56 protein-coding genes (2 of these 56 only partly in view) are annotated in these 57,049 nt (G+C 57.8%); 32 read left to right on the top strand and 24 right to left on the bottom strand.

The features are described 5' to 3' along the window. Both WA411_RS14710 and WA411_RS14705 read left to right on the top strand, forming a co-directional pair. Window positions 1–246 carry the 3' end of a sigma-54-dependent transcriptional regulator gene (locus tag WA411_RS14710; protein WP_209398760.1) on the top strand. Its footprint begins 1,107 nt before the window's first position, so only the last 246 of its 1,353 coding nucleotides appear in the window; its start codon lies off the left edge, out of view; its stop codon occupies window positions 244–246. A gap of 150 nt (window positions 247–396) precedes the next feature. Then, window positions 397–2,091, top strand: a complete 1,695-nt coding sequence (locus tag WA411_RS14705; RefSeq protein WP_291909912.1) for a methyl-accepting chemotaxis protein — start codon at window positions 397–399, stop codon at window positions 2,089–2,091. Window positions 2,092–2,168: 77 nt separating this feature from the next. Here the strand turns inward: WA411_RS14705 and WA411_RS14700 are convergent, their stop codons facing one another. The 3 genes from WA411_RS14700 to WA411_RS14690 form a co-directional block, all read right to left on the bottom strand. Continuing rightward, window positions 2,169–3,554, bottom strand: coding sequence for a PhoH family protein (locus WA411_RS14700; protein ID WP_205632665.1), 1,386 nt, complete (start codon window positions 3,552–3,554; stop codon window positions 2,169–2,171). A gap of 24 nt (window positions 3,555–3,578) precedes the next feature. Next, window positions 3,579–4,070: a CBS domain-containing protein gene (locus WA411_RS14695; protein ID WP_008176308.1), complete on the bottom strand. Its 492-nt coding sequence runs from the start codon at window positions 4,068–4,070 to the stop codon at window positions 3,579–3,581. A gap of 82 nt (window positions 4,071–4,152) precedes the next feature. Further along, window positions 4,153–4,887, bottom strand: coding sequence for an START domain-containing protein (locus WA411_RS14690; protein WP_291909915.1), 735 nt, complete (start codon window positions 4,885–4,887; stop codon window positions 4,153–4,155). 137 nt (window positions 4,888–5,024) lie between these two features. Here WA411_RS14690 and WA411_RS14685 point away from each other — a divergent pair, with 137 nt between their 5' ends. Next, a complete protein-coding gene (locus WA411_RS14685; RefSeq protein WP_291909917.1) occupies window positions 5,025–6,032 on the top strand; it encodes a DUF2804 domain-containing protein in 1,008 nt (335 codons plus the stop codon). 41 nt (window positions 6,033–6,073) lie between these two features. Here WA411_RS14685 and minE read toward each other — a convergent pair whose 3' ends face one another. The 5 genes from minE to WA411_RS14660 form a co-directional block, all read right to left on the bottom strand. Further along, window positions 6,074–6,325 carry a cell division topological specificity factor MinE gene (minE, locus tag WA411_RS14680; RefSeq protein WP_291909919.1) on the bottom strand — a complete coding sequence of 84 codons (252 nt, stop codon included), beginning with the start codon at window positions 6,323–6,325 and terminating at the stop codon, window positions 6,074–6,076. Between the two features lie 3 nt (window positions 6,326–6,328). Then, a complete protein-coding gene (minD, locus tag WA411_RS14675) occupies window positions 6,329–7,141 on the bottom strand; it encodes a septum site-determining protein MinD (RefSeq protein WP_291909921.1) in 813 nt (270 codons plus the stop codon). Window positions 7,142–7,218: 77 nt separating this feature from the next. Continuing rightward, window positions 7,219–7,980: a septum site-determining protein MinC gene (gene minC, locus WA411_RS14670; protein ID WP_291909923.1), complete on the bottom strand. Its 762-nt coding sequence runs from the start codon at window positions 7,978–7,980 to the stop codon at window positions 7,219–7,221. After that, entirely contained in the window at window positions 7,977–8,366 is a 390-nt protein-coding gene (locus WA411_RS14665; RefSeq protein WP_291909925.1) for a HopJ type III effector protein, read from the bottom strand. The genes minC and WA411_RS14665 overlap by 4 nt, the downstream gene beginning before the upstream one ends. Further along, complete coding sequence (locus WA411_RS14660; RefSeq protein ID WP_291909927.1) at window positions 8,366–8,644, bottom strand: DUF1244 domain-containing protein; 279 nt, start codon at window positions 8,642–8,644, stop codon at window positions 8,366–8,368. The genes WA411_RS14665 and WA411_RS14660 overlap by 1 nt, the downstream gene beginning before the upstream one ends. Window positions 8,645–8,759: 115 nt before the next feature. On the opposite strand from WA411_RS14660, the gene dinB reads away from it, so the two are divergent. Beyond that, complete coding sequence (gene dinB / locus WA411_RS14655; protein WP_291909929.1) at window positions 8,760–9,824, top strand: DNA polymerase IV; 1,065 nt, start codon at window positions 8,760–8,762, stop codon at window positions 9,822–9,824. On the opposite strand, the gene WA411_RS14650 is transcribed toward dinB, so the two are convergent. Together WA411_RS14650 and WA411_RS14645 are read right to left on the bottom strand one after the other, a co-directional pair. Then, window positions 9,821–10,369, bottom strand: coding sequence for a phosphatase PAP2 family protein (locus tag WA411_RS14650; RefSeq protein WP_291909954.1), 549 nt, complete (start codon window positions 10,367–10,369; stop codon window positions 9,821–9,823). The genes dinB and WA411_RS14650 overlap by 4 nt on opposite strands. Beyond that, a complete protein-coding gene (locus WA411_RS14645; protein WP_291910012.1) occupies window positions 10,335–11,543 on the bottom strand; it encodes a glycosyltransferase family 4 protein in 1,209 nt (402 codons plus the stop codon). The genes WA411_RS14650 and WA411_RS14645 overlap by 35 nt, the downstream gene beginning before the upstream one ends. 126 nt (window positions 11,544–11,669) lie before the next feature. Here WA411_RS14645 and WA411_RS14640 point away from each other — a divergent pair, with 126 nt between their 5' ends. From WA411_RS14640 to WA411_RS14625, 4 genes are all read left to right on the top strand, one after another. After that, window positions 11,670–12,707, top strand: coding sequence for an NADP(H)-dependent aldo-keto reductase (locus tag WA411_RS14640; RefSeq protein WP_291909956.1), 1,038 nt, complete (start codon window positions 11,670–11,672; stop codon window positions 12,705–12,707). 224 nt (window positions 12,708–12,931) lie between these two features. Continuing rightward, window positions 12,932–13,255: a hypothetical protein gene (locus WA411_RS14635; RefSeq protein ID WP_291909958.1), complete on the top strand. Its 324-nt coding sequence runs from the start codon at window positions 12,932–12,934 to the stop codon at window positions 13,253–13,255. 404 nt (window positions 13,256–13,659) lie between these two features. Continuing rightward, a complete protein-coding gene (locus WA411_RS14630; protein WP_291909960.1) occupies window positions 13,660–15,870 on the top strand; it encodes an acetyl-CoA hydrolase/transferase C-terminal domain-containing protein in 2,211 nt (736 codons plus the stop codon). After that, the gene (locus WA411_RS14625) at window positions 15,870–16,340 is read left to right on the top strand and encodes an FKBP-type peptidyl-prolyl cis-trans isomerase (protein WP_008176279.1); all 471 of its coding nucleotides are present in this window, start codon (window positions 15,870–15,872) and stop codon (window positions 16,338–16,340) included. Before WA411_RS14630 ends, WA411_RS14625 begins: the two co-directional genes overlap by 1 nt. Here the strand turns inward: WA411_RS14625 and WA411_RS14620 are convergent. Next, window positions 16,258–17,118: a lysophospholipid acyltransferase family protein gene (locus WA411_RS14620; protein ID WP_291909963.1), complete on the bottom strand. Its 861-nt coding sequence runs from the start codon at window positions 17,116–17,118 to the stop codon at window positions 16,258–16,260. The two genes, WA411_RS14625 and WA411_RS14620, sit on opposite strands and share 83 nt — an antisense overlap. Window positions 17,119–17,136: 18 nt before the next feature. Further along, the gene (locus WA411_RS14615; protein ID WP_291909965.1) at window positions 17,137–17,898 is read right to left on the bottom strand and encodes a GNAT family N-acetyltransferase; all 762 of its coding nucleotides are present in this window, start codon (window positions 17,896–17,898) and stop codon (window positions 17,137–17,139) included. A gap of 247 nt (window positions 17,899–18,145) precedes the next feature. Between WA411_RS14615 and WA411_RS14610 the strand changes: the two genes are divergently transcribed. The 3 genes from WA411_RS14610 to glpK all read left to right on the top strand — a co-directional run bounded on the left by WA411_RS14610 (window position 18,146) and on the right by glpK (window position 22,265). Next, entirely contained in the window at window positions 18,146–18,883 is a 738-nt protein-coding gene (locus tag WA411_RS14610; protein ID WP_069184088.1) for a response regulator, read from the top strand. A gap of 22 nt (window positions 18,884–18,905) precedes the next feature. Then, a complete protein-coding gene (locus WA411_RS14605) occupies window positions 18,906–20,525 on the top strand; it encodes an ATP-binding protein (RefSeq protein ID WP_227514556.1) in 1,620 nt (539 codons plus the stop codon). Window positions 20,526–20,783: 258 nt separating this feature from the next. Beyond that, entirely contained in the window at window positions 20,784–22,265 is a 1,482-nt protein-coding gene (gene glpK / locus WA411_RS14600; protein ID WP_136631311.1) for a glycerol kinase GlpK, read from the top strand. A 9-nt stretch (window positions 22,266–22,274) separates the two neighbouring features. Here glpK and WA411_RS14595 read toward each other — a convergent pair whose 3' ends face one another. Together WA411_RS14595 and argF are read right to left on the bottom strand one after the other, a co-directional pair. Continuing rightward, window positions 22,275–23,348, bottom strand: a complete 1,074-nt coding sequence (locus tag WA411_RS14595; RefSeq protein ID WP_136631310.1) for an ABC transporter ATP-binding protein — start codon at window positions 23,346–23,348, stop codon at window positions 22,275–22,277. 3 nt (window positions 23,349–23,351) lie between these two features. Then, on the bottom strand, window positions 23,352–24,266 hold the full coding sequence (argF, locus tag WA411_RS14590) for an ornithine carbamoyltransferase (RefSeq protein ID WP_069184091.1): 915 nt from the start codon (window positions 24,264–24,266) through the stop codon (window positions 23,352–23,354). A 238-nt stretch (window positions 24,267–24,504) separates the two neighbouring features. On the opposite strand from argF, the gene grxD reads away from it, so the two are divergent. Then, a complete protein-coding gene (gene grxD, locus WA411_RS14585; protein ID WP_008176261.1) occupies window positions 24,505–24,831 on the top strand; it encodes a Grx4 family monothiol glutaredoxin in 327 nt (108 codons plus the stop codon). Between the two features lie 12 nt (window positions 24,832–24,843). On the opposite strand, the gene WA411_RS14580 is transcribed toward grxD, so the two are convergent. From WA411_RS14580 to WA411_RS14560, 5 genes are all read right to left on the bottom strand, one after another. Continuing rightward, window positions 24,844–25,596, bottom strand: coding sequence for an energy transducer TonB family protein (locus tag WA411_RS14580; RefSeq protein WP_291909971.1), 753 nt, complete (start codon window positions 25,594–25,596; stop codon window positions 24,844–24,846). Between the two features lie 5 nt (window positions 25,597–25,601). Beyond that, on the bottom strand, window positions 25,602–27,833 hold the full coding sequence (locus tag WA411_RS14575) for a DUF1631 domain-containing protein (RefSeq protein WP_291909972.1): 2,232 nt from the start codon (window positions 27,831–27,833) through the stop codon (window positions 25,602–25,604). A gap of 195 nt (window positions 27,834–28,028) precedes the next feature. Next, on the bottom strand, window positions 28,029–28,631 hold the full coding sequence (locus WA411_RS14570) for a Yip1 family protein (protein ID WP_069184094.1): 603 nt from the start codon (window positions 28,629–28,631) through the stop codon (window positions 28,029–28,031). A gap of 158 nt (window positions 28,632–28,789) precedes the next feature. Further along, window positions 28,790–30,076 (bottom strand): HlyC/CorC family transporter, encoded by a 1,287-nt coding sequence (locus tag WA411_RS14565; RefSeq protein WP_064227101.1) that lies wholly within the window; start codon window positions 30,074–30,076, stop codon window positions 28,790–28,792. An 86-nt stretch (window positions 30,077–30,162) separates the two neighbouring features. Next, entirely contained in the window at window positions 30,163–30,969 is an 807-nt protein-coding gene (locus WA411_RS14560) for a cytochrome C assembly family protein (protein ID WP_291909974.1), read from the bottom strand. Between the two features lie 182 nt (window positions 30,970–31,151). Here WA411_RS14560 and ffh point away from each other — a divergent pair, with 182 nt between their 5' ends. The 13 genes from ffh to ung all read left to right on the top strand — a co-directional run bounded on the left by ffh (window position 31,152) and on the right by ung (window position 44,658). Further along, window positions 31,152–32,543, top strand: coding sequence for a signal recognition particle protein (gene ffh / locus WA411_RS14555; RefSeq protein ID WP_153637256.1), 1,392 nt, complete (start codon window positions 31,152–31,154; stop codon window positions 32,541–32,543). Window positions 32,544–32,706: 163 nt separating this feature from the next. Continuing rightward, entirely contained in the window at window positions 32,707–32,946 is a 240-nt protein-coding gene (rpsP, locus tag WA411_RS14550) for a 30S ribosomal protein S16 (RefSeq protein WP_069184097.1), read from the top strand. A 27-nt stretch (window positions 32,947–32,973) separates the two neighbouring features. After that, the gene (rimM, locus tag WA411_RS14545) at window positions 32,974–33,501 is read left to right on the top strand and encodes a ribosome maturation factor RimM (RefSeq protein ID WP_222466251.1); all 528 of its coding nucleotides are present in this window, start codon (window positions 32,974–32,976) and stop codon (window positions 33,499–33,501) included. Between the two features lie 3 nt (window positions 33,502–33,504). Further along, window positions 33,505–34,251 (top strand): tRNA (guanosine(37)-N1)-methyltransferase TrmD, encoded by a 747-nt coding sequence (gene trmD, locus WA411_RS14540; protein WP_069184099.1) that lies wholly within the window; start codon window positions 33,505–33,507, stop codon window positions 34,249–34,251. A 37-nt stretch (window positions 34,252–34,288) separates the two neighbouring features. Continuing rightward, the gene (gene rplS, locus WA411_RS14535) at window positions 34,289–34,645 is read left to right on the top strand and encodes a 50S ribosomal protein L19 (protein ID WP_048495327.1); all 357 of its coding nucleotides are present in this window, start codon (window positions 34,289–34,291) and stop codon (window positions 34,643–34,645) included. Window positions 34,646–34,754: 109 nt separating this feature from the next. Next, window positions 34,755–35,657, top strand: coding sequence for a site-specific tyrosine recombinase XerD (gene xerD / locus WA411_RS14530; protein ID WP_291909978.1), 903 nt, complete (start codon window positions 34,755–34,757; stop codon window positions 35,655–35,657). A gap of 129 nt (window positions 35,658–35,786) precedes the next feature. Next, window positions 35,787–36,518, top strand: a complete 732-nt coding sequence (locus WA411_RS14525) for a DsbC family protein (RefSeq protein ID WP_209398746.1) — start codon at window positions 35,787–35,789, stop codon at window positions 36,516–36,518. Window positions 36,519–36,663: 145 nt separating this feature from the next. Next, complete coding sequence (locus WA411_RS14520; protein ID WP_291909979.1) at window positions 36,664–37,965, top strand: homoserine dehydrogenase; 1,302 nt, start codon at window positions 36,664–36,666, stop codon at window positions 37,963–37,965. Window positions 37,966–37,976: 11 nt separating this feature from the next. Next, window positions 37,977–39,377: a threonine synthase gene (gene thrC, locus WA411_RS14515; RefSeq protein WP_069184103.1), complete on the top strand. Its 1,401-nt coding sequence runs from the start codon at window positions 37,977–37,979 to the stop codon at window positions 39,375–39,377. A gap of 6 nt (window positions 39,378–39,383) precedes the next feature. Beyond that, complete coding sequence (gene recJ / locus WA411_RS14510; RefSeq protein ID WP_291909981.1) at window positions 39,384–41,117, top strand: single-stranded-DNA-specific exonuclease RecJ; 1,734 nt, start codon at window positions 39,384–39,386, stop codon at window positions 41,115–41,117. Window positions 41,118–41,237: 120 nt separating this feature from the next. Further along, a protein-coding gene (prfB, locus tag WA411_RS14505) for a peptide chain release factor 2 (protein ID WP_099045589.1) occupies window positions 41,238–42,333 on the top strand; the annotation gives its coding sequence in 2 pieces (ribosomal slippage) (window positions 41,238–41,309 and window positions 41,311–42,333; 1,095 coding nt in all). Window positions 42,334–42,384: 51 nt separating this feature from the next. Further along, window positions 42,385–43,920, top strand: coding sequence for a lysine--tRNA ligase (gene lysS / locus WA411_RS14500; protein WP_291909985.1), 1,536 nt, complete (start codon window positions 42,385–42,387; stop codon window positions 43,918–43,920). Window positions 43,921–43,923: 3 nt separating this feature from the next. Next, window positions 43,924–44,658 (top strand): uracil-DNA glycosylase, encoded by a 735-nt coding sequence (ung, locus tag WA411_RS14495; RefSeq protein WP_136629328.1) that lies wholly within the window; start codon window positions 43,924–43,926, stop codon window positions 44,656–44,658. Window positions 44,659–44,812: 154 nt separating this feature from the next. Here the strand turns inward: ung and WA411_RS14490 are convergent, their stop codons facing one another. The 5 genes from WA411_RS14490 to nadB form a co-directional block, all read right to left on the bottom strand. Then, on the bottom strand, window positions 44,813–45,646 hold the full coding sequence (locus WA411_RS14490; RefSeq protein ID WP_209398735.1) for an HDOD domain-containing protein: 834 nt from the start codon (window positions 45,644–45,646) through the stop codon (window positions 44,813–44,815). 125 nt (window positions 45,647–45,771) lie between these two features. Beyond that, a complete protein-coding gene (ygfZ, locus tag WA411_RS14485) occupies window positions 45,772–46,767 on the bottom strand; it encodes a CAF17-like 4Fe-4S cluster assembly/insertion protein YgfZ (RefSeq protein ID WP_291909989.1) in 996 nt (331 codons plus the stop codon). Between the two features lie 21 nt (window positions 46,768–46,788). Next, window positions 46,789–47,253 carry a hypothetical protein gene (locus WA411_RS14480; RefSeq protein ID WP_291909991.1) on the bottom strand — a complete coding sequence of 155 codons (465 nt, stop codon included), beginning with the start codon at window positions 47,251–47,253 and terminating at the stop codon, window positions 46,789–46,791. Next, complete coding sequence (locus tag WA411_RS14475) at window positions 47,237–47,509, bottom strand: FAD assembly factor SdhE (protein WP_291909993.1); 273 nt, start codon at window positions 47,507–47,509, stop codon at window positions 47,237–47,239. The genes WA411_RS14480 and WA411_RS14475 overlap by 17 nt, the downstream gene beginning before the upstream one ends. Before the next feature lie 40 nt (window positions 47,510–47,549). Then, window positions 47,550–49,154 (bottom strand): L-aspartate oxidase, encoded by a 1,605-nt coding sequence (nadB, locus tag WA411_RS14470; RefSeq protein ID WP_291909994.1) that lies wholly within the window; start codon window positions 49,152–49,154, stop codon window positions 47,550–47,552. Between the two features lie 135 nt (window positions 49,155–49,289). Here nadB and rpoE point away from each other — a divergent pair, with 135 nt between their 5' ends. The 7 genes from rpoE to lepA all read left to right on the top strand — a co-directional run. After that, complete coding sequence (gene rpoE / locus WA411_RS14465; protein WP_291909996.1) at window positions 49,290–49,976, top strand: RNA polymerase sigma factor RpoE; 687 nt, start codon at window positions 49,290–49,292, stop codon at window positions 49,974–49,976. A gap of 15 nt (window positions 49,977–49,991) precedes the next feature. Next, on the top strand, window positions 49,992–50,552 hold the full coding sequence (locus WA411_RS14460; protein WP_291909998.1) for a sigma-E factor negative regulatory protein: 561 nt from the start codon (window positions 49,992–49,994) through the stop codon (window positions 50,550–50,552). A 20-nt stretch (window positions 50,553–50,572) separates the two neighbouring features. Continuing rightward, the gene (locus WA411_RS14455; RefSeq protein WP_227549462.1) at window positions 50,573–51,592 is read left to right on the top strand and encodes a MucB/RseB C-terminal domain-containing protein; all 1,020 of its coding nucleotides are present in this window, start codon (window positions 50,573–50,575) and stop codon (window positions 51,590–51,592) included. After that, complete coding sequence (locus tag WA411_RS14450) at window positions 51,589–52,038, top strand: SoxR reducing system RseC family protein (RefSeq protein WP_069184115.1); 450 nt, start codon at window positions 51,589–51,591, stop codon at window positions 52,036–52,038. The genes WA411_RS14455 and WA411_RS14450 overlap by 4 nt, the downstream gene beginning before the upstream one ends. A gap of 135 nt (window positions 52,039–52,173) precedes the next feature. Beyond that, window positions 52,174–53,598 carry a DegQ family serine endoprotease gene (locus WA411_RS14445; RefSeq protein WP_069184116.1) on the top strand — a complete coding sequence of 475 codons (1,425 nt, stop codon included), beginning with the start codon at window positions 52,174–52,176 and terminating at the stop codon, window positions 53,596–53,598. 127 nt (window positions 53,599–53,725) lie between these two features. Further along, on the top strand, window positions 53,726–56,452 hold the full coding sequence (locus tag WA411_RS14440; RefSeq protein WP_069184117.1) for a bifunctional diguanylate cyclase/phosphodiesterase: 2,727 nt from the start codon (window positions 53,726–53,728) through the stop codon (window positions 56,450–56,452). A gap of 104 nt (window positions 56,453–56,556) precedes the next feature. Further along, on the top strand, window positions 56,557–57,049 hold the 5' portion of the coding sequence (gene lepA, locus WA411_RS14435) for a translation elongation factor 4 (protein ID WP_069184275.1). 1,310 nt of this gene lie beyond the right edge of the window; 493 of the gene's 1,803 nt are visible here — the first part of the coding sequence; the start codon lies at window positions 56,557–56,559; its stop codon lies beyond the right edge, outside the window.

Raw genomic sequence — 57,049 nt, 5'->3', positions numbered from 1 at the left:
GAGCGCTATGTGTTATTGGGGCCTGCAGCACTGGACGAGAATGAGCCGTCGGATGCCGGCAACGTAGCAGGCCGCCAGACGCTGGCTGAAATGATGGATGGTTTCGAACGCTCTGCTATTGTCAGCGCCCTCAACGCCAGCCATGGCAGCATCAAGGACACCATGGTGCAGCTTGGTATTGCCCGTAAAACCCTGTACGACAAGATGCGCAAGCACGGGCTGGATAAAGCCCAGTTCAAGGACTGAGCTACAAAATTTTACCGTCGCGGTTACCGGGCAGAAACAAACTACGCATTATCATCAATGATAATTCCGGCGGTTTTTTCGTAGTCTTGCGGGTTTTTCCGTGCCGGGCCACCCGGCTCCCTGATTGTTCAACCTGAAAGACGACCAGCCATGAAAAACCTGACCATCCAGACACGGGTGCTATTGCTGGCCCTGGTGCCGGTGATTGTCCTTACCGCATTCCTGACAAGCTACAACCTGAATCAGGCCAGATTTATTGGCGAGGAGGCCGTTGCCGGCTTCTCCTCCGATATGGAGGAGAGTAAGCGGCAGGAGCTGCAAAATTATCTGGCCGTCGCCAAGTCCTCTATCGCGCATCTCTACGATCAACCGGGCTCCGCGGACGATCCGGAGGTTCGCGAAAAAGCCTGGGAGATACTCCGACAGCTTCGCTTCAACGATTCGGGAAGTACTGGTTATTTCTTTGCCTATGACACCAAAGGCGTCAACGTAATGCACGGTGTTAACCAGTCGCTCGAGGGCAGGAATCTCTGGGATTTCCAGGACCCGAATGGGACCTATCTCATCCGTGAGTTGGTGAAGGCGGCGCGTGGTGGCGGCGGCTACGTTCCCTATGGCTGGAAGAACAGCGATACCGGGGAAGTGGCCCCCAAACTGGGTTACGCAGAAATGCTGCCGAAGTGGGGCATTATGATCGGGACCGGATTCTGGGTTGATGGCCTGGAAACGCAGGTCACCGAGATGGAAAACCATGTCGGCGATTCCTTGCGCGATGCGATCATCGGGTCAGTCACCACTTCACTGATTGCACTGGCGCTGATCGTCCTGCTTGCGCTGGTTGTGGTTCGCAGCATCATTCGTCCCCTGAAATCTGCGGTTTCAGCGATGAACGATATTGCCAGTGGTGATGGCGATCTGACCCGGCGCCTGGACGTTTCCGGCAAAGATGAGCTTGGACAGCTGGCAACCGCCTTCAACAGTTTTGCCGACCAGGTCCATGGACTGGTTGAGCGGGTACTGTCATCCACCCGGACACTGAACGAGGCCACGGCAGATCTGAATCAGGTCATGACCGAAGCCGAACAGGGTGTTGAGCGGCAGAAGTCCGAGAGTGATCAGGTTGCCACGGCCATGAATGAGATGACGGCTGCTGCCCAGGAGGTTGCCAGCAACGCCAGTGAAGCCTCCACGGCAGCCGACCATGCCAATGGGCAGGTCTGTGACGCTCAGGGTCTGGTGCACCAGGCTACCGAGGTCATTGGTGGGCTTTCAGAGCAGGTCAGTGAGGGGGTTCGCGTTATTGAACAGCTGGGCGCTGACTCCCGTCGCATTGACAGTGTGCTTGAGGTCATTCGTGAAATTGCCGATCAGACCAACCTGCTGGCGCTCAACGCGGCGATCGAAGCAGCACGAGCCGGTGAGGCCGGGCGAGGTTTTGCCGTGGTTGCCGATGAGGTGCGCACGCTGGCTCGCCGGACCCAGCAGAGTACCCAGGAAATCCAGGACATGATTGAGCGGTTGCAGTCCGGTGCCGGCAATGCGGTCAAACTGATCGGCTCAATCAGTGAGCGCAGTGAAGCAACCGTTGAAGAAACCCGCCAGGTGAACGAGGCGCTGCAGCGCATTGGTCAGGCGGTGGCAACAATCACGGATATGAACACCCAGATTGCCAGCGCTGCGGAAGAGCAGACCAGTGTTTCTGAAACCATTAACCAGAATGTGCACGAGATTGTTGCCATTACCGAACAGACGGCCCAAGGCACTCGCCGAGCCGGTGACGCAACTCAGCGCCTGAAGAATCTGGCGTCGGAGATGTCGGATGAGGTTAGCCGCTACCGGGTCTGATTCCAGCCGGTAATCTCGGGGGAAAGGGCAGAACGCGCGTTCTGCCCTTTTTTGTATCCGTGTCCCGTCCTGGACTGTCAGAGATTGGCTTCGGCAAACTCCGCCAGGACCGAGCGGGGTACACCCTGCAGGTGGATGTGGGCGCCATGGCGGAAGCCCTTGAAGCGCTCGGTCATATAGGTGAGGCCAGAACTCAGGGCGCTCAGATAGGGTGTATCGATCTGCGCAAGGTTGCCCAGACAGATTACCTTCGAGCCATTACCTGCCCGGGTAATAATGGTCTTGATCTGGTGCGGCGTCAGGTTCTGGGACTCGTCTATGATGATCAGGCTGTGCTGGAAACTGCGGCCCCGGATGTAATTCATGGACTTGAAGTGCAGGGGTACCTTGCTGAGGATGTAGTCGACGCTGGCGGTCATGTTCTCGTCGTCTTCGTGGAGCGCTTCCAGGTTGTCGACGATGGCGCCCAGCCAGGGCTCCATTTTTTCAGCCTCGGTGCCGGGCAGGAACCCGATGTCCTCATCCAGCCCCTGGGTGGAACGGGTGGCGATAATGCGCTTGTAAAGCTTGCTGGCCACGGTCATCTCGATACAGGCGGCCAGGGCCAGGATGGTTTTACCGGAACCGGCAGAACCGGTGAGGTTGACCAGATGGATATCCGGGTCCAGAAGCAGGTTCAGCGCCATGGCCTGATAGATGTCCCGGGGTACCAGCCCCCAGACTTCCTCGTTCATCAGGTCGTGCTGATGCAGATCCTTGATGATCACCTGGGTGTCTGAAAGGTCTACCACCTTGCCGACAAAGCCCATTTCATCGATCACAAACTCATTGATGTTGAGCTTTGCCAGTTCTCCCTCGCGCTTGAGGATGTGTTCGGTGGTGCCTTCCCGCTGAACGGTCTCTACTTTCTCGATGGTGTCCCAGAAAGAGTTTGGAAATTCCCGATAGCCCTTGGGCAGAAGATCAATGTCATCAAGCAACTGGTCGTTGTGGTAGTCCTGCGCCTCCACGCCAAAGCCTCGCGCCTTCAGGCGCATATTGATGTCCTTGGACACCAGGATAATATCCCGGGACTTGTGGCGGTTCTGGAGCGCGGCCAGGGTATTGATGATCTTGTTGTCGTTCAGGTGCTCGGGCAGCGAGTGGTTGCCGCTGTCACCGGTGCTCATCAGGATCGAAAGACTGCCCAGGGGCTCGGCCTTCTTGCCACGTACAATGGGTACACCCTTTTCGATGACTTTCGGGCTGGCATCGCCCAGCAACTTGTCGATGTTGCGAATCGCCTGCCGGCAGTCAGCGGCCACGGCTTGCTTGCCGGATTTGAGGCTGTCGAGTTCTTCGAGGACCGTCATCGGGATGATGACATCGTGTTCTTCAAAGTTGAGGAGGGCGTTCGGGTCGTGGATCAGGACGTTGGTGTCGAGGACGTACATCTTTCTGCGAGCTTGCGGTGCTCTGGGCATAGGTGGCGCTACCTCTCTGGTGGCTCAGTCGTTATCGGCGCAGCGTTGCGTGAGTTCCTCATCCGAGATCACTTTCAGCATATCGTAAGTCGTTATGATGCCGGTAATTTTTGAATCATTGGTGACAAAGATCCGGTGCAGGTGCTCGCGCATCATGATATTGGCAATGTCGCGCACCGGCGTCTTCTCGTCAACAGATAAAACGATCGGGGTCATGATGTCACGAACTTCTACCGGCACCTTTCCCATTTCTTCAAAGATTACCATCCGCAGACGACGGGCTTCCTCGCGTTCCTCTGGTGTCAGATGCCTGTCGGCATCGGAGCGAGTGGCGTTCCAGCGGAATTCGGTGATGTCTTTCAGAGTGGCAATACCGACAATCTCGCCATCGTCGTCGGTGACAGGGCTGCCGGTTATTTCGTTGTCGGTGAGAAAGCGTGCCAGGCGGTCCATGGTCCAGGATTGGGGAACGGCCTTTATACTGGGTGTCATGATCTCGTAGGCGAGAACGGTCATTGATCTGGGCTGCCTTATGAAGTCCTTTCCGAAAGCTTAGCGCGTGATCCCTTGCGCGTCATCCCTTCACAGGTCTGACGGGTCAGGAACCGGGCGGACTGATGCCAATGAGTTGGCCATCCTCATCGTAGACCAGTTGATAGCCGCGATACCTGTCCCGGTTGGCAACGCGTTCCAGCTCTTCCATGGAGCGCACCGGAATATCCACCAGCAGCGAGTTCACCAGCCATCCCGGAAGTGAGCCATTGGGATCCGTGTGCTGAACCCAGACCATCCTGGTTTTGTCTCCTTCCGGGGTGAAACGGTACAGGGTGTCGGACCGGTCGACCCTGACCCGGCTGCTGCTCTCTGCCCGCTGATCGGGCATAGCGTTGAGATCCATGACAATCTCACCAGAAGCCCGGTCGCCCCGCGTCCGGATGCGCAGCACATAGTCCCGGTCGGTCACCGGCCATGGCATGTCATTCACCGAATAGGCAAAGCGATCATGGAACTCGCCATCGCCGAAGGCATAGGATTCAGAACAGTTGTGCACCCACTCAACACAGGAGCCGGGATTGGCCATGACGGCCATCAGGTTTTCGATGGGTGCATCGAGAACCGCCACGGCCTTGAAGGCCTTGAAGCTGGAGTCAGGCTGCTCGATGGTATACACCCGGATATGATCGGCTTCCTTTCGCAGTGTCCATTCCTCGCTGGTTTCATTGGGCAGTTCAGCCCGGGCGCTGGCGGCAACGGCAAATACCAGCAGTGCACAGACCAGCCCGCTGATGACCGAGGCCCAGCCCGTAATGCCATGGGCTATGCTCTTCCTCATAGGGTACACTTCCTTGCAGATGGTCGGCCGAGTCTAGCATGAGGCTTTTACTGGCATGGCCACAGAAACAGTGGATTGTGAACCAGGTAGCGACCCGCTGATACGATTCACCGAATTGGCCTGATCTGACGACGACAATGACCATGGAAAAGCTGATCAACGGCAAAGGGCAGATAGTTCCCGGGGTGCTGGATGAACCGGTCAAAGAGATTAACTATCTGGACTATGACCTACGCACGGTGATGGATCGCCCCCGCTCACGGCTGGCCAGGCGCTGGCGCTTCAACCAGTTCCAGTTTGTCAGCGCCATGGGCCCGGGATGGGTGTTTGGCCTGGCGGTGGTGGATCTGAAACTGCTCGGAAGCGGGTTCTTCTACATTTACGATTTCGAGACCGGCCAGATGATGGAACAATCGTTCCTTCAGCCACTGGCCAGGCAAACCCGCATCGAACCACTGCCTGAGGAAGGCGTGGCAACGTTCAGCAAAGGCGAGGTAGACGTGCGAATCGCGCCAACGGTTGATGGCCGGACGATTACGGTGTCTGCCCCCGGTGATATCCGTATCGAGCTTACCCTGAATGAGGATCGGGATCCGCTCCGGCTGGTGTGTCCGGCCGGTTACAATGGCTGGGTGTTTACCCGCAAGTCGGCGGGCTTGCCGGTGGAAGGGGAAGTGCGCTGGGATCATCGTATCTGGCGCTGCGACGAGCAGACCCGGGGCACCGTGGACTGGAGTTGTGGCTTCATGCGCCGGGAAACGGCCTGGAACTGGGCTTGTCTAGCGGGTCAGCTTCCGGATAGCCGATCTCTGGGACTGAACCTCGCAGCCGGAGTCAATGAAACCGGTATGACAGAAAACGCGCTTTGGCTGGATGGTGTCTGCCACAAACTGGGGGCAGCACAGTTCCGTTTTGATCGCTATCAGCCGGGCAGTGACTGGCATGTGACCACAGAGGATGGTCGGGTCGATCTGCATTTTGTTCCGGCCGGCGTGCGCAAAGAGAAACTGGATGCCTGGGTGTTGGCGTCCAACTTCCGGCAGTACGTGGGCACGTTCAATGGAACGGTGACGGATGAGGCTGGAAGGAAAATCGAGGTCAAAGGTCTGCGGGGCCTGATGGAAGACCACTTTGCGAGATGGTAAGAGATGGCCTGTCCCGCGGCGGACAGGCCAGATCCAAAGCTTTATCGCTCGGGCAGCGTGACGTTCAGTTCCAGAACCGAACAACTTTCGTTGCGGTCCACTTCCACCTGAACCATATCGTCGCTGATCTGAACGTACTTGCGGATGACCTCGAGCAGCTCCTGCTGAAGCTGGGGCAGGTAATCCGGCTGCTCGCGCTGGCCGCGCTCGTGAGCCACGATGATCTGCAGGCGCTCTTTGGCCACGCTGGCGGTGTTCTTCTTTTTACCCTTGAAATAATCGAGGAAACTCATCCCTTAGCCCCCCTTGAACATCCGTGAGAAGAAACCCTTCTTCTGGGCGGTCATGAAGCGGTGCTCCCGCTCCTCGCCCAGCAAGCGTGCGACTGCGTCTTCATAGGCCTGGCCGGCATCGCTGTCCTCTTCGAGGATGACGGGCAGACCCTGGTTCGACGCATTCAGTACAATCTGGCTTTCCGGGATGACACCCAGAAGTGGGATCGCAAGGATCTCTTCTACGTCTGCCACGGACAGCATCTCGCCCTTTTCAACCCTGGCCGGGTTGTAGCGGGTCAGAAGCAGGTGTTCCTTGACCGGATCCTGGCCCATTTCGGCACGGCGGGACTTGCTCTGCAGAATGCCCAGAATGCGGTCGGAATCCCGGACCGAGGACACCTCGGGATTGGTGACCACAATCGCCTCATCGGCGTAATACAGCGCCATCAGCGCGCCATGCTCAATGCCGGCGGGGGAGTCGCAGACGATGTAATCGAAGGTCTCGGAAAGCTCGTTGATGACCTTTTCGACGCCATCTTTGGTCAGTGCTTCCTTTTCCCGGGTCTGGGAGGCCGGCAGGATGTAGAGGGTATCGACCCGCTTGTCGCGGATCAGGGCCTGGTTCAGGGAGGCCTCGCCCTGGATCACGTTGACGAAGTCGTAGACCACACGACGCTCGCAGTTCATGATCAGGTCCAGATTGCGCAGACCCACGTCAAAATCGATGACTACTGTCTTGTGGCCCCGTTTGGCAAGGCCGGTGCTGATCGAGGCGCTGGTGGTGGTTTTGCCAACGCCGCCCTTTCCTGAGGTAACGACAATGATTCTAGCCAAGGTTCTGTTCCTGTTTCTCGGTGGATTCGTCGTGTCTGCCGAATTATCCGGTCAAGTTATTGTATTCAGCTCCAATATCAGGCCTTGTCCAGTGGCGTTACCACCAGCAGGTCGTCCCTGAGCTGGATTTGCACAGCGCTTTTCCAGCCATTGTCCTGAAGATCTTCGGAGATTTTATAGTGTCCCGCGATGGACACAAGCTCCGCCTCGAGGGATTGGCAGAAAATTCGTGCGGACTCTGCACCATGGATGCCGGCCAGCGCCCGGCCCCGCAGTGGGCCGTAAACATGGATGTTACCTGCCGCCAGCACTTCGGCGCCGGCCTGTACCGGCGCCAGAATAACCAGGTCACCTTCCGGAGCGTGGATCTGTTGGCCTGACCGCACCGGCTGGGAGATGATTTTGGCCGGAGGTGGGTCACCGGCAGCGTTTGTCGAGGCCGCAACAACTGCCGCTTCCGCTTCGTCCGCGGCCGCCTGTTCGGCTTCATGGGTGCGGTCCCGCTGGCCGTTCCCCGGCAGCAGTGCCAGTGCGGCGCCCCGGGCGAGCCGACGCTGGTCGTCGGTACCACCGCGAACGCCAATGACGTGGATGTTATTGCGCCGACAGGTACCGATGATCTTGAAGAAATCCAGTTCACTGTCCAGCCCCTGGTATTTCTCGAGACTGATGATGAGCGGAATGTCCTTGAAGAACCCGGGTGCCTGGTTGATCTTGTCCCGTAGCACGTCTTCGAACTCGCCATCGTCAAAATAGTAGAGCTCCAGGGCTGTCATGGACACGCTGGCGCTTTTTAGCTGAAAACCCTGTTTTACCCCGGAGGTGGCGGTATCGCTCATGAAGGAGTCTCTTCCCTGGTCACGTTGTCGGTTGGGTTTGGGCGCTGCCGGAGCGGCACGCCTTCGAATCGGATGCCTGACCATCCGGTGCTGATGAACTGGCGGATGTTGCCATGGCTTTCGCCCGTCGGGTCGTCCAGAACCTGCTGATAGTGCTCGGCAAAAAGTTTGAGCGTGTCCACTTCGCTCAGGTTGCAGTACTGGCCCAGCCCAAAGATGCGGCAGGACCCGGCATTCTCGCCCTCTGCATTCACCAGCGGGCCGTTGCGAAAGCCGCACGGCTGGTACTCAAAGTGCTGTTCGATCAGGTCAAGGGAATCTTTGAAGCTGGCGTGGCCAGCGTCCAGGGATGCCAGGTGAATCCTTACGGCATCGTTTACGCTCATTATTTGTGGTCCTGCTTGGGGCCGGTCTGATAGAGCGACTTCCAGTCCTCATAGGGCATGCCATAAATCTCTTCCCGGGCCTGGGGATCAGAAATCTCGAAGCCCCGCTCATCCGCTTCTGCCCGATACCATTTCGACAGGCAGTTTCGGCAGAAACCCGCCAGGTTCATCAGGTCGATGTTCTGCACATCGGTGTTTTCGCGCAGGTGTTTGACCAGGCGCCGGAAAGCCGCGGCTTCAATTTCGGTGCGTTCTGCTTCGGGAATCGGGTTGCTCATAATGGCCTCGCAATGGTTGATGCGCCGTTTATCGGGGTTCCTGACATTCTCTGCATGTTAGCTTAAGATACAAGGCTGTATAAATGTACAGAGACTCGACGCGAGCCCCCTGATTATGCCACAACGCAAGATCATCCATGTGGATTGTGACTGCTTCTACGCGGCCGTGGAGATGCGGGACGACCCCAGCCTCCGGGAGGTGCCGCTGGCAGTGGGCGGTGATGGTGGACGGGGCGTGGTAACTACCTGCAATTACAAGGCCCGAGCTTATGGTGTGCGTTCGGCGATGCCCGGCAGCGAGGCACGTCGCCTTTGCCCGGGCCTGGTGACCGTCCCGACGGATATGGGACGCTACCGGGCGGTCTCACAGCAGGTGATGGCGATCCTGCGGGAAATGACGGATCTGGTGGAACCGCTCTCTCTGGATGAAGCTTTTCTGGACGTTTCCGATGTGACCGATCACAAGGGCAGCGCTACGCTAATGGCCCGACACCTACGGGAGCGGGTACGCAGGGAAGTGGGTATTACCATTTCCGCCGGCGTGGCGCCCAATAAATTTCTCGCCAAGATCGCCAGCGACTGGGAAAAGCCGGACGGGCTCTTTGTGATCCGCCCGGAGGACGTTGAAGGTTTCGTGCAGGGATTGCCGGTGGAAAAGCTGTTCGGGGTAGGGCAGGTGACGGCCTCGAAACTCCACGCACTGGGGGTCAAGACCTGCGGGGACATGCAGGCGCTTGGGGCTGATGTGTTAATCGAGCGCTTCGGAAAGCAAGGCTACCGCCTCCACGAGATGGCCCACGGCCGGGATGACCGGGCCGTCGTGGTGTCGCGGATCGCCAAGTCGGTCAGCGTCGAGCGAACCTTTTCGCAGGATTTGCCCGATATGGCCGCCTGCGAGACCGTCATGGCCTCACTGGTTGCGGATCTCAATCTCCGGCTGTCGCGAAAGGCCCGCAGGAAACCGATCCATAAGCTCTTTATCAAGATCCGCTACAGTGATTTTTCTACCCATACATTGGAGCGGGTTCGGGAGCAGGTTAAAGAGCCGGCTCTTGAGGATTATCTCCCGCTTCTTGCAGAACTGGTAACCAACCGTGAGCGGCCGGTGCGGCTGCTGGGTCTTGGTGTGCGTTTTCGCAATGATGACGCCCCTGTTACCCAGTTGCGTTTGTTTGATTAGAAGTGCAGCCAGCTCATGGCCATGTAACCCATCAGCCCGCCGATCAGGGCGCCCGCAGCGACGTCGCTGGGGTAGTGCAGCCCCAGGACCACCCGTGATGCGGCAACACTGAGGGTGAAGGGGAGTACGATCAGCGCGAGCGCCGGCTCGGCCACGCCGAGCATAACCTGGAAGCAGGCGGCGTGAAGTGTGTGGCCAGAGGGAAAACTGTAACGGTCCAGCGGTGGCGTACCACAGTTGATGGCCGGGAAGGATATGAATGGTCGCTCCCGTATAAGCCAGCGCTTGAGCAGCTTGTAGTTGAGGGTACAGGTGAGGCCGGTCAGCGCCATAAGCAGCGCCAGGCCCGGGCCCGATGCTGGGTAGAGAAAGGGGATGGACAGGATCAGGGCATACCAGAACCAGCCGTCTCCCAGTCGGCTTACCAGCCGGAAATAACCGAGAGCTGGCCGAAAACGAACAGCGCGGTTGATAGACTGGCAGAAAGCGACTTCCCGCTGGTCTGCCAGATCAAAGAAGCGAGACGCTTTGCTTGTTGATGCCACGGTATCCGGCCTTTGCGGTTTGGTTGAAAACCAGTTGTTCAAACTGTTCGATCTGCGAATTCCAGCTCTGTTCCAGGGCGTCCAGTCTTGCCTGGGCCCTGATCCGGTTCAGCAGGGTGGGCTGATCGGCCAGTCGGAGTGCACTGTCCACGTAAGCCTCGTCCTGATCCAGCGGCACCTTCATGCCGTTTTCCTCGTGGCGGATGTGTTCGGCTGCTGCCGCGTCGTCAAAGCTGACAACACCCAGGCCGCTGGCCATGGCCTCCAGTACCACGTTGCCAAAGGTGTCGGTCTTGCTGGGAAACAGGAGCAGATCGCCCGAGGCATAATGTCGGGCCAGGTCGTCTCCCCGCCGGGTGCCGCAGAACACGTAATCGGGGTGGCGCTCGGCCAGTTGACGCCGAAGCGGGCCGTCGCCAACGAGGATGAACCTTGCCTGGGGATGAAGGCCGCGGATGCGTTCAAAGCAGGCGACCGCCATGCGCAGGTTTTTCTCCGGCGCGAGCCGACCCACATAAAGGATGGCGCGGTCATTGGCCTGCAATCCCCAGGATTCTCGTAGTGCGCTGTCACGCTTATGGGGCGTGAAGCGGTGACAGTCCACGCCCCGACTCCAGAGCCCGGTAGCCGGGATGCCCATGGCCCTTGTCGCCTGCTGCATTTTTCGGGTGGGTACCAGGGTGATGGCGGTTCGATTGTGGAACCACCGGCCGTAGAGACACAGTAAACGCTCGAGTATTCCAACGCCATAATATCGGCTGTAGCTGTGGAAGTTGGTGTGGAAACCGGAGCTCACCGGAATGCCGATCTGACGCGCCGCTGATGTGGCGGCGACGCCCAGTGGACCCTGGGTGGCAACGTAGAGAGCATCGGGGCGGTCTGCGACCAGGAGCTTTTTCAGGTGGCTGGTTCGGGCCAGGCCAAAGCGCAGGTCCGCGTAGCCGGGTAGAGGCAATCCGGTCACCACATGTTCACGGGTGAACAGGGCTTCGCCGGCACTGGCGAAGTGGCCCTTGCGCTCATGTTGCTGTCGCGGCCGTATAACCGTCACCCGGTGTCCACGCTGCATCAGTCCTTGGCACAGATGCCTGAGCGTGTTTGCCACGCCATTGATTTCCGGCGGAAAAGTCTCCGAAACAATGGTAATGTGTTGTTGACGCCGGTTGGCCTGCATGGTCTCGGTCACGGTGTTTCCTGTGCTTCCTTTGACATGCCCCTACTATGAAAAGCTGGCATGACAGTTATGCGACACTCCCGTGACATTCCCTTTACCCGTTAACCGAACCGAATCGGAGACGATATGCAAACGAGAAAGCTTGGCAAGACGGATCTCGACGTTACCCTGATTTGCCTGGGTACCATGACGTGGGGCGAACAGAACACCGAAAAGGAAGCGTTTGAGCAACTGGATTATGCTGTGAATCAGGGCATCAACTTTATTGATGCCGCCGAGATGTACCCGGTGCCGCCACGGGCGGAAACCCAGGGGTTGACCGAGACCTATCTGGGAAACTGGCTTGCCAGTAGAGGCAAACGCAACGAACTGGTGATTGCCTCCAAAGTAGCGGGGCCGGGCAATGGCCTGAAGTACCTGCGTAATGGCCCCCGCCTTACCCGCGATCACATTCATGAAGCCTGCGACGCCAGCCTCAAACGCCTGCAGACGGATTACATCGACCTTTACCAGGTGCACTGGCCGGATCGCAGCACGAATTTTTTCGGCAAGCTTGGCTATGAACACAACCCCGAGGAGTCCTTCACGCCCATCGAGGAAACCCTTGAGGCACTGGATGAACTGGTGCGCTCTGGCAAGGTGCGGCACATCGGGCTGTCCAATGAGACACCCTGGGGCACTATGGAGTACCTCCGCCTGGCTGCCCAGAAGGGCTGGCCGAGGGTGGCCAGTATCCAGAATCCTTATAATCTCCTGAATCGTTCATTCGAGGTGGGGATGGCGGAAATCGCCCACCGGGAGCAGACCGGCTTGCTGGCTTACTCGCCCCTGGCCTTTGGCATGTTGTCTGGCAAATACCTCGGCGGAAAGTGGCCGGAAAAAGCCCGAATGACCCTCTACGAACGTTTCAGCCGCTATACGAGTGGTCGTGGTATGGATGCCACCCGGGCTTACGTCGAGCTGGCCCGTGAAAACGGCTTGTCCCCTGTTCAGATGGCGCTGGCGTACGTTAACAGCCGCAGTTTCGTAACCAGCAATATCATCGGTGCCACGACCATGGAGCAGTTGCGGGAGAACATCGGGTCGGCGCAGATCTCTCTTAGCCCATCAGTACTCGAAGCCATTGAGTCTATCCATCAGGAGTTCACTTATCCCTGTCCCTGAGTTCGCTGGTTTTCGGCTTTCACCTCCGGTCATCAGGCTCTGGCCGGAGGCGCTGTTACACTCTGAAATATCGGGGATCATAAATTGACAAAAACATGCTGATCTCGTGACAAAAAGTCGGCGTCTTTGTGTGCAGATTCACATCTTTCCGGCCTGTAATCATTAGACTTAAGCCTAAGGTATCCGTAGACTCCCGTGTCGGAAAAAAGGTCTCAGGCAGTGTCATGATTATTCGCATCTTTGTCGCATTACTCGCTCTCAATCTCGTTGCTTTCGTCGTTCGCGCCGAAGCGTCCGAGCGCGTATTCGAGCAGGTCGAGAGCACGACAACCAGCGAGCAGATCTTCGAAGTGCAGGAACGGGTATCCGGCGATTTCGAAGAGGACAGTTCTGACGCCTTTACTGAAATCGGTTCCCGCTTGCTGAGCCTGACGCTTACCCGTTCCAAGCACTCCGGCAAACACTACGCATCTGATCCGGCACAGGCTGACCATGGCGTTGCACTTCTGAATGAGGGCGCCTGCCTGAATCTGAAGTGGAACTTCTGAAACTCAAACCCCTGTTCTTCAGCCCCTGACTCCCCCAAATCGGACAAACCGCAGAATCATGATCTGGCGCATTGTCTGTGTCCGATCGACGTGTGATCATCGCCGCTAGTGCCCCGTCTGGTTAATTCGCTGACCTACTGAGCCACTGAGAGCCTTGAGAGCAAGGCGCGATGGCGAAGGTTTGGTGGTTCCAAATCGAGTCAGCGCAACGCTGCTATCAAGGCTCTCAGTGGCTCCCGGAGGGCGCGGCGCTGAGGCCCCTGGCCGGTGTTGCCAGCACTTGATGGGGAGCCACCACACCTGCGCGCTGGCGCCTTGGCCAGGGGGCTCAGCGCCACGCAGTAGGTCAGCGAATTAACCAGACGGGACACTAACATGCTGATTAGCCGATAAGGAGCTTGGTAATGGCGGGTGATAGAGGGCAGTTATCGAATGATGTGAATGCCTGCGTTGATGAGGTGATTCGCCGGGTTGGCAAGGAAATCACACTGGGGTTGCCGCTCGGGCTCGGGAAGCCGGTCCGCTTCGTGAACGCGCTGTACCAACGGGCCAAGGACGATCCGGAAATTCGTCTGCATATTGTGACGGCGCTGTCGCTGTTGGCGCCAAAGGGTGGTTCCTCACTGGAGAAGCGCTTCATGGGGCCATTTGTAGAGCGCCTCTATGGTCGAATCCCGGAACTGGCCTATGCCCGTGATGTCTCCGCCAATCGCCTTCCCCATAATGTGCAGGTCTCGGAATTCTTCTTCAAGGCCGGTAGTTACCTGAACAATCGTTCCCAGCAACGGCATTATGTTTGTACCAACTACACCCACGCTGTTCGCGATCTGATGGCTGTTGGGGTCAACGTGGTCGCCCAGATGGTGGCGCCAGGCGAAGCCCACGGACAGCCAGGGCTAGTCAGCCTGAGTTGCAATCCTGATCTGACCCTGGACCTGATTCCGCTGCTGCGGGAGCGGGAAGCAGCCGGCTCGCCGGTTGCTCTGGTGGCCGAGATGAACAAAAACCTTCCCTGGCTAGGACATCATGCGGCCATCGAGGCAGACCGGTTCGATGTGCTGCTGGATCAACCCTCCAGTGATTACCCGCTGTTCTCGGCCCCCCAGATGTCGGTCAGCCCGGAAGACCACATGATCGGGTTTTATGCCAGTACCCTGCTAAAGGATGGAGGCACCCTTCAGGTTGGTATCGGCTCACTGGGCGCTGCTCTGGTCCACAGCGCGATTCTTCGGCACAGTCACAACGATGCCTGGCGGAAAGTGTTTGATCATCTGAACGTTGACCAGAAGTTTCCGGTGGTCAGGGAAGATGGTGGCACGGGGCCCTTCGAAAAGGGGCTATATGGTTGCAGCGAAATGATGGTGGATGGTTTTCTGTACCTGATGCAGGAAGGCATACTCAGCCGTGAAGTGTATGATCATGCTGGTCTTCAGGCGTTGCTCAATCGTGGTGACATCAGCGAGGAGGTTTCGCTTGCGACGCTGGATGTCCTGCGGCGGGAGAAGCTGATCGATAGCCCACTCCGGGCAAAGGATGTCCATTGGCTCGCACGGCATGGGATTTTCCGGGAGTCCGTTGAATTCAAGGGCGGCCGCCTACGGGTTGGAGACCAGTCGGTGGAGGGTGACCTGGATAACCCGGAAGCCCGAGAGGCCATCGAAACGCTGATTCTTGGTGAGCGGCTGACTGGCGGTATCGCCATGCACGGCGGTTTTTACGTTGGTCCTGAGCAGTTTTACCAGTACCTCCGCGAGATGAACGACGAGCAGCGTGCAAAAATTTGCATGACCAGCGTGAATTTCATCAACCACCTGTACGATCACCCGTTTGGTGACCAGAAGCTGAAAGCCGCGCAGCGCGTTCATGGCCGCTTTATCAATTCGGCCATGATGTACACCCTCAACGGCGCCGGAGTATCGGATGGCCTTGAGGATGGCCGTGTGGTCAGCGGTGTTGGCGGTCAGTACAACTTCGTTGCCATGGCCCACGAGTTGCCGGGCGCCCGTTCGATCCTGTCGCTGCGTAGCACTCGCTCATCCCACGGCAAGGTGCTTTCCAATATTGTCTTCAATTATGGTCATTGCACCATTCCCCGGCACCTGCGGGATATTGTGATCACCGAGTACGGAATTGCTGACCTGAGGGGGCAGTCCGACGAGCAGGTTTTCCTTCGGCTGATCCGCATTGCCGACTCCCGGTTCCAGCAGGAACTCCTGAAAAAAGCCCAGAAGGCAGGGAAGGTGGATCCCGGGTTCAAGCTGCCTGCCGACTGGTGTAACAACACGCCGCAAGCAATTCGGCGCGCTGTTGCGGCTGCGGGGGATGCCAGCCTGTTCCCGCCGTTCCCGTTTGGCAGGGACTTTACCGACGAAGAGCTGACGTTGGGGAAAGCCCTTAAGGGGCTCAAGGCCGCAACGGCCACTCGTCGTGGTAAACTGTCGACTCTGTTACAGGCCCTCCGGGCCCGGGATGACGAAGGCCGTTACGGGGCCCTGCTTGAGCGCATGGGCCTGAGCAACCCTTCAGGATTGCGGGACAAGCTCGATCAGCGACTGGTTATTCATGGCCTGCAACAGCTCGAAACACCACCGGATACAGGAAACTCGAAAACCTGATGACAGCTTCACAAGCAAGACCCGACGTTTTTACCGTTCACTACGTACTGAAAAACAAGATCGGCGAGCTGGTTGATACTTCCGAAGGCAGTGAGCCCCTGCATTTCGTCTACGGCAGCCCCGAGATTATTGAAGGGATTCAGCAGGCGGTGAAAGACCGCAATGTTGGGGATTGCTTGGAGGTAACGGTGCCGCCCGCCATGGCGTATGGCGAACACAAACCGGAGTTGGTGCGCAAGGTGCCGCGCTCATTGTTTGAAGGCATCGAAAACCTGCAGATAGGCATGAAGTTCCAGACCAACACCGGCGATGAAGCCCAGATCGTGCAGGTTGTCGGGATCGACGGCAATCTGGTGAAAGTGGATGCCAATCACCCGCTGGCGGGCTTCACCCTGTACTTCGATCTGGAGATCGTTGGCCGTCGTGAAGCGACGGAAGATGAGGTAGCCCAGGGTCGTCCCCTGTTCTGAGGAAATCTGTTGCCGGCTCGTCGTACTCGCCGCTGTATATCCGAGTCAGGCCGTCGAGAACGGTTTCTCGCAGGCGAGTGGCCAGTTCACCGGTTGGAGTCTGGTCCGACGGAGAAACCGGTGCGTGGAAGACAACGTCGACCCGGGCAGAGGGCTCTCTGAGCATTCTCAGAAGATGGCAGTGGAACTCATCGTCACCAATGAAGGGCGCCAGATGATCAGGTCGCCCGTTTCTGCGATAGGCGATAGTCACTGGCTGCACTGGCGTTCTGCTTTCCGGCGCGGCCTTGAGTAACAGGCCGTGGAACGGCAATACGGTCAGACCCGCGCTGGTGGTCCCCTCCGGGTATACCAGGACATTCTCTCCGGCCTGTAAATTCTCGATAATCTGGTTCCGAACGCGGCGGGCCTGTCCGCCTCCCCGCCGTATGAAGAGTGTGCCGGCCTGTTGTGCCAGCCAGCCTATGACCGGCCACTGGCCGACCTCCGCTTTCGACAGGAACCGAATCGGTGCCAGGCTTCCCAGAATCGGAATATCTGACCAGCTGATGTGGTTGCTGACCAACAGAACGGTATCGTCGGAAGGTGAGCCGTGCTGGTGTATATCCAGTCCCAGGCACCGGCAGGCCCACCGGAAACAGAATCTGGCCCAGGGTGTCCGATCGATGGCTTTCCGGGTAACCACTTCAGTGATCCGCAAACCGGCGGCCAGCATCGTGGTGGCTGCCAGAAAAGCCACAAAGGCAGTGATTCGAACGCAGAGTCTCAGCCAGCTCATCTCCCAGACTCCCCGATTTCAGGACGCCGTGCGCATGAAATGCCGGCTGTAGCGACCAGCCAGTTTGCTGACTTCCAGCACGACCAGCAGGTCAGCACAGCGAAAATCCAGATCCCAGCAGGGTTCGCCGCAGACCCGGGCGCCCAGGCGCATGTAGGCACGGATCAGGGCGGGGACGTCTACCGGCCGATCGTTGTCCCGGGTGTGGGTCAGGTGCGGCATTGCCCGGAGAGGTTTGACCAGAAAAGCCGGATCGGCCAGATACTCGTTCTGGAGGTGGCGGGCGATGCGCCAGGCTTTCAGTCCTCCGTCCGACATGCCGATGCTCGCGCAGCCGATCATGTAATCTACGCCACGCTCAACGAGGTATTCGGCCACTGCCGACCAGAGCAGGCTGATAGTTGCACCGTTGCGGTAGTCCGGGTGAACACAGGTGCGGCCAAGTTCGGCGATGGTGCCGGGGAGTTTTTCCAGAGCGTTCAGATCGAACTCGCCGGCGGAGTAAAAGCCGCCAACGGCTTTTGTGTCTGCCTGATGCAGGATTCGTGTGGTCGCTACCAGCTCGCCGGAATCCAGGTCGGTGACGATCAGGTGGTCACACACGGTGTCGAACTCGTCGGCGTCGATTCCTGGCGTCTGTGCGCCCAGATCGCTGCCATACTCTTCCGAGAAGACCCGGTAACGCAGTCGCTGGGCCGCCTCCACCTGTATAGGGCACCGGGTCATGTCGGTTTTCAGGCGACGGGCGCTGCGGCGGGCTTTCGCGGTTTGTGTGGTCATGGCGTCGTCTCTTTTGTTTCCATTTCCCGACAAGCCTATGAAGCCGGTATGACACATCGGTGACCACGAGGTGACGTGTCTGTGACACCCGGGAATGAAGTGGCGGTGGTGGGACCCGTGTCACAGGGTGTAACGAAGCAGCGGTTCCATGTATATTTCTGAATAGCATGTATAATTGCTGTTACAGCAGGTTGCCTGTATTGTCGGGTACACAGAATGACCTGAAACCGGAATAACAAAACCAGAGATGGATGGCGTGGAACAGACAAACGAAAGTTGGCGAATTCTGATTGTCGAAGACGACGAGCGGTTGGCGGAATTAACCCGCGAATACCTTGAAAGCAACGGGTTGACTGTCTCCCTGGAAACTCACGGCGGCCCCGCAGTAGAGCGGATCCGTAACGAACAGCCTGATCTGGTGGTGCTGGATCTGATGTTGCCGGGTGAAGACGGGCTGTCTATTTGCCGTAGGGTGCGCCCCTTCTATTCCGGCCCAATCATTATGCTGACCGCCCGCACCGATGATCTGGATCAGGTGCTTGGTCTGGAAATGGGGGCGGATGATTACATCGGCAAACCAGTCAAGCCGCGGGTTCTGCTGGCACGCATACGTGCCATGCTGCGTCGGGTTACCGAGACCGGGCAGGGTGCGGGTGACGAGGCAGGCGGCGAAGAACCGGTGCGTCTCCAGTTCAACGATCTGGTCGTAGACCGCTCCATGCGCGAAGCCTGGTTGAATGATGAAAGCATCGATCTGACCAGTGCCGAATTTGATCTGCTCTGGTTACTGGCGAGCAACGCCGGTCGCGTACTCAGCCGGGAAGAGATCTTCACCGCGTTGCGCGGCATTGAGTACGATGGTCAGGACCGTTCCATTGATGTTCGCGTGTCACGGATTCGTCCCAAAATCGGCGATGACCCCATCCATCCGCGGCGCATCAAGACCGTTCGCAGCAAAGGCTACCTGTTCGTAAAGGAAGCCTGACGATTCAGTCTCTGGAGCCGGTGTGCCCCTCGCCCGCACGCCGGTGTTCCATGCCAGGGTTGGTATCATGCCCCTGAAGTTCTTTCTCAAGCTCTACGCCCGCCTTGCCGGCCTGACTGCGTTGGTGGTCCTGTTATGTGTCCTGCTGTTCACCGGTATCAATACGGTACGCTCGCAGTTCTGGCACGAACGATTTCCTGAGCCCCTGATGCGCTGGTTGGCGACTGCTCCGGCACCCGTTCAACAGTATCATTGGCTTACATCGACGGTAGATCTTCGCGTCGGCGCCCCTTCCCGGTTCAACCTGTCCCCGGTGGCCCTGGAGCGGCTTGGTTACGGCCAGGTGGTTGGTATCGAGAGTGACGTGGGATACCGGGTACTGGTTACCGGGCTTGCCGGGGAGGTTTTGCAACTTCGTCTGAGCGAGCCATACAGGGACGTATCAGAGACCATAGGACTGATCTTCCGATGGCATCTCGATTCAGCCTCGGTGGACGATCGTCTGAATGTTGCCGCTCAGATGGCCCGGTCTCTCAACGTGGAAGTCTACCCTCTGGACGATGCCGACCTGTTACCGGACCCGGACGTTCTGGATCAGGTTGCCGAACGTGGTCTTGCCTTCTATACCGACGATTCGGACGGTTGTGGCCGGGTGATTGTTCAGCTTGCCGATGGCGAGCTGTACCGGATCGATATGCCCCCTGCGTTCAATGCCTGGGCATGGCCGGTTGTCCTGCTGCTGGTGCTGGTGCTGGGTGGGGTGCTGGCTGTCGCCCTGTTCCTCGCACTCCGGGAGGTTGATAGCAATCTCAGAACTGTCGAGTCTGTGGCGGTGCGAATCGCCCGTGGCGAAATGGGTGCCCGGGTCCAGACCGGCGAAGGGACGCTGGTGACGCGTCTGGCCTCGTCATTCAACGGGATGGCCGAGCACATACAGCGCCTGGTACAGGTGCAGCGGGAAATGATCCATGCCGTATCTCACGAATTACGTACCCCGGTGGCCAGGATTCGCTTTGGCGTCCAGATGATTGAAGACTGCCAGGACCAGGCTGCGCTTCAGAAGCAGCTGGATGGCATTGATGGCGATATCCAGGAGCTGGACGAGCTGATCGACGAGATCCTGACCTACGCCCGACTGGAGCAGGGTGGTCCGGTATTTTCGCTTCAGGAAAATTCGGTCACCGATATTGTCCGTCAGGTGGTTTCTGAACAGCAGATGGTTCGGCCCGAGTTGGATATTGAGGGGAACATCGATGAGATCTCCGAGCGTTGGGCGTTGTCGGATATCGAGCCTCGGTACCTGCATCGGGCGATCCAGAATCTGGTGGGCAATGCCGGCCGCTATGCTGCGGGCAAGGTATTGGTAAGTTGCCACTTTGATGAGGACAACTGCCGCATCGACGTTGAGGACGATGGGCCCGGCATTCCCGAGGAAGACTGGGAGAAAGTCTTCACCGCGTTTGCCCGTCTGGATGACAGTCGCACCCGTACTTCCGGAGGTTACGGCCTTGGTTTGTCTATTGTACGCCGCATCCTCTACTGGCATGGGGGCCACGCTTTTGTCAGTAGAAGCGACACGCTTGGGGGCGCAAAATTCAGCCTGGTCTGGCCAAGAAAAAAACCTGTGGACTCAATTGTGTGATGCAGGGCTCATTGCCTCACCTGATGTAACAATGCGACTACACAAGCACTACGGAAGTTTTCCGCTGCCTGATGAATAATCGAAAGCGTAAGGGATGACTTTTGAGGTTGTAGTTCTTACGAACTTTCCTTGTTTCATTCGTCATTTGAGGGCCGGTTTTTCCGGCCCTTTTTTTATGGCTGTTCCCAAATTCCGTATCGGTCACCCTTTACCGGCTGCTCTGCTGTTAGAATCCTCGAAAACAACAGGAGGCCATTCATGACCCGTTATCTGCTTGCCATCGATCAGGGGACAACCAGTTCCCGAGCCATTGTCTTCGACCAAACGGGAAACAGCGTTGCCAGCGATCAGCAGGAATTTCACCAGTATTTCCCCAGAGACGGCTGGGTAGAACACGATGCTCGAGAGATCTGGGACAGCACCCTGGCGGTGTGTCGTGGAGCACTCGAAAAAGCAGGCATCGAAGCCTCAGAACTGGCGGGCATTGGCATCACCAACCAGCGAGAAACAACGGTAATCTGGGACAGGGCAACTGGCGAGCCGATCTACCACGCCATTGTGTGGCAGGATCGACGAACGGCGTCCTGGTGCACCAAGCTGAAATCTGACGGCCATGAGGACATGGTTGTCGACCGTACCGGGCTGTTGATTGATCCTTACTTCTCGGCCACCAAGATAGCCTGGATCCTGGATAACGTGGAAGGCGCGCGGCGTCGGGCTGAATCCGGTGACCTGGCTTTCGGGACCGTGGACAGCTGGCTGCTCTGGAACCTGACCGATGGCAAATCCCACTGTACCGATGCCACCAATGCGTCCAGAACCGCCCTCTTCAATATTCACGAGCAAGACTGGGATGACGACCTTCTGACCCTTTTCCGTGTGCCCCGCCCCCTTTTGCCAGAGGTTTTGGACAGCTCAGCAGATTATGGCACTGCTGAAACGCGGTGGTTAGGTGCTCCGGTGATGATTGCCGGTATTGCTGGAGATCAGCACGCGGCCCTGGTAGGGCAGGCGTGCTTTAGTCCTGGCATGGCCAAAAGCACCTATGGTACCGGTTGCTTCCTTATGCTCAACACCGGCGATGACGCCGTTCGGTCCGAGAACCGGCTGCTGACGACCATGGCCTATCGCCTGAACGGCAAGCCCTGTTACGCGGTGGAGGGCAGCATTTTTGTCGCCGGTGCTGCCATGCAATGGCTGCGGGACGGGCTCAAGTTGATCTCTCACGCCAATGAATCCTCGGCCCACGCGGAGGCAGTCGGAGTCGACAATCCGGTGTACCTGGTCCCGGCGTTTACCGGTCTGGGGGCACCTCATTGGGACCCGCACGCACGCGGCGCCATTATGGGCCTGACCCGGGATACTGGAATTGGCGAGATTGTTACCGCAGGCCTTCAGTCGGTCTGTTATCAGACGAAGGATCTGGTGCGTGCGATTCAGAACGATGGTGCCCGACTTGAATCGCTGCGCGTGGATGGCGGTATGGTGGTGAACGACTGGGTGATGCAGTTTCTGGCCGACATACTGAATGTCACCGTTGATCGGCCCCGGGTAACAGAAACGACCGCTCTTGGCGCGGCCTACCTTGCGGGGCTGCAGACCGGTGTTTTCGATAGTCTTGAACAGATTTCCGGGCTGTGGGAATGCGAGCGGCAGTTCCACCCCGAAATGCGCCCGGCTCTGAGAGAATCGCTTTATGCTGGCTGGCTGGATGCCGTTGAGCGGGTCTGCAACAACTAGTTGGTGGCCTCAGGAGGTGCGTTCGAAGGCGATCAGGTGATCAGCCTCGACTCGCACCGGAACATGCTCGCCCAGATTGAAATCCAGGTGGCTGCGGAACAGGGCCTCGAATTCCGTGTCTTCGGAGCACCGGAAACGGTACAGGGTTGAAGTGCCGGCAAAGGTTTTTTCAACGACCTTTGGCTGCAGATCCGAATCAGGGTCGTGGACAATGTCATCAGGGCGGATCAGCACGTCCACCAGGGTGCCGGGCTCCCATCGGTAGGCCCGGTTACCATGGATCACGCCCAGTTCGGATTCGATAGTGTCCGGCCCGAGGGCGGTGCCCGGGATAAAGCCGCCCTGGCCGACGAAACTGGCCACGAAACGATTCGCCGGTTCATGGTAGAGGTTGTAGGGGACATCCCACTGCTGGATCCTGCCGTTCCGCAACACCGCGACCTGATCGCACATCGCGAAGGCTTCCTGCTGGTCGTGGGTGACCAGGATGGCACTGATGCCCAGAGTCTTGAGAATTTCCCGTACATCCAGGCTCAGGCGCCGGCGCAGATCCGCGTCCAGGTTGGAAAAAGGCTCATCCAGCAGGATCAGGGTCGGTTCGGGTGCCAGGGCGCGTGCCAGAGCAACCCGTTGCTGTTGGCCGCCGGATAGTTCGTGGGGGTAGTTGTCGGCCAGGTCCTGCAGGTGCACAACATTAAGCAGCTCCATGACCTTTTGGCGCTTTTCTGCCTTTTTCAGGTTGCGCAGGCCAAACCCCACGTTGTCAGCAATGGTCAGGTGTGGAAACAGCGCGTAATCCTGAAACACCATGCCGATTCGCCGTTTTTCCGGCGGTAACGTGCGCCCAGGCAGGCTGATGGTCTGTGATTGCAGGCAGATTTCGCCACCGCTGAGCGGGAGAAAACCAGCGAGGGCGCGCAGTATGGTGCTTTTGCCGCAGCCGCTGGGGCCGAGAAGGCAGCCGATGTCGCCATGACTCAGGGCAAAGCTGACGTCCTTGACCACGGAATCCCCGCCGTAACCACAGGACAGGTTATTGACCTCAAGCAGCCAGTCTGCCGGAGATTGCGCGGTTATGCTCATGAATTAGTCCAGACGATTCAGGATGAGAAATTCAAGCAGGGCTTTCTGTGCATGCAGACGGTTTTCGGCCTCGTCCCAGACCACGGACGCGGGGTGTTCCATCATATCGGCGGAGATTTCCTCGCCACGATGGGCAGGCAGACAATGCATGAAGAGCGCATCCTTATCGGCCAGAGCAAGCAGTTCCGGGTTGATCTGATAGCCACTGAATGCTTTTTCGCGAGCCTTCTGCTCGTCTTCCTGGCCCATGGAGGCCCAGACATCGGTTACCAGAAGCTGGGCGTTGCGGGCTGCCTCTGCGGGATCCCGAACGACCTTGACCCGGTCTCCGTGGTCCTTTAGCAGTGCCTCGGCCGGTTCGTAACCTTCGGGGCAGGCAATGTTCAGGTTGAAATCAAACTGGGCGGCAGCGTTGATGTATGAGTGGCACATGTTATTTCCGTCGCCGATCCAGGCCACCGTGGCACCACGGATGCTGCCACGGTGCTCACGATAAGTCTGCATGTCAGCCAGCAGCTGGCAGGGGTGGAAATCGTCGGTCAGGGCATTAATTACCGGGACCCGGGATGCTGCTGCGAACCGCTCCACGGTTTCATGGGCAAAGGTGCGGATCATCACCGCATCCACCATGCTGGATATAACGATAGCGGAGTCTTCAATAGGTTCACCGCGGCCAAGCTGCGTATCCCTGGGCGACAGGAACATTGCGGAGCCACCAAGCTGGGCCATGCCGGCTTCAAAGGACACTCTGGTTCGGGTAGACGATTTCTCGAAGATCATCGCCAGCACCCGGTTTTTCAGGGAGTCCCGAACCTTGCCTTGCCGCCACTCGTTGCGCAATGCCGAGGCATGATCAACCAGGCTTTCCAGCTCGGTGGTTGTCATGTCATTCAATGTCAGAAAATGTCTTGCCGCCATGGGATGGCCCTTATCTCAACGAACCCCGCAGCTGGCGGGATTGCCTGAACGTTGGCTGAAAAAATGGGGCATCAAGTCTAGCCCTTCGAAGCAGGTATGACAACGCTGTAACAGGGCTGGAACTGCAGGCGTTGCGCGAGGTCAAATCAAGGTGTTTGGTGAGGGGTTCGGCACCCGTGTACAATAACGCCAGGAAAATAGCCGTGTGGCAAGACTGTTCCAACAGAGGTAAATGTTCATGGATATCAATGAAACTATCAAAAGCCAGCTCGAAGAGAATCCGATCATCCTTTACATGAAGGGTAGCCCTCAGGCGCCACAGTGTGGATTCTCTGCCAAGACGGTACAGGCAGTGATGGCTTGCGGCGAGCGCTTTGCTTTTGTGAATATCCTGGATAACCAGGAGCTTCGTGAGGCTCTCAAGGTTTACTCCAGCTGGCCGACCTATCCCCAGCTCTATATCAACGGTGAGCTGGTTGGTGGTTGTGACATCGTTCTGGAAATGTCCGAGAGCGGTGAACTGGCCAAGCTTGTAAAAGAGGCCGCGAAGCAGGCAGAAGCCTGATATCGTTGCTGATCAGAGCCGTTTCGGGGTAAATAACAGTTCGACCTCGAAGCGGTTTCGGTTTTCGCCATCTTTCGGTGGCTGGGGGTAGGGGCTCGCTGCCAGAGCCGCCCGATATCCAGCTTCGTCGATAGTCCTGATACCTGTAGAACTCAGCACCTTTGCCCGGGTCAGGGCACCATTTGCCAGCAGTTGCAGTTCCACTTCCATGGCCACTGTCTCGGTCAAATCCCTTAAAGCCGGTACTCTCAGTTTTTCCAGCTCCCGTGCCAGGTGGATGGCCAACTTGACCACGTAAGGGTCCAGTTCGGCCGGCGACTCAGTGATCCGTGTTACCTTCTCGTCTGGATTTTCCGGAGTCGGCTCTGGCTCTGCACCGGCATTGGCGCTGATGCTTTTTTCGGCCGCCGGGCTTTCGGGAGAACGGGTATTAGTCTGCTCACTCGGTGTTGTGGTTTGCGGTTGATTTGTAGTGACAATCTCCGGCTCCGGAGCGGATTCGGGGCGCGGAGGATCAATCTCGAAAGGTGGAATCCTTGATGTGGTCGGGCTCGGGCTGGAGTTCTCAGGCGTATTCGCTGTGGTTTCACGAGCGCCCCGAGGTATCAGCTCGAAACGGACACTGTCCTTATGGGTGACCGCCTGTTCTTCCACGGGGGCCGGGATACCTGACAGCAGCAATGTGTGGAGGAATAGTGCCAGAGATACTGCCAACCCCAGACGGTAAGGAGCCGGCAGGACATGTGGACTGCTTTTTTCAGGCATTGGCGTCAGGCAGTCTTGCTCCGCAGGGTGCCGACGACCGCATCAAGGGCCCGGTCAATCAGCGCCCCCTGCTCAAGCAGGGTCAGCCGGCCGCGCCGCATTTCATGAGCCAGTTCAATTCGGGTTTTCTCAATAACCTTCAGCCCCATCCGGTTCACAAAGACAAAGCAGTCTGCTTCGTCAATGATGGCGGATAGCTTGCACCGGAAATTGGCGCCATTCACGAGACGGAACTCCACCCAGTTGCCGATCTGCAAACCATCTATCTGAACGACATACTCAGACACGGCTGCGTCGTCCAATTCTTGCCGCTTGTTGGTCTGTTTTTGGGAAAGGTTTTCTTCATCCTCGTCGGGTGAAGGTGTCGCATTGGGTCGAGGCTCAATTACTGCATTGGTTCGGAAGGCTTCCGCCAGTTCGTGTTTCAGTTGTCCCATCATTTCATCGAGCTTGGACGAATTGTAGGAAACTTCTTCAAGGCCTGACCTGAGTGATTTCAGCAAGCTTGGAACCACCCGCACCCATTGATCCCTCTCGTCGTCCTCTTGATGGGGGTGCAGGCACCAGATGAGATCATCAACAACCTTTACTGTAGAGTTCCAGCGATGTTCGACATCGTCGCGCAGATAGGCAAGGAAAAGGACACGGCTCCAACCGTTCATCAAAATGTCGTGCACCGGTTGCGGCAATCTATAGCGCGACACCTTCTCTTTCAGCAGGTTGTCGACCGTTTGTTGTGCCGCCTGGGATTTGATACGTCCTCTTTCCGACTCTCGGGTTCGCTGCTCTACAAGTGACGCCTTGCGGTTTTCGCGCTCGAGAAACTCTTCGAACTCCTGATTCAGTTTTTCGAATAGCGAGACGTCACCATCAAACTCGTTGAGAATGCGTTGTACTATGTTGTGAATCTGGTCGTAGAGCTTATCCTTTGATTTTTCGTCACTATTGCTCCAGCCAATCCCTGCACGGGCAAGCGAGTTAAGGAGCCTGCGAGCCGGATGTGTGGAGCGACTGAAAAAGCTCTTGTCCCGAATGACAACCTTAAGGATTGGTATCTGCAGACGACTTATGAGTACCTGTACAGGTGCCGAGAGATTGTAGTCGTCCAGGATGAATTCAAATAGCATGGAGACGAGGTTAATCAGGTCTTCATCGACCTCGTTCAGTGCAGGTTTTCGCCCATCACCATGGTCAGCCTCTTCCTGGAGGAGTTGGTGTACCAACTGCCTGAGGTCTACACTTACAGGTTCTCCATCACTCAGATTGCTCTGGTTCTGCCAGGAAGCGTTGGCAATTGGCAATGCATTAAGCAGGCTTGCTAACTCAGAGTCCCCGATAACTCTCACTGCAGGATCAGATGCTCTTGGGGGTATGCCCGCGTTGGCCCTTTGCAATGCCAGCATCTGGCGAATTTGCTCGAAGACGGCGCTGCTTCCTGCATATTCCTGGCTGCCGTCTCGGGTTGATGTGTCTGCCGTGTCCGGCTCGCCTTTGGCAGAGCTCGCCGTCTTCGCCCCAGAGGCCTCGTGCTGCTTACCGGCTTTCCCGTGATACCTGAAATTCGGAATGATGCCGGCCTGAATCAGTATGCGATTGGCTTCGTCCAGAAGCATGCCCAGATTGGAGACAACGTAGCGGTCAAACTGCTTCAGCAGAATCAGGCGTTCGCGAATCTGGATTTCCAGAGCCTGTATGGCCTCAGTAAAGGCGCTGCAAAGATGTTCAGGTGCCATGGGATTCACCGGTGATTCGTCGGTGGCTTCCGGGTACACCTGGCTGAAGCGGGTCTGGAGTTGAAGCAAGGGGCCCTGAAAGTGCGCTTTCGCCTTGGTGATCATGGCGTTGAGCGCAACCTGCTCTTCCAGGTCGTCATTGCCAACCAGGGAGAGAGTATCTGCGTTGGCCTGCTTGCTCAGGTTTTCCTCTTGAAGCGGGCCGGTATGAGGGGGATTGGCGAAGTACTGGGCTACGGTGTTCTGAAAGTGCCGCTCTACACCCTTCCGTTTGATGCGTATTTCACGCATCGCTTCGAAATACCGGTTTTGTTCATTATTGCTGCGGGCATTGTTGGCCAACTCGAACAGCGAATCGTCGACGGCGTCGAAGGCGCCCTGCAGCAAATCACCGAGTCCGGCGACAACGGTGTCCCGGATGCGGGTGACCTCCGCAGGAACCGGTCTGTTACTTCCGGCTTCCCTGTGCTCGCGGAGGTAATGTATGCCGGACTGCTTGTTCATGGCAGACTCCTGTTTACGCCTCAACCGGATACATGACCGAGCGGGTAATCCTTGAATTCTCGTTATTGGTTAAATTTACCGCATTTTATCCAAAGTTAACATGACCAAACGCTAACGTGAGAGCAAATTCAAAAAAACATGGGGTGCCGGAAAGGCACCCTCATGCAGCTTGCTGACTTGCCTATGAGTTTTCTTTCAACTCACATAGACCGGGCCGATACCCATGCTCCAGATGACGACGCTGATGGCAAGCAGAGCGACAAACATTACCAGACCCACAGTCAGGACTGATGAGGCAAACATGAAGCCCTTTTCCGCGGGTATTTTCATCAGGATAGGTAGGCCTTCGTAAAGCAGGTAGACTGCATAGGCAACAGCTACCAGGCCTGCCAGCATGTTCACCCAGATGTTCGGGTAAGCGGCAATGACTCCGATCAGGAAAATGGGGGTCGCTGTGTAGGCGGCCAGGGTCACGCCTCTGGGCGTTCGCTCCGATGCGTCATAAGTGGCTGCAAAGAAATCAATGAACTTGCCCAGCACAAAGATGCCGGCAAGCATGGCCCCATAAAAAAGCAACGATAGCTGTAGCGCACTCGTCACCGACAACTTCGTAATCTGGCCGTCACCAATCTGCCAGCCTACCTGGGTTGTTCCTATGAAACCGGCAACCGCTGGAATCAGTGCCAATAACAGGATATGGCCGGCGTATAGCTTTGTGACGGACTCGGATTCATTGCGGATCGCTTCCCACTCCTGGTCAGGATGGGCGAGCAGGCCAAACGTGTGTGTCAGACTCATGGACGTATTCCTTGTGATTGTTTTTGTTTCGCACGCTCCTTCAGTGTTGGTGGGGGATCAACGGGGGTCAAGCTGGCGGTTAAATTTTGATCTTTCTAGAATGTGGGGCGCTATAACCGAAGAGTCTATAGCGCCATCCGGAGGGAGGTTTCAGGGGGTTACTGTTTCAGTGACAGTGAGCGCTTTTTGCGTTTTTTCGGGTGCACAATGGCTGCTTTCACGACGTTGTCCTTGATTTGAAGAACCTCCACCCGGTGGCCGTCCACTTTCAGGCAAACGTTGGTGTCGGGGATGTTCTCAAGGGTTTCTGTGATCAGGCCATTGAGCGTTTTCGGCCCGTCCGTGGGGAGTTTCCAGCCCAGTGTCTTGTTGATCGTGCGCACCGCAGAGGTGCCATCGATAATAAAGGTTCCGTTGTCCTGCGGGATAATGTCCGGGCTGGTGGCAGCGTAGTCCGTCGTGAAGTCGCCGACGATTTCTTCAAGTATGTCCTCAAGGGTTGCCAGACCCAGCACGTCGCCGTACTCGTCTACGACAACGCCAAACCTGCGCCGACCCTTCTGGAAGTTGATCAACTGGGTGTTCAGGGGCGTGCTTTCCGGAATGAAATAGGGCTCCTGGCAAAGCTGCATGATCATGGCCTTGTTGATCTCGTCCTGCTGAAGCAGCTTCGAAGCGCTGCGCAGGTGCAGTATGCCCTGAATGTTATTGATGTCGCCCTTGTAAACCGGAAGCCGCGTGTGTTGGCTGCTGCGCAACTGTCGCAGGATCGTGTCGGTGTCATCTTCCAGGTCGATACCGACCACCTCATTGCGCGGCACCATGATGTCATTTACGGTCACTTTCTCCAGATCCAGAATGCTGACAAGCATGTCCTTATGTTTGGCTGGTATCAGGGCTCCGGCCTCGTTCACCAGGGTTCGGAGTTCTTCCCGGCTAAGGTGGTCGTTGGCGGCGTCGGCGGCGGAAACCCCCAAAAGTTTCAGTATGCCGCCGGTAAACAGATTTACGGCCCAGACGATGGGATAGAGGATTTTGAGCAGTGGCCCAAGTATGTAGCTGGCTGGAAAGGCGATTTTCTCGGGAAACAGCGCCGCCAGGGTTTTCGGGGTGACTTCCGCGAAGATCAGAATCACGATTGTCAGCAGTATGGTGGCGATGGCGATGCCGGCATCGCCCCAGACGCGAATGGCAATAACGGTTGCGATCGACGATGCAAAGATGTTGACGAAATTGTTGCCAATCAGAATTACGCCGATCAACTGGTCAGTGCGTTGCAGCAAACCCTGGGCGCGCTTGGCACCTTTATGGCCCGTTTTGGCCATGTGTTTCAGGCGGTATCGGTTCAGGGACATCATCCCGGTTTCAGAGCTTGAGAAGAAACCGGAGAGCAGGATCAGTCCGACCAGGAGGATAAACAGCGCGGTAAGCGATGTTTCGTTCAAAAGAGGTGTCCTTATATTGCTGACAAGTAGCGAAAATAGGGTTTTGGCGAGTGTTGTGTCAAGAGAATACCGGGGGCTCCAGGTGGTCAGCCGCCGCGCTGGAAGATCAGCTCCAGCACAAACTTGCTGCCGTAAAAGGCCAGCATCAGCAGTGCGCAGCCTGCGAGTGTCCATCGGCTCGCAGTAATGCCGCGCCAGCCTTTTGTGTAACGGCCGACTAGTAGCGCCACGAAAACCAGAAGGGAGAGAATCGAGAACAGGGTCTTGTGAGCGAGGTTCTGGGCAAAAAGATCTTCTATAAAGATGGCGCCGGTCACTATTGCCAGGATCAGCATGACAACGCCTGCCCAGACCATTTCAAACAGCAGGGACTCCATGGTCTGCAAAGGTGGCAGGTTACGAACCAGCAGGCTGTTGTAGTTGTGCTTTAGTTGGCGATTCTGGAAATAAAGAAGGACTGCCTGGATGGCCGCCAGGCTGAAGAGGCTGTAGGCTGTCACCGAAAGTGCGATGTGGGAGAGCATGCCATAGCTTTGTTCCGACACCAGTCTCGAGGGGCCGTGCGTAACAAGAGCAAGAATGATGGTGAGGCCTGCCAGGGGGTAGACACCCAGGAACAGGCTCTGCACTGGCTTTTTAAGGTTGAGGCCAAGCAACAGAAACACGATCAGCCAGGAAATCAGGACCGAGCTTTTAAAAAAGCTGAAGTCGAAACCTCCGTCGTGGTGGACCGTCTGACCAATCAGAAGTCCGTGGCTGGTAAGTGCGAGAACGCCGATCAGGGTGGTAATGGCGATATTGCTCTGGACCCGGCCCCTGAAATGCAGGGCCTGCAGCGCGGTACCGACGCTGTAAAGAAAAAGAGAGGTGACCGCGAGAATCAGCGTTCCCATGACTTCCTTATTAACCACTGTTCTGACTGGGGATCGGCGCAGGTTTCGGCCGATTTGACCGGGCTGGTCGTTTCAGGGCGATAGTCTGGTTATAATGTCGCGATTATGCAACTGGAATCAAGGAGTCGTCGCCGGCTCTGCCGATTCACGCACTCAATTTATCCGAGGTACGGAAGAGCAACATGTTTGAGAACCTCCAAGACCGACTTTCCGGCAGTCTGCGCAAGATTTCCGGCCAGGCGCGCCTCACTGATGACAATATAAAGGACACCCTTCGGGAAGTGCGGATGGCGCTGCTGGAGGCAGACGTCGCCCTGCCAGTTGTGAAGGACTTTGTCGAGGGCGTCCGCAAGCGTGCTATTGGTCAGGAGGTTCAGCGCAGTCTGACGCCAGGCCAGGTCTTTGTGAAAGTAGTCCAGCAGGAGCTGGAGCGGGTAATGGGCGAGGGCAACGAGTCCCTCAACCTGAATGTCCAGCCGCCGGCGGTGGTCATGATGGCCGGTCTCCAGGGTGCAGGTAAAACCACGACCGTCGCCAAGCTGTCCCGTTTCCTTAAGGAGCGACAGAAGAAATCCGTGCTTGTGGTCAGTGCAGACGTATATCGTCCTGCCGCGATCCGCCAGCTTGAAACTCTCGCTGGCGATGTTGGTGTAGATTTTTTCCCGAGCAGTGCGGATCAGGACCCCGTGGATATTGCCGAGGGCGCCATCGCAGCGGCCAGGAAAAAGCACATTGATGTGGTGATTCTTGATACCGCCGGTCGGCTGCATGTCGATGAACAGATGATGGGCGAAATCGGCAGGTTGCATAAGGCGGTCAACCCGGTTGAGACCCTGTTTGTGGTTGACGCCATGACCGGCCAGGATGCGGCCAACACCGCCAAGGCATTTAATGATGCTCTGCCGCTGACGGGTGTGGTGCTAACCAAAACCGATGGCGATGCCCGTGGCGGCGCCGCCCTGTCTGTTCGCCACATCACCGGAAAGCCAATCAAGTTCCTGGGTGTCGGTGAAAAGTCCGACGCCCTTGAGCCGTTCTATCCGGATCGTGTCGCGTCCCGGATCCTTGGTATGGGCGACGTGCTTTCGCTGATCGAAGAGGCGGAGCGCAAGCTCGACCAGAAAAAGGCCCAGAAGCTCACCAAGAAAATCAAGAAGGGCAAGAGTTTTGACCTGGAGGATTTTCGCGATCAGCTGCAGCAGATGAAGAATATGGGTGGCATCGGTGGTCTGCTCGACAAGCTGCCGGGCATGGGGCAGATGGCTCAGATGGCGCAACAACAGGTGAATGACAAGTCCATGGGGCAGATGGAAGCCATCATCTGTTCGATGACACCTAAAGAGCGCCGTTATCCGGATGTGATCAACAATTCCCGCAAGCGTCGGATTGCCACCGGGTCCGGAACCCAGATCCAGGATGTGAATCGTCTTCTTAAACAGCATAAGCAAATGCAGAAGATGATGAAAAAGTTTGGCAAGAAGGGCGGCATGGCGAATATGATGCGCGGCATGGGTGGCATGATGCCCCCGGGCGGCGGTGGAGGCGGCGGTATGCCTCCGTTTGGCCGTATGTAAAAAGCCTTACATGGAAAACGGGGAAACAACCGGTTTTGCTGTTTTCTTTGGCGCTTTTTTAGCATAGAATAGCGCCCCTTTCGAGTATGGGTCTTCGCGTCAGCTGGTCTTCAGCAGGCGTGAATCGTACAAAGTTCGTACAACAGAACAGGATATTGGTTAAATGGTAACAATCCGTTTGGCTCGTGGTGGCTCCAAGAAGCGCCCGTTCTACCATCTGACAGTCACCGACAGCCGCAAGTCCCGCGACGGTCGTTTCATTGAGCGCGTTGGCTTCTTTAACCCGGTCGCCCGCGGCCAGGAAGAGCGCCTGCGTGTTGATCGTGACCGTGTTGAATTTTGGCTCGGTCAGGGCGCACAGACCAGTGAGCGCGTTGCACAGCTGTTGAAGGCTGCTGAGTAAGACAGCACTGACGCCGGGGTTTATGGCATGACACAGAATTCGCAGGAAACTGTGATCGGCCGGATTACCTCGGTGTTTGGGGTCAAGGGGTGGCTTAAAGTCTTCTCTTACACTGACCCCAAGGAAGGAATACTGAACTATCCCGAGTGGACGCTCGATCTGGATGGCAAACGTATTCCGGCCAAGCTTGAGGAGGGCCGCCGCCAGGGGCAGGGGATCGTCGTCAGGCTTAAAGGTATCAATGACCGTGATCTGGCTCGCACATACTGCGGTGCCGAGGTCAGGGTCTCGACAGCTGAGTTGCCGGAACTCCCTGAAGGCGAGTTTTACTGGTTTCAGTTGGAGGGCCTTGATGTGTATACGGTCGATGATGAGTGCCTTGGTAAAGTGCACCATCTCATGGAAACCGGGTCCAACGATGTTCTGGTGGTACAAGCTACGGCAGGTTCCATCGATCAACGTGAGCGTCTGATTCCGTATCTGCCGGGCGAAGTTGTCCAGAATGTTGATCTGGATTCAAAGCGCATGGTGGTGGACTGGGATCCGGAGTTCTGACGGGTGTGGATTGGCGCAGTCAGTCTGTTCCCGGAAATGTTCGGTGCGGTAACGGATTACGGGATCACGGGAAGGGCAGTCCGGGATGGTCTTCTGACCTTCCAAAGCTGGAATCCCCGTGAATTCACCCATGATCGGCATCGCACGGTAGACGACAGGCCCTATGGGGGCGGCCCTGGCATGCTGATGAAAATTCAGCCGCTCCGGGACGCGATCCGTGCGGCGCGGGAAGCAGCACCCGGCAAACCCTGTGTGGTTTATCTCTCGCCCCAGGGCGAGACTCTGGATCAGTCTGTTGTGGAGTCGCTGGCTGCTGAGCAGCAACTGATTCTGGTGGCTGGCCGGTACGAGGGTGTTGATGAGCGCCTGATAGCGACGGAAGTCGATCGGGAAGTGTCACTGGGTGATTTTGTGCTTTCCGGTGGCGAATTGGCAGCCATGGCTGTCATTGATGCGGTTACACGCCTCATCCCCGGAGCGCTGGGTCATGCGCAGTCGGCAGAGCAGGATTCTTTCGCCGACGGTTTGCTGGATTGTCCGCACTACACCCGGCCCGAAGTTTACGAAGGTCAGGCGGTGCCGGATGTTTTATTGGGCGGTCACCATGATCAGATCCGGCGTTGGCGGCTGAAACAGTCGCTGAGGCGAACCCGGGAGCGACGCCCCGACCTGCTGGAAAGGCGGGTGTTTACGGACGAAGAGCGTGAGCTGCTGGAAGAGATTTTGAACGAACCGGGTGCCTCTGAATGATCAGGGCATTAACAGATTGGGTATCAGGAGCATTACGATGAGCGGCAAGAACAACATCATCAGTCAACTTGAAGCAGAACAGATGACCAAGGAAATCCCTGCGTTTGCGCCGGGCGACACCGTGGTCGTTCAGGTTCGCGTAACCGAGGGTAACCGTGAGCGTCTGCAGGCGTTCGAGGGTGTTGTCATCGGCAAGCGTAACCGCGGCATGAATTCCTCCTTCACCGTGCGTAAGATCTCTTACGGTGTTGGTGTTGAGCGTACCTTCCAGAGCTTCTCCAAGCTGATCGACAGCATCAGCGTGAAGCGTCGTGGCGATGTTCGCCAGGCCAAGCTCTACTACCTGCGCGACCTGTCCGGTAAGGCGGCTCGCATCAAGGAAAAGCTGGGCTGATCAGCAAGGCGCTGAATCGCAGGCAGAAAAAGGCAGCCAAGGGCTGCCTTTTTTGTGTCTGGGGTTCCGCTATCCTTGCCATAGACCGTTCGAAGTCCGGGAGCTTGCCATGAAAGCGGAAGATGAATCACTGATTGTGCGGTTCGTTGATGCCATCTGGCTGGAGGATGGGCTTGGCGAAAAGACGCGGCAGGCCTACCGAAGTGATTTGTCGCGATTGGCGGAATGGCTGGAAAGCCAGCCCGGTAAGCCCTCGCTGGCGGATGTTCGCCGAGCCGACCTTCTGGCCTGGATGTCGCGGGGGTTGGCCGAAGGAGTCAAGAGCTCCACAGCAGCCCGGCGGCTGTCCGGGCTGCGGCGCTTTTACCGCTTTCTGCTGCGCGAAGGGCTGATCGCTGAAGATCCGACCCTCAGGATCGACAGCCCGAGGTTACCCCGACGTCTTCCGGATTCTCTGACTGAGGAAGAGGTGGATGCACTGCTTTCCGAACCGGACCCGAATATTGCCATCGAACTTCGGGACAAAGCCATGCTCGAGATACTTTATGGTTGTGGTCTGAGGGTCTCCGAGCTGACAGAGTTGCGGGTTGATCAGGTAAACCTGCGCCAGGGCGTCATTCGGATCACCGGCAAGGGTGACAAGGAGCGACTTGTGCCCCTGGGAGAGGAGGCGGTGGACTGGCTGCTGAAGTACATGAAGAGTGCCCGCCCGGAGCTTCTGAAAGGCCGCTCCTGTGATGCGCTGTTTCCCGGCAATCGGGCGGCGGCGATGACCCGCCAGACATTCTGGCACCGCATCAAGCATTACGCCGTGCGGGTTGGTATTCGCAAGCATCTGTCCCCCCACACGCTCAGGCATGCCTTTGCCACGCATCTGCTCAATCATGGCGCGGATCTGCGGGTTGTCCAGATGCTTCTTGGGCACTCGGACCTGTCAACGACCCAGATCTATACCCATGTGGCTCGTCAGCGGCTTCAGTCGCTGCATCAGGCTCATCATCCCAGGGGGTGACAGGCCGACTGGTTGCGCTGCCGGAGGTGAACTTTCCTTTTATGAGCTTGTCGCATTGAATTGATTCCCGGCCTGTGCCAATACTGCCCGGGTTCTTTAACTGATCTCTGAAAAAGGTTGTTTGTCAGAATGAATATTAAACATGCGGTCGTGGCGCTTACCTTCAGTTTCGGCTCACTTGGTATGGCGAATGTCAGTGCCGGTGAAGTCGAAGACCGGATTTCCGAGCGCCTGACCCAGGCCGTCCCGGGCCTTCAGGTGATGTCGGTGAAAGAGTCCGAGGCAAAGGGGCTCTATGAGGTTCAGAGCAACAATGGCGACACGATATACGCGACCGAGGATGGCCAGTATCTGATGACGGGGGATCTTCTTAAGATCACCGAGCAGGGCATTGCCAATGTCACCGAGGCAGCTCGCACTGAGGCCCGTCGCGAAATGATGGCGGACTTTGGTGATAAGGGAGTCATCAGCTTCCCCGCCAAGAACGAAAAAGCCGTCGTGAGTGTGTTCACCGACATCGACTGCCCCTACTGCAGGAAGCTGCATGACGAGGTGCCTCAGCTGAACGATTACGGCATTACCGTCAATTACTATGGGTTTCCCCGGTCCGGTCCCAACACTGCGTCTTTCAGGAAGTACGAGTCGGTCTGGTGTGCTGATGATCAGCAGGCTGCCATGAACGCGGCCAAGGCTGGTCAACAGGTGGCCGATGCAAGCTGTGAAAACCCCGTTCGTGAGCAGTTTGAGCTGGGTGGTCGAGTTGGCGTAACCGGTACGCCTGCCATTGTACTGGAAGACGGCAACATGGTGCGGGGCTATGTTCCGGCGCAGCGATTGGCTGAAGGACTGGGCTTGCTCTGACAACCTTCCGGATCCATTGTCCGGGCTGCGTCACAGGGTATTTTCTCTGGATCCGATTCGGGGCTTATTCAGTGGGGCCTGAATCGGTATACTATGCCCGCCTAATATAATTCATCAGCACCCCTTCGGGATCAGAGGTGAGAGTTTGAAAGACGTCAGTGTCGGAATCTGCGGATTGGGAACCGTCGGCGGCGGTACCTTTAATGTCTTGACCCGCAACGCCAGGCTGATTGCCGGCCGGGCCGGGTGCAATATCCGGATCACCCGGATTGCCAGTCGACGGGCCCGCGAGGATATGGACCTCGGGGACGTGCCTTTCAGCACCGACATTTATGAAGTGGTGAACGATCCCGGTGTCGATATCGTGGTCGAGCTGATCGGTGGCTATGACGCCGCGCGGGAGCTGGTACTCGCGGCCATCCGCAATGGCAAGCACGTGGTGACTGCCAACAAGGCCCTGATCGCCGTCCACGGCAATGAAATCTTTGAAGCGGCCGAGAAAGCTGGCGTTGTGGTGGCCTACGAGGCAGGTGTTGCCGGTGGCATTCCGGTCATCAAGGCCGTACGTGAAGGCATGGCGGCGAACCGCATTGACTGGATTGCCGGCATTATCAACGGTACCGGTAACTACATTCTGACGGAAATGCGTGCCGGTCGGGAATTTTCCGAGGTTCTCAAGGAAGCCCAGGACCTGGGTTATGCGGAAGCGGATCCGACCTTTGATGTTGAGGGGATCGACGCCGCCCACAAACTGACCATTCTGGCATCCGCCGGTTTCGGTGTGCCCCTGCAATTCGAGAAGGGCTTTACCGAGGGGATCTCCAAGATTACCCCTTACGATATTGCCCATGCCGAACTATTGGGTTATCGCATCAAGCACCTCGGTATCGCCCGCCGTCGTGATGATGGTATTGAACTTCGGGTTCATCCGACCCTGGTGCCCCAGAGCCATCTGATCGCCCAGGTTGACGGCGTGCTCAATGCAGTCCTGGTAGACGGCGATGCCGTTGGCCAGACCATGTATTACGGCCCTGGCGCCGGTGATGAGGCCACCGCCTCCGCGGTTATCGCGGATATCGTTGATGTCGCCCGTGCCGTAGCAACAGAAAGCAACCTGCGGGTGCCATACCTTGGGTTCTCACCGGAGGCCATGGAAGAGCTGGACGTGCTCTCTATGGAGGACATCCAGTCGGCGTACTACCTGCGAATTACCGCTCTTGATCGTCCGGGTGTGCTGGCCAAGATTGCCTCCATCCTGAGCGAGCACGGCATCAATATCGAGTCGATCATGCAGAAGGAATCCGAACTGAAAGACGGTCGGATTCCGGTGATCATCCTGACCCACACCGTTCAGGAACGGCAGATCAACCGTGCGATTGAAGAGCTGGAAGCCCTGTCCGATACCGACGGCCAGGTTGTCCGCATCCGCGCAGAAAACTTCAACTGACAGGTACGAACGTGAGATACATCAGTACGCGGGGTGAAGCGCCCGCACTGGGTTTTGAAGACGTATTGCTGACGGGCCTTGCCACCGATGGCGGGCTTTACGTTCCCGAATCCCTGCCGCATTTCAGTCTGGAGGAAATCCGTAGCTGGCGTGGGCTCCCATACAGTGAGCTGGCCTTCAAGGTCATGCATCCGTTCGTGGACGACGCCATCCCGGCAGACGACTTCCGCAAGATGCTGGATGAGACCTATTCGGTCTTTGCCCATAAGGCAGTCGCTCCGCTGGTTCAGCTGGATACCAACGAGTGGGTGATGGAGCTTTTCCGCGGCCCGACCCTGGCGTTCAAGGACTTTGCACTGCAGCTGCTCGGCCGCCTGCTGGACTACGTGTTGGAAAAGCGCAAGCAGCACGTGGTGATCATGGGGGCGACTTCCGGTGACACCGGCTCCGCTGCAATCGAAGGTTGCCGCCGGTGCGAGCATGTGGATATTTTCATCCTGCATCCGCACCAGCGCGTATCTGAAGTCCAACGCCGCCAGATGACCACCGTTCAGGGGGACAACATCCACAACATTGCGGTGCGTGGCAACTTCGATGACTGCCAGCGCATGGTAAAAGAAAGTTTTGGCAACCAGTCGTTCCTGGGCGGAAAAACCCAGCTGGCCGCCGTGAACTCCATCAACTGGGCCCGGATCATGGCCCAGATTGTTTACTACTTCCATGCGTCCCTCGCCCTGGGTGGGCCGGATCGCAGCATGGCGTTCTCCGTTCCAACTGGAAACTTCGGGGACATCTTTGCCGGCTATCTGGCGAAGAAGATGGGGCTGCCGATCTCACAGCTGGTGATTGCCACCAACCGCAACGACATCCTGCACCGCTTCATGAGCGGCAACAAATACGAGCAGCATCAGCTCGAGCACACGTTGTCACCCAGCATGGATATCATGGTGTCCAGCAACTTCGAGCGCCTGCTGTTTGATCTGCATGGTCGCGATGGGCTGGCTGTGAAGACCCTGCTGGAAAATGCAGCCAAAGGCCCGGTCAGCATTGAAGATTACCGCTGGAAACACGCCCGGAAGCTGTTCGACAGCGACGCGGTGGACGACAAGACGACCTGTGACACCATCCGCGAGATCTACGAGCAGAACGAGTATCTGCTGGATCCCCACACCGCCATCGGGGTGCGCGCTGCGCGCAATTGCCGCCGAGATCCGGCGGTACCGATGATCACCCTGGGTACTGCGCACCCGGCCAAGTTCCCGGATGCAGTAGCCGAGTCCGGCTTGACTGTGGAGCCGCCTCTGCCAGCTCACATGGCTGACCTGTTCGAACGGGAAGAGCGCTACACGGTGCTGGATAACGACATCTCCGGGGTTCAGGAGTTTATTGCCAAGCACTGGAAAAACGCCTGATCGGGTATGACACCAAAAAAGATCCTGCGTCGCCCCCAGCCGGAGATAGTCCCGGACTGGGGGCAAAACCTGCCTCCGTTGCTTCGCCGTCTCTACGCCGCCCGTGGCGTAACCTCTGATGAGCAGCTGAGTTACACTCTCAGACATCTTGCATCTCCCCTGTCGCTGAGAGGTATCGACCGGGCAGTTGAGCTGCTGTCGGAAGCGATCCAGCAGCAACAGCGGGTTCTGGTGCTCGGCGATTTCGATGCCGATGGCGCCACTAGCACCGCCGTAGCCATGCTTGGCCTTTCAATGCTCGGTTTGCAGAGCATTGATTTTCGGGTGCCCAGCCGTTTTGCCGACGGCTATGGCCTGACGCCAGGCATTATTGAGCGGCTGCGCGATGAGGGTGAGCTTCCCGACCTGATGGTCACCGTTGATAACGGTATATCCGCCGTTGAAGGTGTCAGAGCGGCCAAAGAGCTCGGGGTGAAAGTCGTGGTGACGGATCACCATCTGGCCGGTGATGAGCTCCCGGACGCCGATGCCGTCGTCAATCCCAATCAGCCGGGTTGTCCATTCCTGAGCAAGAACGCCGCCGGTGTTGGTGTCATGTTCTACGTGCTCACGGCACTGCGCAAGCGGCTTCGGGAAAGCAATCAACTCCCGGATCCTGAACCCAATCTGGGGAGCCTCCTGGACCTGGTGGCGCTGGGTACAGTCGCCGATGTCGTACCCCTGGATCATAACAACCGGATTTTCGTAGAGCAGGGCTTGCGCCGGATAAGGCAGGGTGAGGCCCGGCCCGGTATCCTTGCGTTGCTTGAAGTCGCCGGCCGCGATCATACTGCAATCAGTTCTACCGATCTTGGGTTTGTGGTCGGCCCCCGATTGAATGCCGCCGGGCGGCTGGATGATATGAGCATCGGCATTGCCTGCCTTCTCGCCGACAGCCAGGACGAAGCAAGGCGCCTGGCCCGGGAGCTGGATACCTTCAATAGGGAGCGCCGCACCATCGAGAAGGATATGAAAGCCCAGGCTCAGGGTCTGCTTGCTTCCATGTCCCTGGATCTTGAAGGTCTGCCGTGGGGCCTGGCCCTGTTCGATCCCGACTGGCACCAGGGTGTCATCGGCATCCTCGCGGCACGTATTCGAGAGCAGACCCACCGGCCCACCATTGCCTTCGCGCCGGATGACAACGGCGAGGATATCAAGGGCTCCGCCCGGTCGATTCCCGGGCTGCATATCCGTGATGTGCTCGCCGTGGTCGACTCCCGCCATCCCGGTATGCTGAAGAAGTTTGGCGGCCACGCCATGGCCGCCGGCATGACCCTGGCCAAAGCGGATCTGGATGCCTTCTCGGAAGCCTTCGATCGGGCCGTGCGAGACAGCGCCTCCGCCGAAGACCTGGAGGCTGCCATCACAACCGATGGGCCTCTGGCCCTCGAAGAGCTTTCCCTGGACACCGCCGCACTGCTCAAGCGGGCCGGCCCCTGGGGGCAGCATTTCCCGGAGCCGCTGTTCGACGGCGAGTTTCGGGTGGTGGGCCAGAGAATCGTCGGTGAAAACCATCTGAAGCTGGTTCTGCAACCGGTTGAGGGCGGCGGGATCATTGACGGCATTGCCTTCAATACCGGGCCGGAAGTGCCGGATTACACCCGAACCGGTGCCCGGGTGGTGTATAAGCCGGATGCCAATACCTTTCGGGGGCGGACCAATCTTCAGCTTTTGGTCGATTATCTCGAGCCGCTATCCTGATCAAGCCTGCCTCCCGCTTACTCTGAAGTAGCGGTCAACCACGGCTGATTTACGAACTGATTTCCGGTAAACTCCGCCCTCTGTTTTTACTCTCCATTTTCAAGAGCGAGTAAGGGTTTCATGGAAATTAATCCCATTGTGACGAAGATCAAAGAGCTTCGTGAGCGCACTGAAGCGCTCAGGGGGTATCTTTGACTACGATCAGCGTAGTGAGCGACTGATCGAAGTTGAGCGCGAACTGGAGCAGCCAAGCGTCTGGGACGACCCCGAGCGGGCGCAGGCGCTGGGCAAAGAGCGCGCGGATCTTGAGCTGATAGTCAAGACCATCGATAACCTCACCTCCGGCCTGGAAGACGCCGAAGGCCTGCTGGATATTGCCGCAGAAGAAGAGGACGAAGGCACCGTTGCCGAGATCGAGTCCGATCTTGAGGGCCTTGATAAAGAGCTCGAAAAGCTCGAATTCCGCCGCATGTTCTCCGGTGAAATGGACGCCAACAACGCCTACCTCGATATCCAGGCTGGTTCCGGTGGCACCGAAGCCCAGGACTGGGCCAATATGCTGTTGCGTATGTACCTGCGCTGGGCTGAGCGCCGTGGCTTCAAGGCCGAGATTGTCGAGCTGATGGAAGGTGAAGTGGCGGGCATCAAGAGCGCCACCATTCACATCCAGGGCGACTATGCCTATGGCTGGCTGCGTACCGAAACCGGCGTACACCGGCTGGTGCGTAAATCACCGTTTGATTCCGGCAACCGTAGGCATACTTCGTTCTCTTCCGTGTTTGTATCACCGGAAGTAGATGACAGCTTCGAGATCGAGATCAATCCGGCGGATTTGCGGGTGGATGTCTATCGTGCCTCCGGCGCCGGTGGTCAGCACGTTAACCGGACCGAGTCGGCGGTGCGTCTGACCCACAATCCCACCGGTATTGTTGTGGCCTGTCAGGCTGGCCGGAGCCAGCACCAGAACAAGGACCAGGCCATGAAACAGCTGAAGGCCAAGCTGTTTGAGCGCGAGATGCAGGAGCGTAACGCCGAGAAGCAGAAGGCCGAGGACGCCAAGGCCGATATCGGTTGGGGCAGCCAGATCCGTTCCTACGTTCTGGATGACAGCCGTATCAAGGACCTGCGTACCAAGGTTGAAACCAGTAATACCCAGTCGGTGCTGGACGGTGACATTGACAAGTTCATCGAAGCCAGCCTGAAGATGGCGCTGTAACCAGCGCCTTTGCCACGCTAACCCGGACAACCCGATTCCTAGTGAGCCAAAATGACTGATCAAACTCAGAATGCCGCACAGCATGAGGACAACAAGCTGATTGCCGAGCGCCGCGCCAAACTGTCAGAGATGCGCGACCAGGGCAACGCCTTCCCGAACGACTTCCGTCGTGACGCCACCGCCGCCGAACTGCAGGCAAAATACGGCGAGAAAACCAAGGAAGAGCTGGAGTCCCTGGGTATCAAGGTGGCCATTGCCGGCCGCATGATGCTGGATCGCAAGGCATTCAAGGTGGTTCAGGACATGACTGGCCGGATCCAGATCTATGCTTCCAAGGATGTCCAGAAAGACACCAAGCACTGGGATCTGGGGGACATCGTGGGCGTCCGTGGAACCCTTTCCAAGTCAGGCAAGGGCGACCTGTACGTAACCATGGATGAGTACGTGCTGCTCACCAAGTCCCTGCGTCCGTTGCCTGAGAAGCACAAGGGCCTGACGGACACGGAAGCCCGCTACCGTCACCGCTACGTCGATTTGATGGTCAACGAGGACAGTCGCCGGGTGTTCCATGCGCGTTCGAAGATCATCAGCGCCATGCGCCAGTACTTCACCGACCGGGAGTTCATGGAAGTGGAAACCCCGATGCTTCAGGTGATTCCCGGTGGTGCCACCGCGCGGCCCTTCGTGACCCATCACAACGCCCTGGGCATCGACATGTACCTGCGTATTGCCCCGGAATTGTTCCTGAAGCGCCTGGTCGTCGGCGGCTTTGAGCGGGTGTTCGAGATCAACCGGAACTTCCGGAACGAGGGGCTTTCCACCCGTCATAATCCGGAATTCACCATGGTTGAGTTCTACCAGGCCTACGCAGACTACAACGACCTGATGGATCTGACCGAGGACATGCTGCGCACCATCACCGAGAAAGTGCTGGGCACCACCACGGTGGTGAACACCCGCACCCTGGCGGATGGCAGCGAAGAGACCATCGAGTACGACTTCGGCAAGACCTTCGAGCGCCTCACCGTTGTTGATGCCATCCTCCGCTATAACCCGGACATCAAGCCCGAGCAGCTGGCAGATGAGGCCAGCGCCCGCCAGGTCGCCAAAGATCTGGGTATTCACCTCAAGGAAGGCTGGGGTCTGGGTAAGGTGCAGATCGAGATCTTTGAGGCAACGGCGGAGCATCGCCTGATGCAACCGACCTTTATCACCGAGTACCCGAAAGAAGTGTCGCCCCTGGCCCGCTGCAAAGACAGTAACCCGTTCGTCACCGAACGCTTCGAGTTCTTCGTGGGAGGCCGCGAGATTGCCAACGGATTCTCCGAGCTGAACGACGCCGAAGACCAGGCCGAGCGCTTCCAGGCCCAGGTGGCCGAGAAGGATGCCGGTGACGACGAGGCCATGTTCTACGACGAGGACTACGTCATGGCCCTGGAATATGGCCTGCCGCCCACCGCCGGCGAGGGCATCGGTATCGACCGCCTGGCCATGTTGCTGACCAACTCGGCTTCCATCCGCGACGTCATCCTGTTCCCGGCCATGCGCCCAGAACAAAAGCCTGAAAGCCGCAAAGACGAGGAGTGATCCATGAGCCCGGTTGAGGTACTGGCAAGCCAGCTCAGGCCCGACCGGGGCTGGAAAGAACATCTCTCCGAAGAATTCCGCCAGCCCTACATGCAGGGCCTGGCGGAATTCCTGGCTGCCGAGGAGCAAGCCGGCAAAGTCCTGTTCCCCGCCAGCCAACACTGCTTCAACGCACTGAACAGCACGCCGCTGGAAAACGTAAGGGTGGTGATTCTCGGGCAAGACCCCTACCACGGCCCCGGCCAGGCCCACGGCCTGTGCTTCTCCGTGCGCCCGAACGTGGCCATCCCGCCCTCGCTGGTCAACATCTTCAAGGAAATTCAGGACGACCTGGGCATTGCTCCGCCCGATCACGGCTGCCTTCAACCCTGGGCAGAACAGGGCGTATTGCTACTCAACAGCGTCCTCACCGTCGTCCAGGGCCAGGCCGGCGCCCACCAGGGCAAAGGCTGGGAAACCTTCACCGACAAAGTCATCGAAACCATTAACCGTGAACGGGAAGGCGTGGTATTCCTGCTCTGGGGCAGCTACGCCAAAAAGAAAGGCCAGCACATCGACCGCACCAAGCACCTCGTCCTCGATGGCCCCCATCCCTCGCCACTGAGCGCTTACCGGGGCTTCTTCGGTTGCAAACACTTCTCAAAGGCGAACGACTGGTTGCAACGGCAGGGAAAGCCCACCGTTAACTGGGCGTTGCCCAGCAAAGCTGAGTTGATCGAGAGATACAAGAAGAGCTGAAGGTCTGCCCGAAAGTAGTCTTCGGGATGGGGTCAGGCTCCCAGAACCGTGCGGAGCCATGGATGGCGGAGCCGAGCGTACAGGGATGTATTTACAGCGTGTTTTGGGAGCCTGACCCCATCTTGAAGACGGGCGGTCAAACTCCCAGCACAAATTACTGAAGCAGCGCCATGGCTGCTTCCATCTGGGCGTTCAGATCCTCTTCCTCGCTCATGTCGATATTGGGATCCAACCCAAGACGATCAAACGCCGAAATCTTCGTCCAGTCCATTTCGTTCCAGGGATGCTCTGAACCTGCAACCAGCTGCAGATTAGCCACCATGACCAGATCCGCATAGTCCGCAGCGGGAACCTGGCGGCTGAAGTTGGCGTATTCGAGGGGAACGTTCTGCAACTCCTTCGGGAAATCCCACTTCTTGAGGATGGTCGCCCCGATCTTCGGATGCAGCTCATCGACCACATTATCCAACATGATGCTGCTGATCTGGATATCCTGGTCTTCCACATAGCGCAGAATCGGCAGCACGCCGATCAGATGCACCAGGCCTGCAAGGGTGGCCTGGTCCGGCTTGAGCTTGGTGTAGTGTTGCGCCAGAACATGGCAGACACCGGCCACTTCGGTGCTGGTCTGCCAGGTGGCCCGCATGCGCTTGTCGATCATGTCGGAGGTGGCCTGGAACATCTGCTCCATTGCCAGACCCATGGCCAGGTTGCTGGTATAGGCCATGCCGAGGCGGCTTACCGCCATGTTCAGATTCTCGATGGCGCGGCTGCCGCGGAACAGCGGGCTATTGGTCACCCGGATAATGCGGGCGGACAGGGCCGTGTCATTGCTGATGACCTTCACCAGGTCCGCTATTGAAGAATCCTCGGATTGCGCAATGTCTCTGACCTGAAGAGCTACTTCGGGAAGGGTGGGCAGCACCAGCTTGTCATTTTCGATAGCTGCGTTGAGATCGGCTTTGATGGTTTCAACAATATTCGACATGGTCAGTAAAGGTCCGCTTAAAGAGTTCGACGAGTGGCCGGAATGTCCGAGTCACGGTCCGAACAATCAAATATGTGAGCTACTGCATAGCAAAATAGCAAATTCTGGCGCGTTTGCCTGTCAACTTATGTATCTGATTGTGCGCTTTTTTCCCTTTCAGGCACCGAGTAGGGCAGCGGCAGAGGCTCCAGAACTACCTCCGGCAGGCCCTCCGGATGAATGGGGGCGTCGGAGGCATCGTGGCGCACAACGGCGAGCAGTTCCATGCTGCCGTCACGGTATCTGATCGAGTTGACGACTTCTCCCACGGATCGCTCGCCAGCAAACAGAGCGCTTCCGGGGGCGGGCAGCTCTTTCGCCTCTTCCGCACGGAACCGGAACAGGCTTTTTTTTAATTGCCCCAGGAAATGCATGCGGGCAATCACTTCCTGACCCGTGTAGCAGCCCTTTTTGAAATGAACCCCGCCTACATGTTGCCAGTTCAGCATCTGTGGCACGAAGGATTCCTGGGTGGCGGCCGTGAGGGAGGCGACACCCGACGCAATCTCGGATGCCTGCCAGTCTGCCACCGACATCCGGTCGCTGGCGGGTAGTGTTATTTCGCCACCCCGGGTATGCCAGAACTCGAAGCGGGCCGTGCCTTCAGCTGTCGATTGGGTTTTCACAAGGATGCCGTCACGGAGTACGCAAGAGTCACCCGGTTCCCTCAGGCTGCCCATTGCAGTTTCGGCGAGCTTTTCGGCCAGCTCATTGCCCAGAATCCCGACGATGCTGGTTTCCTGGGCCAGCTCCATGGTGGTCCCGCGAAACAGCATCAAGTACTTGCGCAAGTGGCTGATGATGTCGTCAGCGAGCTCGGAGGGAAAGTCCATCAGGATGTCGTCACCGGCCCGGACCATGCGGGTGAGGCAGTAGGCGCGGCCCTTGGGCGTCGCCGCTGCCGCTCGCGGGGAGCGATCCGGGGTTACCTCGTCCAGGTTCTGGCTGAACTGGCCCTGGAGAAACTTGTCGGTGCCCGGGCCGCTGATCCGCACAACCACCCGGTCGTCGAGAACCGCCCAGCCGCTATTGGGTAGGGGGAAGTCTGCAACGGCTGATACAGGAGAGTCTGTGTCGGTCATGGCGTGCTCCAGATTGGTGGATCAGATGGATGGTTGCCCGGATCGGCCCAGTCTGAGCCATACCCGCAGGCGACGAAAATCGTATTTCGAAACGTTACCCGGTCTACCGGATGACGGTGCCAGCAGTATCGTATTGTACGACCGGAATCTGGTGCCAGTCGGACGCAGTTTCAAGAGTGCCAGTCCGGCCCAGACACGACTGGAAGCCGATGGACGGACCTGAACCTGCCGGTTGTCTCCGGTCTTGACGTACAACTCGCCATCCTCGACGACAAGCCCATTGACGGACCCGCCTCCGCGGAGCAAACCGTTGGACCGATACTGCATCGCAGCTAGGCCGAGCGCAATGGGCGCTGCAGTGAGTAGCCATAACTTGCCGGCCAGCGCCGCAATGAAAAGGAACGCCAGCAGCAACAGCCAGGGCAGCACTGCCAGAGCGCCAACCAGCAGGGAGGGGGTGAGCGTCAGCTCAATACGGCTGGACACGCTTGAGGATGATGTCGACCATACGTTGGAGGTCCGGATCTGCCGGGCGGCTGCGCTGCATGAACCACTCGAACATGTCGCTGTCCTCACAGGCGAGCAGTTTCTTGTAGCGGGCCTGATCTTCGGCGTCCAGATCGCGAAAGGCTTCCTCCATGAATGGAATCAGGAGGTTGTCCAGCTCCAGCATCCCGCGACGGCTATGCCACCACAGGCGGTTGAATTCTGCTTTTTCGGACGATGCAGGTGTCTCTGACATAGTGTTTACCATTGAATCGATTGTAACAGTCGGCGTTGGTTCAGGGCGCGAGCGTTCGGTAGGTCGTGGGAACCAGTACGGTATCACGGACCTCGTTGAGTAGTCCCGGATAATCCAGTGTGTAGTGCAACCCCCGACTTTCCCTACGCTGCAGTGCCGAACAGATGATCAGGTCGGAGACGGTGACCAGGTTCCGAAGTTCCAGCAGGTCGTTGGTCACACGGTAATTGCTGTAAAACTCTCCGATCTCTGCGGACAGCAGGTCCACCCTGTGCTTGGCCCGCTGGAGCCGCTTGGTGGTCCGCACAATGCCCACGTAGTCCCACATGAAATGGCGCAGCTCATCCCAGTTATGGGAGATAACAACGTCTTCATCAGAATCCCGTACCTGGCTTTCGTCCCAGTCCGGGGCTTCTGGCGGTGGCGGAATGTCGGCTTCCCGGCGCGTAATATCCGCAGCGGCGGCGCGTCCATACACCAGGCACTCAAGCAGAGAGTTACTGGCCATGCGGTTGGCACCATGGAGTCCGGTGAAGGCGGCCTCGCCAACCACATAGAGCTGATTTACGTCCGTTCTGGCCCGCTCGTCACTCATGACGCCGCCACAGGTATAGTGGGCTGCCGGAACCACGGGAATGGGCTCGCGGGTGATATCAATGCCAAAGCCCAGGCACTTCCCGTAAATGGTGGGGAAGTGGTGTTTGATGAAGTCGGCGGGTTTGTGGCTGATGTCCAGGTACAGATGATCAGCGCCCAGTCGTTTCATCTCATGGTCAATGGCCCGGGCAACGATATCCCTTGGTGCCAGCTCGCCACGCTCGTCAAAGCGATCCATGAACCGGGACCCGTCGGGGAGTTTGAGCAGGCCACCCTCGCCCCTGACCGCTTCCGTGATCAAAAAGGATTTGGCGTGGGGGTGGTACAGGCACGTTGGGTGGAATTGATTGAATTCCATGTTAGCGACGCGACACCCCGCCCGCCACGCCATGGCAATCCCGTCTCCGGAGGCACCGTCCGGATTCGTTGTATAGCGATAGGCCTTGGAGGCACCACCGGTAGCAATCACCGTGAATCGTGCCCGGAACAGCTCCACATGGTTGTCTTCAAGATTCAGGATATAGGCACCGACACATCGGTTTCCCGGCAGCGACAGTTTGCGATTGGTGATCAGGTCGACTGCCACCCTTCCCGACATGAGCTCGATGTTCGGACGCGCCTCTGCCTGGGACGTCAAAGTCGTTGAAACCGCATGGCCGGTGGCATCTGCTGCGTGAATGATGCGCCGGTGGCTGTGCCCACCTTCCCGCGTAAGGTGGTAATGCTCATCGCGGTCCCGGGTAAAATCAACGCCGGAATCGATCAGCCAATCGATGCTCTCCTTGCCGTGCTCCACGGTGAAACGTACGGCGTCTTCGTGGCAAAGGCCAGCGCCAGCATTCAGGGTGTCAGTAATGTGGTTTTCAGTGGAATCCTGATCATCCAGGACCGCAGCGATTCCGCCTTGCGCCCAGAGGGTTGCTCCACTGCTGATCTGCGCCTTGCTCACCACGCAGACTTTCAGATGCTCTGGCAGATTGAGGGCGACGGTGAGGCCGGCAGCGCCGCTGCCGATAATGAGAACATCGTATTCGAAGGACTGTGGCATCGGGTCGTTATCGCAGGCCATAATGTGGACGTGTATTGAACTAAACTTTACGCTTGCTGTCTATTTGGCCTGACAGGGTGAGCCGCCTGCCAGGAGGCTTCAGCCCGTTCCATTAACGGACGCCGGATAGCATCAATGACGCAGCGCAACTTGGTACAGGCCGGACAGCTGGCCATCAAATCAGGGAATCCCGGCAACCAGGTCATGACTCCGGATACAGAGAAACGACAGGGCGATCACCCAGACAGCCAGACAGACCTGCAACTGGTACGCAAGGTGCGTAATGGTGATCGCGCCGCCTTCGATCTTCTGGTGGTCAAATACCAGTCCAGGGTCGCCTCAATCATCAGCCGGTACGTCTACGACAGCCAGGAAGTCATGGATCTGACCCAGGAGACCTTCGTCAAAGCGTTCAGGGCAATTGAGCGTTTCCGGGGCGACAGCGCCTTTTATACGTGGCTCTACCGGATAGCCGTGAACACTGCGAAGAATTATCTGGAGTCCCGGGGGCGGCGCCCGCGGGGTAGTGCCGACTCGGCCGAGGCGGAGAATTTCGATGATGGCTCACGACTCCGGGACACTGCATCACCAGAAAGGCTTTTGCAACGGGAACAGCTCCAGAAAGAACTGAACAGGGCTATCGCCCAGCTTCCCGAGGAGCTGCGCTCTGCCTTTTTGCTCCGGGAATACGATGGCCTGAGTTATGAGGATATCGCAGGCATCCTGGAGTGTCCGATCGGCACTGTCCGCTCACGAATATTCAGGGCCCGGGATGCGGTTGATAGGCATCTTGGACCTTTACTCAATCACTCCGTGACGTAATCGAGGTTGCATCCCATGGATGATCGTCTCAGAGAAACATTGTCCGCCATGATGGACGACGAAGCTGACGAACTGTCGGTACGTCGCCTGCTGTCACACGATAGCCAGGATGACGTACGGGCACAGTGGCAGCGTTGGCAGGACGTGCGGGATCTCATGCATGATGGCCACTCCCCGGCCCATGGAATGGACGTCAGTGTTGCTGTCCGTGAATTGCTTGATGGCCGCGGTCCCGCCACAGCCCGGTCAGAGCCGGTTGTCCAGGACAGCAGAGTGGGTCGATGGCACTGGCCGGCGGCGGCTATGGTTGCGATGGCTCTGCTGGTCGGGTTTGGCGCTGGTGCAGGTTGGGACTCGCCCGGTGCCGGTCCGGTTCAGTCCGTGACTGCGGCCGCACCGGAAACGTCTGTGCAGGAACCACCGGTCAGGGAGATTGCCCTGCAGGGTCTGGATGAGGAACAGTGGGAATACATGAGCCGTTACCTGCTCGAGCATGCGCAGCATAACAGCGTAGGTGCCGGGCGTGGTGCCGTCGGCTATGCCCGCCTGGTCAGCGCCAATGGCGCCGGCTACTGAACCCCGGAGCAAGTGTCGTTATGCCCCATACCTTTATCAAGTTGTCCCGATGCCAGGCGCTGTCAGTGCTTTTGGGCCTTCTGCTTGTGCTTGCCGCGCCGCTTCCGGCTGCGGCAGACGAAGAAGAGGCATCCGCCTGGCTTGAAAAGCTGGGGCCGGCATTGAACATGACCTCCTATCGTGGCGTGTTTGTGTACGCCCGCGGCGAGAGTGTTCACTCCATGCAGATTGCCCATCGCTACCGCGATGGTGTTGTCGAGGAGCGACTGGTTCTGCAGGATGGTGGCAGCGGCGAAATCGTTCGCAAAGGCATGAACGTGGTTTGCGTGCTCCCCGAAACCGGCCGTGTGAAGCTTGATCAGGTGATTCCATCAGGCCCGTTTGCCGAAGCATTCACAAGCCAACTGGTACCGGTGAGCCGCTGGTATCGTGCGGAAATGAAAGGCGAGGACCGGGTCGCCGGCTATGAAGTGGTTTCGGTGGCGCTGAGCGCCAGAGATTCTTACCGCTATAGTCACAGACTCTGGCTGGAGAAATCCACCGGGCTGTTGGTAAAGAGTCACGTCAGGAATGCTGAGGGTGAGGTGCTTGAGCAGTTCCAGTTCACCAGCCTGCACATTGGCGAGGACATTCCCGACACCGAATTTGAAATCCGTACCGAAGGTCGGGAAATTTCCAGAACGCTGGATGAGCCCGCTTCCCCGGCAGCCGTGGGGCAACGTATGAACGGCTGGCGGCTGGGCTGGCGTCCCGACGGTTTTGTGCCCGCCGCCGCACCCCGTTCCGGCAAGGGCCAGGCCGTTGCCTTCTCCGATGGCCTGGCAGCTTTCTCGGTGTTTGTTGAGCCGGCCGGGCCGGTAACCATGCCCACTGGCGCCTCCAAAATTGGCGCCACGACGGTTTACATGCATGAGGTAAAGGAAGGAGAGAGCGCCTTCCTGGTCACCGTCGTGGGCGAACTACCGCCGCAAACAGCCCGTCAGGTTGCTGAGTCGGTACGCATCGAAGATTCATTGGCCCTGGGTGCGGCTGAATCGTGATTACCGAAACCGGCAAGGTTGTCGCGCTCAAGGGCGACCGGGTCTGGGTCCAGACGATTCGAACCAGTGCCTGTCAGAGTTGTGCAGCTCGCAGTGGCTGTGGTCAGAAAGTGCTGGCCGCGGCATCTGGCGGGCGCGCCAACCAGATCCTGGTAATGAACTCGGTCAATGCCAGGGTAGGGGATGAAGTCACCATCGGTATTGACGAGCAAGCCCTGCTGGGCGCTTCTCTTCTGGTCTATGCCCTACCGCTGATCCTGATGGTGGTTGCCAGTGTCCTTGGTCACCAGCTGTCCGGTGGGCACGATGGCGCGGCGATGCTCGCTGCAGTCGCTGGGTTGGCCGTGGGCTTTTTCGCAGGGCGAAAATGGCAGCGGGCCGGTAACCGGGATTATGAGCCCCATCTGGTCCGGGTAAACCGGATTACCTCTGAAAACTGTCCGTAAACCCTACGGTTTTGTAAGTTGAAAATCGATGGGGTGAGCCCCAAATTTACGCCTAGATGTGAGAACAACAGGGGGTACTACATGTCGAGTGCAACAGCAGTTGCCCAACCGCTACGGAATGTTATATCCACAAGGATGCCGGCCATTGTGTTTCTCTTACTGTCCACCGTGCTTCTGGTGGTGTGGAGCCAGGCCAGTGTAGCCCGAAGTTTGCCCGATTTTACCGAGCTGGTTGAAGACAATGCCGGTGCGGTGGTGAACATCAGTACAACCACCGAGCCCCGACGCGGAAATTCCCGCTCTCCTGGCATGCCGTTCGATGAACGCCAGCTCGAACAGCTTCCCGAATTTTTCCAGGATTTCTTTCGCGGCCCCCAGTCTCCATTTGGTGGCGGGCCTGGTAGTTCGCAGCCGCGCCGCTCCATGGGCTCCGGGTTTATCGTATCCTCTGACGGCTACGTACTGACCAACAACCATGTGGTTGAAGGTGCTGATGAGATCATCGTTCGTCTGAACGACCGCCGCGAACTGCCTGCAACCCTGGTTGGAACCGATCCCCGTTCCGATATGGCTGTGCTCAAGATTGAAAACGGCGATGACCTGCCAGTCGTGAAAGTAGGCCAGTCCCGGGATCTGAAAGTTGGTGAATGGGTCTTTGCGATTGGTTCGCCGTTCGGGTTCGACTATACGGTAACTGCCGGAATCGTCAGCGCCCTGGGTCGCTCACTCCCGTCGGAAAACTACGTGCCATTCATCCAGACTGATGTGGCGATTAATCCCGGCAATTCAGGCGGCCCTCTGTTTAACCTGGATGGCGAAGTTGTGGGTATCAACTCCCAGATCTATACCCGATCCGGCGGCTTCATGGGCGTCTCGTTTGCCATCCCCATTGACGATGCAATGAATGTATTCCGCCAACTGCGCGACAAGGGTTCGGTGTCCCGCGGCTGGCTCGGGGTGTTGATTCAGGAGGTCAACCGTGATCTGGCCGAGTCCTTTGGCCTGAAACGTCCCCGCGGCGCGCTGATCGCCGAAGTCATGGCGGACTCACCAGCTCAGAAAGCCGGTCTTCAGGCTGGGGATATTGTTCTCAGCTATGATGGCGATGAGGTTCAGCTTTCTTCTGATTTGCCACCTATGGTGGGCCGCACTCCAGTTGGTGAAACGGCCGAGCTGCAAGTCCTCCGTGGTGGCGAAGAGATCGAACTTCAGGTTGAAATTGGTCGACTCCCCGAGGAGGGAAGTCAGCAGGCTTCAGCGCCGTCCAGCGACAGCAGTGGTCCCGCGTCGGCGCCTCTGGGCATGATGGTTGAGCCGCTTCCTGCGGATATGGCCGACTCCATGGGTGTTGAAGGCGGCGTTGTGGTCAATAATGTTGCCCGAGGTGCTGCGGCTGATGCCGGCATTCGGGCGGGCGATGTGATCACTGAAATTAACCGCAAGAAAGTGAGATCCGTAGAGGAGTTCCGCGAAGCCGTGCGGTCACTGCCCGAGGGCAAGGCGGTATCGGTACGGGTGGTGCGTCAGGGGCGTGCTCTGTACCTGGTGATGAAGCCCTGATATTGCCCGGCTGAACCGGTCTGGCTAATCCAAAAGCCCCCGCAGGTGTCGGAAACGACACCTGCGGGGGCTTTTGTTATACTTGGTCGACCAATAAAAACGAGTGGCCATGGAACGGACCAGCCCCATGATGAACAGACAGGAACTCTCTCTTCGCAAGTTACTCGAATTTCGCAATGCCTGGGTTGCCTGGCTGATTTTTGCAGTTGCCATTGCCGTCACCGTACTGCTCTGGCAGGTTTCCATCAGGCTGGTCGAAGACCGCACGGAAGCCCGCTTTCGCACCCAATCCCTGCAACTGAAATCCGCCATCGAAGAACGCCTGCTGAACTACGAACAGGTGCTGGCTGGTAGTGCCGGTCTGTTTGCAGTGACCGGTGATGTTTCCCGCGATCAGTGGCGCGAATATGTCGACAAGGTGGATATTAACCGTTACTACCCCGGCATTCAGGGTATTGGCTATGTTCGCCGTATCGGTGTCCGCCAGATGGCCGATCACATTGCGTCTGTCCGGGCGGAGGGGGTACACAATTACCTTGTGAATCCGCTGGGCAGTGGCCCTTATTACTATCCCATGGTTTACCTGGAGCCGGGCACTGAACGCAATCGCCGGGCCCTTGGCTACGATGCCTTCAGCGATCCCATCCATCGTCGGGCCATGGAACAGGCACGTGATGAGGCCGTCCCCACCGTGACTGCCAAGGTGGTGTTGGTTCAGGAGGAGCTCGGCGAAGATCAGGCAAGTTTCCTGATGTATTACCCGGTGTACCAGGGCGGGACCGTGCCCGAGATCAGGGCCGAGCGTCGCATGATGCTGGCCGGTTACGTGTTCAGTGCCTTCCGGATGAACAACCTGATCGACGGAATCGTCGGCCTCATTTCGCCATTTCTGGATGTCCGCATCTACGATGCCGGGGTGGTGGACCGGCAGAACCTGATGTATGGCTCCAATCTGGGTTCCCTCGATAACGAATTCAGTTTCCAGATGAGCCAGACAATCAGCCACGGTGGTCGCGATTGGCTGTTGCAGACCCGCTCCACCCCCGCCTTTGATTTTCTGGCATCGGACCCACGCCCCCCAATCGTTCTGGGCAGCGGCCTGGTGATCAGTGCCTTGTTGTTCCTCTTCGTGCTGGCCCTGATCCGGTCACGCCTGATGGCGCAGATCAGTGCCGGTCGGTATCGGGCGATTACCGAGGGCGCCGCCAATGTTACTCTGGTGATGGATCGCGCGGGCAAAGCTCTGTATGCGAGCCCGTCCAGCCTCGATATTCTTGGCTTCGAGCCAGACCAGGTTCAGTCACTGGACTTTGAAGAGCTGGTCCACGGTGATGACTGGCCTCAGCTGAAGAAAGGCTTTGACGATTCCGTGCAGTCGCCGGGCAAACAGATGCCGGTGATTCGGGTTCGTATTCGCGATGCCGAGGGGCAGTGGCGGGATATGGAAGGCACCTTCACCGCCATGTTGTCGGTGCCCGGTGTTAATGGCGTCGTGCTCAGTCTGCGCGATCTGACCCAGCTCAAGGCCGCCCAATCGGAGCTGCACCGGCTGGCCTTCTACGATCCGCTCACTGGTCTGGCGAACCGGCAACTGTTCCGTGACCGACTCAACCATGTGGTCAGCCGCAGCCGCCGAAGCGGTGAGCCGGCCGCACTCATGTTCCTGGACCTGGACGGGTTCAAGCGTATCAACGATACCCTGGGGCATGATTCCGGTGACGAGCTCCTGCGCCAGGTGGCCCAATGGCTGGTGGGGTGTGTTCGCGAGGAGGACTCGGTTGCCCGGCTCGGCGGCGACGAGTTTGTGGTGTTATTGTCCCGCATCAGCGATTCGGACGCCGCCAGCAAGGTGGCAGAGACGATCCTGCGCAGTTTGTGCCAGCGGATCCGGCTGAACGATCACGAAGTCGGGATCACGGTCAGTATTGGCATTACCATGATCCCGCACGACAGCGAGGATGCCGGGACCCTGATGAAATATGCCGACCTGGCCATGTATCGCGCCAAGGAGCTCGGGCGGAATACTTTCCAGTTCTTCACGCCGGCCATGAATATCAAGGCGGCCCGCCGTCTTCTGCAGCAGGAGGAGTTGGCGACGGCCCTGGGCGGCGACCGCTTCGTTCTGCATTACCAGCCGAAGATTGATCTGGCCAGTGAACGGGTCATCGGGGTTGAGGCGTTCCTGCGTTGGCATCACCCTGAGAAGGGCCTGGTCTCTGCCCAGCAGTTCATCGGTCTGGCCGAGGAGACGGGTCTGATTGTGCGCCTCGGTGAGTGGGCCCTGCGGCAGGCCTGTATTCAGGTGCAGGCTCTTGAGCGGGCCGGTTTTGAATCCCTGAAAATGGCGGTGAATCTGTCGGTTCGACAGCTGACCGATTCGGGCTTTCTGGACATGATCCGGCAGGTTATTACGGAAACAGGCGTTTCACCCGAGCGCCTGGAGCTCGAAATGCCGGCGGAACTGCTCAATGAAGATCCGCGAATGCTCCGGGAGTTGCTGGTATCGCTCCATGATCTTGGGGTCTGCCTGATTCTCGACGATTTTGGGACCGGTTCCTGTTCGCTGGTCTCGCTGCAACAGTTGCCGCTCGATGTGATCAAGATCGATCACCGTTTCATTCGGGATATTCCTTACAATGTCAGTGCGACGGACGTCGCATCGGCGGTCATTGCCCTGGCCCGCAAGCTCCATCTCACGGTGGTCGCAGAGGGTGTGGAAACCCCGCAGCAGCTGAGCTTCCTCAAAACCCATGGCTGCGCCCAGTGCCAGGGGAACCTGTTCAGCTATCCGCTGGACGAGGATGCCCTCATTGGTTTCCTGATCCGGCAGTACGAAAGGCCGCTGATTTCCTGATCATGGCAATGGCGGCCGGTAACCGGTAAAATCACGCCGTTCCCGGACCCCGGTAGCGGCCTCTCCGGGCTCAATCCTTCGTCTTAACTGAGTATTCATTGTCTGTGACTGAACTGAGCCGAATCCGTAACTTTTCCATCATCGCCCACATCGACCATGGCAAATCCACGCTGGCAGACCGTTTTATCCAGGTTTGCGGCGGCCTGACCGACCGTGAAATGGCCGAGCAGGTCCTGGATTCCATGGATCTTGAGCGGGAGCGGGGGATTACCATCAAGGCCCAGAGTGTCACTCTGAATTACAAAGCCCGTGACGGTCAGGAATACAAACTGAACTTCATCGACACCCCGGGCCATGTGGATTTTTCTTACGAGGTATCACGCTCGCTCTATGCCTGCGAAGGGGCCCTGCTGGTGGTGGATGCCGGGCAGGGCGTCGAGGCCCAGTCCGTGGCCAACTGCTATACCGCCATTGAGCAGGGGCTGGAAGTGGTGCCGGTTCTGAACAAGATGGATCTGCCCCAGGCCGAGCCGGAGCGGGTAGCGGCGGAGATCGAGGATATCATCGGTATCGAAGCCTCTGATGCGGTCCGCTGCA

It is taken from the genome of Marinobacter sp. CH_CUG1437-1 (assembly GCF_037029655.1).
Lineage (GTDB): Bacteria > Pseudomonadota > Gammaproteobacteria > Pseudomonadales > Oleiphilaceae > Marinobacter > Marinobacter salsuginis.
Note: the sequence above shows the minus strand (reverse complement) of the source record. Positions and strands in the feature narration are given on the sequence as shown.

Coding starts and splice junctions, on each gene's coding strand:
- WA411_RS14700 (WP_205632665.1), bottom strand. CDS start 3,554: ATGCCCAGAGCACCGCAAGCTCGCAGAAAGATGTACGTCCTCGACACC.
- WA411_RS14560 (WP_291909974.1), bottom strand. CDS start 30,969: ATGGGAACGCTGATTCTCGCGGTCACCTCTCTTTTTCTTTACAGCGTC.
- argF (WP_069184091.1), bottom strand. CDS start 24,266: ATGGCGGCAAGACATTTTCTGACATTGAATGACATGACAACCACCGAG.
- dinB (WP_291909929.1), top strand. CDS start 8,760: ATGCCACAACGCAAGATCATCCATGTGGATTGTGACTGCTTCTACGCG.
- rpsP (WP_069184097.1), top strand. CDS start 32,707: ATGGTAACAATCCGTTTGGCTCGTGGTGGCTCCAAGAAGCGCCCGTTC.
- WA411_RS14620 (WP_291909963.1), bottom strand. CDS start 17,118: ATGAGCTGGCTGAGACTCTGCGTTCGAATCACTGCCTTTGTGGCTTTT.
- WA411_RS14475 (WP_291909993.1), bottom strand. CDS start 47,509: ATGTCAGAGACACCTGCATCGTCCGAAAAAGCAGAATTCAACCGCCTG.
- WA411_RS14455 (WP_227549462.1), top strand. CDS start 50,573: ATGCCCCATACCTTTATCAAGTTGTCCCGATGCCAGGCGCTGTCAGTG.
- WA411_RS14460 (WP_291909998.1), top strand. CDS start 49,992: ATGGATGATCGTCTCAGAGAAACATTGTCCGCCATGATGGACGACGAA.
- WA411_RS14630 (WP_291909960.1), top strand. CDS start 13,660: ATGGCGGGTGATAGAGGGCAGTTATCGAATGATGTGAATGCCTGCGTT.
- WA411_RS14575 (WP_291909972.1), bottom strand. CDS start 27,833: ATGAACAAGCAGTCCGGCATACATTACCTCCGCGAGCACAGGGAAGCC.
- glpK (WP_136631311.1), top strand. CDS start 20,784: ATGACCCGTTATCTGCTTGCCATCGATCAGGGGACAACCAGTTCCCGA.
- WA411_RS14705 (WP_291909912.1), top strand. CDS start 397: ATGAAAAACCTGACCATCCAGACACGGGTGCTATTGCTGGCCCTGGTG.
- rimM (WP_222466251.1), top strand. CDS start 32,974: ATGACACAGAATTCGCAGGAAACTGTGATCGGCCGGATTACCTCGGTG.
- WA411_RS14615 (WP_291909965.1), bottom strand. CDS start 17,898: ATGACCACACAAACCGCGAAAGCCCGCCGCAGCGCCCGTCGCCTGAAA.
- WA411_RS14635 (WP_291909958.1), top strand. CDS start 12,932: ATGATTATTCGCATCTTTGTCGCATTACTCGCTCTCAATCTCGTTGCT.
- ffh (WP_153637256.1), top strand. CDS start 31,152: ATGTTTGAGAACCTCCAAGACCGACTTTCCGGCAGTCTGCGCAAGATT.
- WA411_RS14525 (WP_209398746.1), top strand. CDS start 35,787: ATGAATATTAAACATGCGGTCGTGGCGCTTACCTTCAGTTTCGGCTCA.
- WA411_RS14595 (WP_136631310.1), bottom strand. CDS start 23,348: ATGAGCATAACCGCGCAATCTCCGGCAGACTGGCTGCTTGAGGTCAAT.
- recJ (WP_291909981.1), top strand. CDS start 39,384: ATGACACCAAAAAAGATCCTGCGTCGCCCCCAGCCGGAGATAGTCCCG.
- WA411_RS14440 (WP_069184117.1), top strand. CDS start 53,726: ATGATGAACAGACAGGAACTCTCTCTTCGCAAGTTACTCGAATTTCGC.
- WA411_RS14580 (WP_291909971.1), bottom strand. CDS start 25,596: ATGCCTGAAAAAAGCAGTCCACATGTCCTGCCGGCTCCTTACCGTCTG.
- WA411_RS14660 (WP_291909927.1), bottom strand. CDS start 8,644: ATGAGCAACCCGATTCCCGAAGCAGAACGCACCGAAATTGAAGCCGCG.
- xerD (WP_291909978.1), top strand. CDS start 34,755: ATGAAAGCGGAAGATGAATCACTGATTGTGCGGTTCGTTGATGCCATC.
- WA411_RS14490 (WP_209398735.1), bottom strand. CDS start 45,646: ATGTCGAATATTGTTGAAACCATCAAAGCCGATCTCAACGCAGCTATC.
- minE (WP_291909919.1), bottom strand. CDS start 6,325: ATGAGTTTCCTCGATTATTTCAAGGGTAAAAAGAAGAACACCGCCAGC.
- ung (WP_136629328.1), top strand. CDS start 43,924: ATGAGCCCGGTTGAGGTACTGGCAAGCCAGCTCAGGCCCGACCGGGGC.
- WA411_RS14445 (WP_069184116.1), top strand. CDS start 52,174: ATGCCGGCCATTGTGTTTCTCTTACTGTCCACCGTGCTTCTGGTGGTG.
- lysS (WP_291909985.1), top strand. CDS start 42,385: ATGACTGATCAAACTCAGAATGCCGCACAGCATGAGGACAACAAGCTG.
- WA411_RS14685 (WP_291909917.1), top strand. CDS start 5,025: ATGACCATGGAAAAGCTGATCAACGGCAAAGGGCAGATAGTTCCCGGG.
- ygfZ (WP_291909989.1), bottom strand. CDS start 46,767: ATGACCGACACAGACTCTCCTGTATCAGCCGTTGCAGACTTCCCCCTA.
- grxD (WP_008176261.1), top strand. CDS start 24,505: ATGGATATCAATGAAACTATCAAAAGCCAGCTCGAAGAGAATCCGATC.
- WA411_RS14645 (WP_291910012.1), bottom strand. CDS start 11,543: ATGCAGGCCAACCGGCGTCAACAACACATTACCATTGTTTCGGAGACT.
- WA411_RS14570 (WP_069184094.1), bottom strand. CDS start 28,631: ATGAGTCTGACACACACGTTTGGCCTGCTCGCCCATCCTGACCAGGAG.
- WA411_RS14625 (WP_008176279.1), top strand. CDS start 15,870: ATGACAGCTTCACAAGCAAGACCCGACGTTTTTACCGTTCACTACGTA.
- minC (WP_291909923.1), bottom strand. CDS start 7,980: ATGAGCGATACCGCCACCTCCGGGGTAAAACAGGGTTTTCAGCTAAAA.
- rplS (WP_048495327.1), top strand. CDS start 34,289: ATGAGCGGCAAGAACAACATCATCAGTCAACTTGAAGCAGAACAGATG.
- WA411_RS14665 (WP_291909925.1), bottom strand. CDS start 8,366: ATGAGCGTAAACGATGCCGTAAGGATTCACCTGGCATCCCTGGACGCT.
- rpoE (WP_291909996.1), top strand. CDS start 49,290: ATGACGCAGCGCAACTTGGTACAGGCCGGACAGCTGGCCATCAAATCA.
- WA411_RS14695 (WP_008176308.1), bottom strand. CDS start 4,070: ATGACCGTTCTCGCCTACGAGATCATGACACCCAGTATAAAGGCCGTT.
- nadB (WP_291909994.1), bottom strand. CDS start 49,154: ATGCCACAGTCCTTCGAATACGATGTTCTCATTATCGGCAGCGGCGCT.
- WA411_RS14640 (WP_291909956.1), top strand. CDS start 11,670: ATGCAAACGAGAAAGCTTGGCAAGACGGATCTCGACGTTACCCTGATT.
- WA411_RS14690 (WP_291909915.1), bottom strand. CDS start 4,887: ATGAGGAAGAGCATAGCCCATGGCATTACGGGCTGGGCCTCGGTCATC.
- WA411_RS14610 (WP_069184088.1), top strand. CDS start 18,146: ATGGATGGCGTGGAACAGACAAACGAAAGTTGGCGAATTCTGATTGTC.